Below are 48,823 nucleotides of genomic sequence, written 5' to 3' on the forward strand. Positions count from 1 at the left end.
CCAGGCCACGTCCTGCAGGGCCGGGTCGAGGGCGATGGCGGCGCGGGCGGCGTCGGACAGCGGCAGCCGCGTCAGCTCGACCTCCGCCGCCGTGCCGGAGGCGTCGCAGAGATGCGGCAGATCGCCGGGCAGCCCGTCCGACACATCCATCGCCGCATGGGCCAGCCCGACCAGGGCGCGGCCGAGCGCCATCCGCGGCTCCGGCACGCGGTGGCGCTGCGCCAACGCCGCGGCGGCGTCGGGCGCCAGGCCGGGCAGCCGGCCGAGGATCACGCGCAAACCCAGCGCCGCGTCGCCCAGCGTGCCGCTGACATAGAGGTCGTCGCCGGGCCGGGCGCCGGAGCGGCGCAGCATCGCGCCCTGCGGCACCGTGCCGAAGGCGGTGACCGACAGCACCGCGGTCCCCGGGGTCCGCACCGAATCACCGCCGAGCAGGCCGATGCCATACAGCGCCTGGTCGGCCGCCAGCCCTTCGACGAAGCGTTCGATCCAGCTCTCGTCCGGCTGCACCGGCAGCGCCAGGGTCAAGGTATAGGCGAGAGGCGCCGCGCCCTTGGCCGCCAGGTCCGACAGGTTGGAGCGCACCAGCTTCTGCGCCACCCGCATCGGATCCTCGTCCGGCAGGTAGTGGACGGTCTCGACCATGGCGTCGGTGGTGACCACGAGGTCGCGGCCCTCGCCGGGGTCGAGCAGCGCCGCATCGTCGGCCAGGCCGAGCGCGCCGGGCGTGTTGCGGGCCAGCGGCCGGAAGTAGCGGTCGATGCGCTCGAACTCGCCGAGGCCCATGGCGGCTCCTGCGGTCAGCCGGCTCGGGGCTCGCCGCCCCTGGATTCATGGGGCCGCTGCTCGCGGGCGATGCGGTCGAGCACCGCATTCACCATCGCCGGCTCCTTGCCGCCGAAGAAGGCGCGGGTGACGTTGACATATTCCGAGATCACGATCGGCGCCGGCACGTGCAGATTGGCCAGCAGTTCCCAGGCCCCGGCCCGCATCACGCAGCGCAGCAGCAGGTCGAGCCGGGCCAGCGAGAACTGGCTGTCGAGCGCGCCGGACACCAGGGCGTCGACCTCCTCGCTGCGCACCCGGGTGCCGCGCACGATGTCGCCGAACAGCGGCGCGTCGGGCTCGACCATCGCCTCGCCCTCGACCGGCTCGCCGAAGCGGTGATGGACGAACTCGGCGATCACCTTGTCGAGCGGCGTGCCCGACTGCTCGAGCTGGTACAGCGCCTGGACGGCGGCGAGGCGCGCGGCGCCGCGGCGGGCCTTGGCGGAGGGTTTTGGAGTCGCCATCGGTCAGGCCGTGAGTTGCTTGAAATGCCGCTTGAGCTCGATCATCGCCAGGGCGGCCCGGGCGGCGCCGCCGCCCTTGTCCATCTCCGCGACCCTGGCGCGGGCCCAGGCCTGGGCCTCGGTCTCCACGGTCAGGATGCCGTTGCCGATGGCTAGGCCGTGGCGCAGGGCGAGGTCCTGCAGGCCGCGGGCGCTCTCGTTGCACACCGTGTCGTAATGCGAGGTCTCGCCGCGGATGACGCAGCCGAGCGCGACATAGCCGTCGAAGCGGCGGGCCGAGGTCGAGGCGATCTGCACCGCGGCCGGGATCTCCAGCGCCCCCGGAACGACGGCGCGCTCAAAGGTGGCGCCGATCTGCTCCAGCACCGCGACGGCGCCGCGCGCCAGCTCGTCGGTGATGTCCTCGTAGAAGCGGGCCTCGACGATCAGGATGTGCGGCGCTGGCCCCGTGAAGGACACCGGCCGCGTCTCGGTCTTGGCGACCATCTCAGTCCTCCTGGATGCCGGCGATGGCGCGCTGCTCGACCACGGTCAGGCCGTAGCCGTCGATACCGACGATGGTGCGGGGATGATTGGACAGCACGATCAGCTTGCGCACGCCGAGGTCGAGCAGGATCTGGGCGCCCACGCCGTAGTCGCGCAGCTCGTGCCCACTCTCCTTCGCCGGCATGCCCTCCAGCCGCCGCTGCAGCCGCTCGCTCAGGCTGTCCGGCTGCGGCTCGCGGATCAGCACCACGACGCCCCTGCCCTCGCGGCCGATCTCCGCCATGGCGCCGTGCAGGATGCCGGCATTGCCGCCATGGACGTCGCCGAGCACGTCGTCCAGCACGTTCAGCGCGTGCATCCGCACCGGCACCGGCTCGTCGCCGGAGATGTCGCCCTTCACCAGCACGACATGCTCGGCATAGCGCGCGGTGTTGACATAGACCATCATCTTCCAGTCGCCGCCCCAGCGGCTCTCGATCGTGGTCTCGAGCTTGCGCTCGACCAGCGATTCCTGGCAGCGGCGATAGGCGATCAGGTCGGCGATGGTGCCGATCTTGAGGTTGTGGAACTGGGCGAACTTCACCAGGTCCGGCAGCCGGGCCATGGTGCCGTCGTCGTTCATGATCTCGCAGATCACCCCGGCCGGATACAGCCCGGCCAGGCGCGAGATGTCGACCGCCGCCTCGGTGTGGCCGGTGCGCTCCAGCACGCCGCCGTCGCGCGCCACCAGCGGGAAGACATGGCCGGGGGTGGCGACGTCGGCCGGGCCGCAGGCCGGGTCGATCGCGACCGCGATGGTGCGGGCCCGGTCGGCCGCCGAGATGCCGGTGGTCACGCCCTCGCGCGCCTCGATCGAGACGGTGAAGGCGGTCTGGTGGCGCGAGGCGTTGCTGCGCGTCATCAACTGCAGGCCGAGCTCGTCGATCCGCTTGTGCTCCATCGCCAGGCAGATCAGGCCGCGGCCGTAGCGGGCCATGAAGTTGACCGCCTCGGCATCCGCCATCTGCGCCGGGATCACCAGGTCGCCCTCGTTCTCCCGGTCCTCATCGTCGACCAGGATGAACATGCGGCCCTGGCGCGCCTCCTCGATGATCTCGTCGATCGGCGAGAGCAGCGCCTGGTCGTCGGGGCTCAGCCGGCTGTCTTGCGATCCCGCAGCAGGCGCGCCGTGTACCGCGCCAGCATGTCGATCTCCAAGTTCACGCGGCGATCCGTGCTTAAGCTTCGAAAGGTCGTGCATGACTGCGTGTGCGGAATGATGTTGACGCCGAAGCGGCAGGTCCCCGACGGGGTGTCGGCGACCTCGTTGACGGTCAGCGAGACGCCCTCGATGGCGATCGAGCCCTTGGAGGCGATGGTGTCCGCCAGCTCGGCCGGGGCCTCGATGGTGAAGCGGACGCTGTCGCCCTCGGGCCGGCGGTCGATGATGGTGCCGACGCCGTCGACATGGCCGTAGACCAGATGGCCGCCGATCTCGTCGCCGAGCCTGAGCGAGCGCTCGAGATTGACCTCGGTGCCGACCGCCCAGTCGCCCAGCGTGCTGCGCGACAGGGTCTCGGCCGAGGCCTCGACCGCGAAGCGGCCGGGCCCGGTCTCGATCACGGTCAGGCAGACGCCGTTATGAGCGACCGACGCGCCGATCTCGATCGTCGCCGTGTCGAAGGCCGTCTCGATGATGTAGCGGGTGTCGCCTCGCCGCTCGATCGCCGCGACGCGCCCCACATCGGTGATGATGCCGCTGAACATGGCGGGCACCCTATGACGAGTGCGGTGTGGTTTCCAGCGAAACCACACGAAACCAGACGCAGCGGACGCCGGTCAGGGTCGCTCACCGCGCAGCTGCTCGACGAAGTCGCTGAACGCGCCGGGTTCCTGGAAGTCGCGGTAGACCGAGGCGTAGCGGATATAGGCGACCTTGTCGACGCCGCTCAGCGCCTTCATCACCATTTCGCCGATCGCCTTGGACGGGATCTCGCTCTCGCCCGAACTCTCGAGCTGGCGGACCAGCGAGTTGACGATCCGCTCCAGCCGCTCGATGTCGATGTCGCGCTTGCGCAGGGCGATGCGCATCGAGCGCAGCAGCTTCTCGCGGTCGAAGGGCTCGCGCTGGCCGGCCGACTTGATCACCGTCAGCTCGCGCAGCTGGATCCGCTCGAAGGTGGTGAAGCGGGCGCCGCAGGCCGGGCAGAAGCGCCGCCGCCGGATCGCCGAATTGTCCTCCGTGGGCCGCGAATCCTTCACCTGGGTATCGTCGTGGCCGCAGAATGGACAGCGCATCGGTGCCCCCGGAAATGGTTTCGCCCACAGCGAATGGATACCATCCGTTGTGGGCGAACCACAATCTATCGAGTGTCAGGCGGGACGGATTCCAATCCTGGACCGTCCCAAAGGCCTCAGAGGTCCGGGTAGATCGGGAACCGGGCGCAGAGCGTCTCGACCCGGGCCCGCACCGCCTTCTCGACCGCCGAGTTGTCCTCGGGGTTGGCGGCGAGGCCATCCAGCACCTCGACCGCCATCTCGCCGATCTGGCGGAACTCGGCCAGGCCGAAGCCGCGCGAGGTCGCGGCCGGGCTGCCCAGGCGGACGCCGGAGGTGATGGTCGGCTTCTCCGGATCGAACGGCACGCCGTTCTTGTTGCAGGTCATGCCGGCATGCTCGAGGCTGGCCTCGGCCGCCTTGCCGGTCAGCTTCTTCGGCCGCAGGTCGACCAGCATCAGATGCGTGTCGGTGCCGCCGGAGACGATGTCGAGCCCGCCGGCGCGCACGGTCTCGGCCAGCAGCTTGGCGTTGTCGACCACCGCCTTGGCGTACAGCTTGAACTCCGGCCGCAGCGCCTCGCCGAAGGCCACAGCCTTGGCGGCGATGACATGCATCAGCGGGCCGCCCTGCAGACCGGGGAACACGGCCGAGTTGATCTTCTTGCCGATGTCGAGGTCGTTCGTCAGCACCATGCCGCCACGCGGCCCACGCAGCGTCTTGTGCGTGGTCGTGGTGACGATGTGGGCGTGCGGCAGTGGGCTGGGATGCACGCCGCCGGCGACCAGCCCGGCGAAATGCGCCATGTCGACCATGAGATAGGCGCCGACCGAATCCGCGATCTGGCGGAAGCGCGGGAAGTCGATGACGCGCGGATAGGCCGAGCCACCGGCGACGATCAGCTTCGGCTTGTGCTCGGTGGCCAGGCGCTGCAGCTCGTCATAGTCGATCCGCGCGTCCTCGCGCCGGACGCCGTACTGCACCGCGTTGAACCACTTGCCGGACTGGTTCGGGGCGGCGCCGTGGGTCAGGTGGCCGCCGGCCGCCAGCGACATGCCGAGCACGGTGTCGCCCGGCTGCAGCAGGGCGAAGAACACCGCCTGGTTGGCCTGGGCGCCGGAATGCGGCTGGACATTGGCGAAGGCGCAGTCGAACAGCTTGCAGGCGCGCTCGATCGCCAGGGTCTCGGCGACGTCGACGAATTCGCAGCCGCCGTAGTAGCGACGGTTCGGATAGCCCTCGGCATATTTGTTGGTCAGGACCGAGCCCTGGGCCTCGAGCACGGCGCGCGAGACGATGTTCTCGCTGGCGATCAGCTCGATCTGCGTCTGCTGGCGCTTCAGCTCGTCCCGGATGCCGCGCAGCACGGCCGGGTCGGTGTCTTCCAGGCGGGCGGTGAAGAGGGAGCTGGCGGCGGTCATCTTGGCGGCGGAGTCGGGAGAGCTCATGGGCAAATCATCCTGGTCAGGCGGCAGGCGCGTCGAGCTTGGCGATGCGGTCGCCGTGCCGACCGCCTTCGTAGTCGGTGGACAGGAACACGGCAAGGCAATCCCGGGCGGTCTCGAAGCCGATGATTCGGGCGCCGAGCGCGAGCACGTTCGCATCGTTGTGCTGGCGGGACAGCCGGGCGGTGGTGACGTCGTGGCAAAGCGCCGCACGGATCCCGCGATGGCGGTTGACGGCGATCGAGATGCCGATGCCGGTGCCGCAGACCACGAGGCCGCGCGACGCCCGGCCGTCACCGATCGCCTGCGCCACGGCGTGGCCGAAATCAGGGTAATCGACCCGGTCCGGGCCGTTGGTGCCGAGGTCGAGCACCACCAGCCCCTGCGCCTCGATCACGGCCCGGAGCTGGTCCTTGAGGGCATAGCCGGCATGGTCGGCGGCGATGGCGACAGTCTTGGCGGCGTCGGTCATTTTGGTCCGGCGGAAGGGGTACGGGCGACCTTCGCATATTTTACGTTGGAGAGTGAGCCGGAACGTGGCTCAATTCGGGCGCGCGGGCCGGTTGGACCCGGCCGCAGCTTGCAGTTGTAGAATAGTCAGTAGTTTTCCCATTATCGTTGACATGCGCCATATCAAATGCGACCCCGTTGTCGCTGTTGACGACAGATAGAAAAGGATTTGAACAATGGAGGATCAAGCAAGCATGAGCGGTCGAAGCACTGCCGATCTGGTGCAGATGACCACCCAGATTGTGACATCCTATATTTCCCGCAACACGGTCCCGACCGATCAGCTCGGGACGGTGATCCAGACCATTCACGATGCATTGCGAAATGTCGGGTCCGCACCGGCGGCCGCACCGGCTCAGACGCCGGCCAAGCCGGCGGTGCCGATCCGGCGGTCGATCCAGCCGGACTACATTGTCTGCCTGGAGGACGGCAAGAAGCTGAAGATGCTGAAGCGGCACCTGCGGACGACCTACAGCCTGTCGCCCGAAGAGTACCGGGCGAAATGGGGCCTGCCGGCCGACTATCCCATGGTCGCGCCGAACTATGCGGCACAGCGCTCCGCCTTCGCCAAGAAGATCGGCCTGGGCAAGGCCCGGCACGGCTGATCGTCTGCGCCCGGGGCCGGGACGCCGCAGCGTTAGCCCGTATGCGGGCTTGGGCTGGCGGCGCCCCGGCCCCTGTGCTGTTATGCGCCCAGGTTTTTGATCGTTTCCGGAGTTCGCCCATGACTTCCGCCGCCGCCACCGCGGCCGCCAAGCCGGCACAGACCGGCCGTGCCGCCTTCCAGTGGGAGGACCCGCTCCTGCTCGAGGAACTGCTGACCGAGGAGGAGCGCATGGTGCGCGACGCGGCGCGCGCCTATTGCCAGGAGAAGCTGCTGCCGCGCGTGCTCGAGGCCAACCGGCACGAGGTCTTCCATCGCGAGATCATGAACGAGATGGGCGAGCTCGGCTTCCTCGGCTCGACCATCGACGGCTATGGCTGCGCCGGCGTCAACTATGTCTGCTACGGCCTGATCGCGCGCGAGGTCGAGCGCGTCGACAGCGGCTACCGCTCGGCCATGTCGGTGCAGTCGAGCCTGGTGATGCACCCGATCTATGCCTATGGCACCGAGGAGCAGCGCCAGAAGTACCTGCCGCGCCTGGCCACCGGCGAGATCGTCGGCTGCTTCGGCCTGACCGAGCCCGACGCCGGCTCCGACCCCGGCTCGATGAAGACCCGGGCGCGCAGCGTCGCCGGTGGCTACAGCCTGTCCGGCGCCAAGATGTGGATTACCAACTCGCCGATCGCGGACGTCTTCGTGGTCTGGGCCAAGGACGACAGCGGCGAGATCCGCGGCTTCGTGCTGGAGCGCGGCATGAAGGGCCTGTCCTCGCCGAAGATCGAGGGCAAGTTCTCGCTGCGCGCCTCGACCACCGGCGAGATCGTGATGGACGAGGTGTTCGTCCCGGAAGAGAATCTGCTGCCCAACGTCAAGGGGCTGAAGGGCCCGTTCGGCTGCCTGAACAACGCCCGCTACGGCATCGCCTGGGGCGCGATCGGCGCGGCCGAGTTCTGCTGGCACACCGCCCGGCAGTACACGCTGGACCGCAAGATGTTCGGCCGTCCGCTCGCCGGCACCCAGTTGATCCAGAAGAAGCTGGCCGACATGCAGACCGAGATCACCCTCGGCCTGATCTCGGCCCATCGCCTGGGCCAGCTCAAGGACGAGGGCAAGGCGGCGCCGGAGGCGATCAGCCTGATGAAGCGCAACAACTGCGGCAAGTCGCTCGACATCGCCCGCCAGGCCCGCGACATGCTCGGCGGCAACGGCATCGCCGACGAGTTCCACGTCATCCGCCACGTGATGAACCTGGAGGCGGTCAACACCTATGAAGGCACGCATGACGTGCACGCCCTGATCCTGGGCCGCGCCCAGACCGGCCTCGCCGCCTTCTGATCACGGCCAGACCGCGGACAAGCAAAAGGCGCGCCCCTCGGGACGCGCCTTTTTCGTGACCAAACGGCGGGCGGCCTCAGGCCGCGCTGGTCACCGGCTGGTCGGTGGTATAGGCGAGGTTGCCGGACCAGAAGCCCTCGAGCCGCCGCAGCGTGCCGTTCAGCGTCTCGACGTCGCCGACCCGCAGCCCCGTGCCCTCCAGCGCATCCGCCTGGCGGTTGAACATGGTCTCAAGCTTCGACCGCAGCGCCTGCCCCTTGCTGGTCAAACGGACCCGGGTGGAGCGCCGGTCATGCTGTGACCGCTCCTGCGCCAAATATCCGTTCTCGACCATTTTTTTGACGTTGTACGAGACATTCGAGCCCAGATAGTAGCCACGGGCGGTCAACTCGCCGATGGTCAGCTCGTCCATGCCGATATTGTAGAGAATCAGACTCTGGACGTTGTTGATATCTTGGACGCCAAAACGGTCCAACTCTACCTTGACCACATCCAGAAAGCAGCGATGAAGCCGCTCAATGAGTGCGGTCATGCGGTAATAGGGATGATGCATTCAGACCTCCGACCCACTGGCGCTTTGTACTATCTAGACCGCCGTTCTACCACTCATAAAGCCACTTTAGACAAAATCATCCAAAACGAAAGTGTTGTGAGCAGGACAGGTGTTTACCGCAATTTGCACCGCATTCAGCACGAATTCACGCTAGATCGATGCTTTCGGTTGCCGCAGAGGACATTTTTGATCCCATTGCCCGACGTTATCAACCCTTCGCGTAAAAGAGCAATTCCCTTGGCGGAAGGGCGATGCGTGGCGGGCCGCCGCACCAGGTTGTTTCCGGCCGAGGCTCCGTCCTAAAGTGCGGCCGCCATCTTAGTCTTTGAGTGACATCATGCCCCGCCTGCCCTTCCCCGGAGCCTACCCGACCACCCGGATGCGACGCCTGCGCACCGACGGCTGGATCCGCGAGCTGGTGGCCGAGACCCGGCTGGGCCCGTCCGATCTGATCTGGCCGATCTTCGTGGTCGAGGGCGACCGCAGGCAGCCGGTCGAATCGCTGCCCGGCGTCACCCGCTTCGACCTCACGAGCGCGGTCGAGGCCTGCCGCCACGCCCGCGACCTCGGCATCCCGGCGGTGGCGCTGTTCCCGATGATCGACCGGGCCCTGCGCAGCGAGGACGGCGCCGAGGCCTGCAGGGCCGGCAACCTGGTGTGCCGTGCCATCGGCGCGATCAAGGCGGCGGTGCCGGATCTGGGCATAGTCGTCGACGTCGCCCTCGACCCCTTCACCAGCCACGGCCATGACGGGCTGATCCGCGACGGCCGGATCCTGAACGACGAGACGGTCGAGATCCTGGTCCGCCAGGCGCTGGTCCAGGCCGAGGCCGGGGCCGACATCGTGGCGCCGTCCGACATGATGGACGGCCGCATCGGCGCGATCCGCGCGGCGCTGGACGGCGCCGGCCGGCAGGACGTCAAGATCATGGCCTATTCGGCGAAATACGCCTCGGCCTTCTACGGCCCGTTCCGCGACGCGGTCGGGTCGACCGGCGTGCTGGTCGGCGACAAGAAGACCTACCAGATGAACCCGGCCAACACCGACGAGGCGCTGCGCGAGGTCGAGCTCGACCTGCGCGAAGGCGCCGACATGGTGATGGTGAAGCCGGGCCTGCCCTATCTCGACATCATCCGCCGGGTGCATGACGGCTTCGGCGTGCCGGTCTTCGCCTATCAGGTCAGCGGCGAATACGCGATGCTGAAGGCGGTGGCGCAGAATGGCTGGCTCGACTACGACAAGGCGCTGATCGAGGTGCTGACCGCGTTCAAGCGCGCCGGAACCTCGGGCGTGCTGACCTATGGCGCCGTCGAGGCGGCGGAACTGCTGGCCTAGCTCGCCGCCAGCCAGTCGCGGATCGGGGCGGTCTGGTCCGCCGCCATCAGCGCCGGGGCGTGGCCGCAGCCGGGGATGGTGAGCAGCGTGGTGCCCGGCCGCGCCGCCATGCGCTCGGCGGTGGTCGCGGTCAGCAGGTCCGACTCCGCGCCGCGGATCACCAGCACCGGGCAGCGGATCTGGTCCCAGACCATCCACAGGTCGACATCGGCGACCGGGCCGGCGAAGGCGGCGGCGAAGGCGGGGTCGTAGGCCAGGCCGAGCGTGCCGTCCTGCCGGCGGCGGGCGCTGTGCTCGGCCAGATGCCGCCACTGCCCGTCGGTCAACGGCCCGAAGGGCGCGTGCACCCGCCGCAGATAGGCTTCGAGCTCGCCGGGATCGGCGAAGACCGGGTCCTGCCCGACATAGGACCCGATTCGCAGCAGCGCCGCCTGTGGAATGAACGGGCCGACATCGTTCAGCACCAGCCGCCGGATCGGATTGTTCGGCTGGGCCGCCAGCATCATGCCGATCAGCCCGCCCATCGAGGTGCCGATCCAGTCCACCTCCGGCACGTCGAGCCGGGCGATCAGCGCCGCGGCGTCGCCGAGATACTGCGGATAGCCGTAGAGGGCGGGGTTGGCGAGCCAGCCGCTGCGGCCGCGGCCGACCACGTCCGGGCAGACGACCCTGCGGCCGGACCAGGCCAGGTCCGCCGCGAGCCTATCGAAGTCGCGGCCGTTGCGGGTCAGCCCGTGCACGCACAGCACCGGCGGCTGCGCGCGGTCCTCGCCCCAGGCGACATAGGCCAGGCGGTGGAAGCCGCCGAGGCCGAGCCCGAGGAACTGATGTTCGACCGGCTCCATCTCAGGCCGCCCGGGCACTGGCCGGGCGCAGCGCGCCATCCTCGACCTGGACGAAGCGGCGGGCCTCGAAGCCGTTGAACCGGGTCTGCAGCACGTTGGAATAGGCGCCGATCTGGCCGAACTCGATCCAGTCACCCTCGCGCACATCCTCCGGCAGCGGCGAAGTGCCGGGCAGGCTGTCATAGCTGTCGCAGGTCGGGCCGAACAGGGCGAAGCTGGCCAGCCTGCCACCGGTGCCGCCCGGCCGCAGCAGCCGCACCGGATAGACGGTGCGGAACAGCTTCATGTCGGCCAGGCTGCCATAGGCGCCGTCGTTCATGTACAGGCGGTGGCCGCGCCGGAACTCGACCTTCACCACCAGCGAGCAGCCCTCGGCCACCAGGGCCCGGCCGGGCTCGCAGAACACGGCGCGGTCGGGGTCGGCCGGCAGCCGGGCCAGGCCGGCGCGGATGGCGGCGACGAAGGCGGAGAGCGGCGGCGCCTCGGTGCCGACATAGGCGGCGGGGAAGCCGCCGCCGACATCGATCACCGGCACCTTCACCCCGGCCCTGGCCAGGATGCCGGCGCAGATCGTCAGCGCGCTCTCATAGGCGCCCGGATCCAGGCATTGCGAGCCGACATGGAAGGTCAGGCCGGCGCGGTTGCCGGTGGCGGCGATGCGGCGCAGCAGCGCCGGCGCGGCCTCGATCTCGGCCCCGAACTTGCCGCTGAGGTCGCAGACCGAATCGAAGCGGGGCATGTCGACCCGCAGCACCAGGGTCAGGTCGCGCGCCCCGCCGGTCACGGCCAGGATCTTGTCCAGCTCCTCCTCATGGTCGAGGCAGAAGGTGCGGATGCCGTAGCGGCGATAGGCCAGCTCGACCGCTTGGCGATTCTTCACCGGATGCATGTAGTGCGAGACGGTGCCGGGCAGCGCCGCCGCGGCCTCGATCTCGTTCAGCGAGGCGACGTCGAAATCGCGCAGGCCGCCGGCATGCAGCCCGGCCAGCACCGCCGGATGGTCGTTGCACTTGACCGCGTACATCACCGTGCCGGGGAACTGACGCCGGAACTCCGCCGCCGACTCGCGCAGCACCCGGGGCCGCAGGCAGTAGACCGGCTCCTCGGGGCGGAGGGCGGTGACCATGGCGAGGGCGTCGGCGAAGGACTCCATCGAACGCTCCTGGAACGCTGGACCGCCGCCGGACGCGCGGCACGTCTGCATCATCTGGGGAGTGCCGGTCGCTTGGCTAGCCCCCCGCGAAAATAGACCGAAGCGCATCCGGCGCCACGGCCCGACCCTGCGCCTCCATGGTGCCTCGCTTCGAAACGGACAGATTATTATAACACAGCAGCGCCGCGACCGATCCCGGGCGGCACGGAGACATGACCGATGAGATGGCTTCGCCGCGGCGCGATCGCGCTGGCCTGCCTCCTGCTGCTGCTCGTGGTGCTGGCCGGCGCCGGCCTGTGGTGGCTGCGCACCGGGGTGCCGGCCGAATCGGGGACCGTCGCGCTCGACGGCCTGTCCGGACCGGTCCGGATCTACCGCGACGGCCACGGCGTGCCGACGATCTTCGCCCAGAGCGACGGCGACGCCTATTTCGCCTTGGGCTATCTGCACGCCCGCGACCGGTTGTGGCAGATGGAGCTGCAGCGCCGGATCGGCGCCGGCCGGCTGGCCGAGTTGGTCGGCGCAGGCGGGTTGAAGCTGGACAAGCTGATGCGGACGCTCGGCATCTACCGCCTGGCCGAGGCCGATGTCGCCGCCCAGTCGCCGGAGCTGCGCTCGGCCCTCGACCGCTACGCCGCCGGGGTCAACGCCTGGATCGACGGCCATCCCGGCGCGCTGCCGCCCGAATTCACCCTGCTGTGGACCCGGCCGGAGCCGTGGCGGCCGGCCGACACGCTGGTCTGGAGCAAGCTGATGGCGCTGCAGCTGTCGGCCAATTATCGCGACGAGATCCTGCGCGCCCAGGTGATCGCCCGGCTGGGGCCGGAGCGGGCCCGCACCCTGTTCCCCGATCTCGGCGCGCTGCCGCCCGCCACCCTCGCCGCCCTCGACCAAGCCGCGCCGATGCTGACGGCGCTGGCCGAGGCGCTGCCGCCGCCGCTGGGGCCCCGCACCGCGTCGAATGAATGGGTGGTCGGGCCCAGTCGCACCGACACCGGTGCGCCGATCCTGGCCAACGACCCGCATCTGGGGCTGAGCGCGCCGATCCGGTGGTACCTGGCGCGGATCGAGACCCCGACCCTGTCGGTCGCCGGCGCCACCGCGCCCGGCGTGCCGCTGACCATCCTGGGCCAGAACCGGCGGATCGCCTGGGGCTTCACCACCACCGGCGCGGATGTGCAGGACCTGTTCCTGGAGACGGTCGACCCGGCCGACTCGACCCGCTACCGGACGCCGGACGGCAGCGCCGCCTTCGAGACCCGGACCGAGACCATCGCCGTCTCCGGCGGCGACCCGGTGACGCTGACCATCCGCGGCACCCGGCACGGGCCGGTGCTGTCCGACCTCGACCCCGGCATGGCGGAGCTGGCGGGCAAGGACAAGGTCGTCGCCCTCGCCTTCACCGCCCTCGCCCCCGGCGACACCACCGCCGATGCGCTGTACCGGCTGAACCGCGCCGGCACCTGGCCGGAGTTCCTGGCCGCGATGCGATTCTTCCGCACCCCGATCCAGAACGTCGCCTATGCCGATGCCGACGGCGATATCGGCTTCCTGGTCCCGGGGGCGATCCCGATCCGGCGTTCCGGCCGCGGCGAGCTGCCGGCGGACGGCGCCTCGGGCGCGCAGGACTGGACCGGCACCATCCCGTTCGAGGCCCTGCCCCAGGCCCTGAACCCGCCCGGCGGCGCCATCGCCAACGCCAACAACGCCGTGGTCGGGCCAGGCTATCCCTACTATCTCGGCGACGGCTATGACGACCCCTACCGCGCCCGGCGCATCGTCGAGCTGCTGGACGCCGACGGCCCGAACACGGTCGCGCGCAGCCAGGCGATGCAGGCCGACACGCTGACGACGGAGGCGCGGGAGCTGCTGCCGCTGATGACGGCCATCGACCCCACCGACGACCGCATGGCCAAGGCCCTGGCGCTGCTGCGCGGCTGGGACCTGCGGATGGACCGCAACCGGCCGGAGCCGCTGGTCTACATGGAATGGCTGCGGCGCTTCGCCCATGCCGTGTTCGACCCGCCGCTCGGCCCCCTGGCCGAGGATTATTTCGGGCTGCACCCGACAATCCTGGCGACGATCCTGACCCGCGACCCGTCCTGGTGTGGCGACGCTGAGGCCTCGGCCTCGGCCTCGGCCCCGCCGGCCGACTGCACGGCCCTGCTGCGCCGGACCCTGGGCGAGGCGCTGGACGCGCTGGCACAGCGCCACGGCGCCGACATGGCCGCCTGGCGCTGGGGCGCCGAGCACATCGCGCCGCTGGAGGCCCAGGTGCTGTCGCGCGTGCCGGTGATCGGCGGCCTGATCTCGCTGGCGACCCCGACCGATGGCGGGCCCTACACCCTGAACCGGGGCGCCACCACGATCACCGATCCGGAGGCGCCCTATGCCCACACGCACGGCGCCGGCTATCGCGCCGTCTACGACCTGGCGGACCGCGGCCGGTCGCGCTTCATGATCGCCACCGGCCAGTCCGGCAACCCGCTGTCGCCGCATTGGGGGGACCTGGTCGCGGATTGGCGAGACGGAAGATACTTGACGTTGTCCGGTGGCGAGGCTGATCTCGCCGCAGCCGGGGAGTCGCTGACGACCCTGCAGCCGCGCCAATGACAGGACCCCAGATGAGCCCCGCCCCGCTGCCGGTCACCATCGACGACATCCGCGCCGCCGCCGCGGCCCTCGAGGGCCAGGTGGCCCGGACGCCGGTCATTCCGGCGCCGCTTCTGTCCGGCATCCTCGGCTGCGAGCTGGTCCTGAAGCTGGAGACGCTGCAGCGCACCGGATCGTTCAAGGACCGCGGCGCCTACAACAAGCTGCGCTCGCTCGACAAGGCGCAGCGCAAGCGCGGCGTGGTCGCCATGTCGGCCGGCAACCACGCCCAGGGCGTCGCCTACCACGCCACCCGCCTGGGCATCCCCTCGACCATCGTGATGCCGACCTTCACCCCCTTCACCAAGGTGGCGAAGACCGAGGGCTACGGCGCCAAGGTGGTGCTGGTGGGCCAGACCCTCGACGACAGCATGGGCCATGCCCGCAAGCTGGTGGATGCGGAAGGGCTGACCCTGATCCACCCCTATGACGACCCCTACATCATCGCCGGCCAGGGCACGGCGGGGCTGGAGATCCTGGCCGACGTGCCGGATCTCGACGACCTGGTGGTGCCGATCGGCGGCGGCGGGCTGATCTCCGGCATCGCCATCGCCGCCCGGTCGATCAACCCGTCGATCCGGATCACCGGGGTCGAGGCCGCGCTCTATGCCTCGATGAGCGATGCGGTGGCCGGCCGCACCGGCATCTATGGCGGCGCCACCATCGCCGAGGGCATCGCGGTGAAGAGCCCGGGCGTCCTGACCCGGCAGATCATCGCCGCGCTGGTCGACGACATCGTCGCGGTCGAGGAGACGGTCCTGGAGCAGGGCGTGCACCAGCTGATGACCCAGCAGAAGCTGGTGGCAGAGGGCGCCGGCGCCGCCGGCATCGCCGGCATCCTGGCCAATCCGGAACGCTTCGCCGGGCGCAAGGTCGGCGTGGTGGTGTGCGGCGGCAACATCGACCCGCGCATCCTGGCCTCGATCCTGATGCGCGGCCTGGTGCGCAACGGCCAGCTGGCCCGGCTGCGCATCGAGATCGAGGACTCGCCGGGGGTGTTGAGCAGCATCGCCGGCATCATCGGCACCACCGGCGGCAACATCATCGAGACCTATCACCAGCGGCTGTTCTTCCAGATCCCGGTGAAGCGGGCCGATATCGACGTGGTGGTCGAGACCCGCGACCGCGCCCATGTCGACGTCATCATCGGCAAGCTGATGGAGGGGGGCTATCCGGCGACGCTGCTGAGCGACGTCGGGGCGTGAGCGGGCGGCCGGAGCCGGCCTCGGGAACCCGAATGGAGCGCGTGCTGATCACCGGCATGTCCGGGACCGGGAAGACCGCGGTGATCCGCGAGCTGGCGGCGCGGGGGCACGACGCCCGCGACCTCGACACGCCGGAATGGTCGGAATGGGTCGACGCCGATCCTGCCGACACGCTGACCCCGGGCGAGGGCAAGGACTGGGTCTGGCAGGAAGATCGGGTGCGCGACCTGCTGACCGCGCCGCGCGGCGCGCCGCTGTTCGTCAGCGGCACCTGCGAGACCATGGGCCGGTTCCTGCCCCTGATCGATGTCGTGATCCTGCTCTCCGCCCCGATCGAGACGCTGCTGCAGCGGCTGGCGGCGCGCGGCCCCGACGGCTACGGCCACACTGCGGAGGAGCGACGCAAGGTGGTCGAGTTGGTCGGGATGGTCGAGCCGCTGCTGCGGCAATCCGCCGACCACGAGATCGACACGCGCCGGCCGGTCGCGGCCACCGTCGACGAGATCCTGCGGCTGACATGAGGCCGCGGTGGATTCCGTCTGCATAGCCCGGCATGGCGGACCGGCCTCCGAGTCGCTTGCCGACGATCCGGCACTGTGGTGCAGTATGGGCGTGAGGTTGGCCACCCGGCCCAGGAGCGCTTGATGTCCGTCATCGACGGCAAGCTCGGTCGTCTGCAGCATTTCTACCGGTCAGGCCCCCTGCCCTGCCCCTATATCCCCGGCCGTGTCGAGCGCAAGCTGTTCACCCGGCTGAACGGCGGCGACGCCCGGGCGCTGAACACCACCCTGTCGCAGGCCGGGTTCCGGCGCAGCCACGACATCGTCTACCGCCCGGTCTGCCCCGGCTGCCGCGCCTGCGTGCCGGTGCGGATCCCGGTGGCGCGGTTCGCGCCCGGCCGCAGCATGCGCCGGGCCTGGACCGCCAATCTCGACCTCGCCCGCCGCTCGGCCCTGCCGATCGGCAGCGACGAGCAGTTCGCCCTGTTCCTGCGCTACCAGCGGCACCGGCACGGCGACAGCGACATGGCGCGGATGTCGCGGGCCGATTACGGCAGCATGATCGAGGAAGGCAGCGGCAGCGCCGCGCTGATCGAGTTCCGCGACCCGACCGGCGCCCTGCGCGCGGCGGCGCTGGTCGACGTGCTGGAGGACGGGCTGTCCGCCGTCTACAGCTTCTACGACCCCGACGTGCCGGAGCGCAGCCTCGGCACCTATGTGATCCTGGCCCTGGTCGAGGAGGCGCGGCGGACCGGCATCGACCACGTCTATCTCGGCTACTGGATCGCGCAGAGCCACAAGATGGCCTACAAGGCTCGCTTCCAGCCGCTGGAAGCCCTCACCGACAACGGCTGGATGACGCTCGACCCGGACGTGTGACCTCTCCGTCCCAGCGGCGCAGCAAAGACCGACATCGATGCCTCCCGAGCGGCCTCCGACGCCAATCGCCGGTTGGTCTTGCCCGCGAAAGCTGATATTTCGCAGCGGCGAATTGCATCGGTCCAATCAACGGCGCTGAAGTGCCCAAGAACGGGGGAGGTCAGATGGGGGCTTTGCTGGGTGCCAGCCGCGTCATCGACGCGGTGAACGGCTGGGTCGGGCGAACCGTATCCTGGCTCGTGCTCGCCGCCATCCTGGTCAGCGCCGGCAACGCCATCCTGCGGAAAGCCTTCTCGCTCAGCTCCAACGCCTGGCTGGAACTGCAATGGTACCTGTTCTCCGCCGTCTTCCTGCTGGCCGCGGGCTATACGCTGCTGAAGGGTGAGCACGTCAAGGTCGACATTTTGTACGGCCGCTGCTCGCGCCGGACCCAGCTCCGGATCGAGATCTTCGGCACCCTGTTCTTCCTGCTGCCCTTCTGCGTCATCTCCATCCTGCTGTCCTGGCCGGTGGTGGTGGACAAAATCGTCAGCGGCGAGACGTCGGGCGATGCCGGCGGCCTGATCCGCTGGCCGGTCTGGGCCCTGATCCCGGCCGGGTTCGCCCTGCTGGCGCTGCAGGGGCTGTCGGAGCTGGTCAAGCGGATCGCCATCCTGTCGGGCCGCATGCCCGACATCGTCCAGACGCACGGCCACGAAGCCGACCCGCTCTGAGCCGGCCCACCAGCCCCTGAAGGTCCGTCCGCATGACGCAGTTCCTGATCGAGAACATGGCGCCGATCATGTTCGCCTGCCTGGTGGTCGTGCTGCTGCTCGGCTACTCGGTCGCTTTCTCTCTCGCCGCGGTCGGCTTCATCTTCTATCTGGTCGGCGTCGAGCTCGGCGTGCTGCAGTTCAACCTGATCGGGGCGATCCCCGATCGGTTCTACCAGCAGATGTCGAACGAGACGCTGCTGGCGGTGCCGTTCTTCACCTTCATGGGGTTGATCCTCGAGCGCAGCGGCATGGCCGAGGACCTGCTGGACACGATCGGCCAACTGTTCGGCCCGGTCCGCGGCGGCCTGGCCTATGCGGTGATCTTCGTCGGCGCCCTCCTGGCCGCCACCACCGGCGTGGTCGCCGCCTCGGTGATCTCGATGGGGCTGATCTCGCTGCCGATCATGCTGCGCTACGGCTATGACCGGTCGCTCGCCTCCGGCGTCATCGCCGCCTCCGGCACGCTGGCCCAGATCATCCCGCCCAGCCTGGTGCTGATCATCATGGCCGACCAGCTCGGCAAGTCGGTCGGCGACATGTATCAGGGGGCGCTGCTGCCGGGCCTCATCCTGACCGGCCTCTACGCCGGCTACATCCTGATCATGTCGATCGTCCGGCCGGACAGCGCCCCGGCGCTGCCACCCGAAGCGCGCACGCTGCGCGGCCTGGCGCTGGCCGGCCGGGTGGTCACCTCGCTGGTCCCGCCCTTGGTGCTGATCTTCCTGGTGCTGGGCACGATCTTCCTCGGCATCGCCACGCCGACCGAGGGCGGCGCCATGGGCGCGGTCGGCTCGCTGGTGCTGGCGGCGCTCAACCGGCGCCTGAACTGGACCATGATCCGCCAGGCGCTGGACACCACGACCAAGCTCTCCGCCTTCGTGCTGTTCATCCTGCTCGGCGCCCGCGTCTTCTCGCTGACCTTCTACGGCCTCAACGGCCATGTCTGGGTCGAGCACCTGATGACCTCGGTGCCGGGCGGCGTGCTGGGCTTCCTGATCGTCGCCAACCTCCTGGTCTTCGTGCTGGCCTTCTTCCTCGACTATTTCGAGCTGGCCTTCATCATCGTGCCGCTGCTGGGAGCGGCGGCCGCGAGCCTGGGCATCGACCTGATCTGGTTCGGCGTGCTGCTGGCGGTCAACATGCAGACCTCGTTCATGCACCCGCCCTTCGGCTTCTCGCTGTTCTACCTGCGCTCGGTGGCGCCGACGCGGCCCTATCGCGACAAGGTCACCGGCCGCACCACGGCGCCAGTGACGACCGGACAGATCTATCTCGGCGCGATCCCCTTCGTGGCGATCCAGGTCCTGATGGTCGCGATCGTGATCGCCTTCCCGGGGCTGGTGACCCACTACAAATCGGGCCAGGTCGAGGCCGATCCGACCACGATCGACGTCAACGTGCCGATGCCGGGCGCCGACGGCGCCAACCCGTTCGGCACCCCGGCCGCGCCCGATTTCGGCACCCCGCCGCCGCCGGATTTCGGTGCCCCGCCGGCCCCGGCGCAGCCCGGCGATCCGCTGCCCCCGCCCGACTTCAAATAGCCAGCAGAAAGGGCCGGTCCCGCGAAGGACCGGCCCTGGTCGGTTCAGCGGAAGGCTGGCTTACTTGCCGGCCGCCTGCTGGGCATAGACGTAGCTGTCATAGGTGTATTCGGCCACGCGGAACCACTGATAGGCCTCGCCGCGGAACTTCTTCCACGGCTCGTAGATCGCCTTCCAATTGGCGTTCGAGGCGGAGAGCTCGTCGTACAGCTTGAACGATTCGACATAGGCGGCGTCGAGCACATCGCGCGGCAGCGGGCGCAGCTGCACGCCCTTGCCGACCAAGCTGCGGATCGCCGCGATGTTCTTCACGTCGTACAGTGCCAGCATGTTGAAGTTGGCGATCTCGGTGGCCGCAGCCAGCGCCTTCTTGTAGCTGTCCGGCAGCGCCTCGTACTTGTCCTTGTTGAACAGGAAATGCACGGTCGGGCCGCCTTCCCAGAAGGCCGGGTAGTAGTAGAACTTGGCGACCTGGTAGAAGCCGAGCTTCTCGTCGTCATAGGGCCCGACCCATTCGGTGGCGTCGATCGTGCCCCGCTCCAGCGCCGGGTAGATGTCGCCGCCGGCGATCTGCTGCGGCACCACGCCGATACGCTCGACCACCCGGCCGGCGAGGCCGGCGATGCGCATCTTGAGGCCCTTGAGGTCGGCCAGCGACTTGACCTCGCTGCGGAACCAGCCGCCCATCTGTGTGCCGGTGTTGCCGCCGGGGAAGCCGACCACGCCGTAATTGGCAAAGAAGGTGTTCAGCAGGTCGTTGCCGCCGCCGTGATACAGCCAGGCGTTCTGCTGCCGGGCGTTGAGGCCGAACGGGATCGACGAGCCGATGGCGAAGGTCGGGTCCTTGCCGACATAGTAGTAGGCGACGGTGTGCGCCGCCTCGACCGTGCCGTTCTGGGTGGCGTCCAGCGCCTGCAAGCCGGGCACCAGCTCGCCCGAGGGGAAGACCTGGATCTGGAACTTGCCGTCGGTCAGGTCGGACAGCGTCTTCGACAGCACGTCGGCGCCGCCATAGATGGTGTCGAGCGACTTCGGAAAGCTCGACGCCAGGCGCCATTTGACCTCGGGCTTGTCCTGCGCGATCGCCGGCGCCGCCAGCGGCGCGGCCGCCAGGCCAACCCCCGCGGTCGCGATGAAATTCCGCCGTTTCATATTTGGGCTCCCCCCTGTTCGCATCGAGCGTGGTTTCCGCAAGTCGCCGCGGTCGTCCGCCGCGGCGCTGCTGCCATCTAATGAAACTCGGACATGGGACGCAACGCCGCTTCTGCGTCGTTGCGTCCTTTTGGTCTCAGGCGTCGCGGCGCTGGGCCAGGCCGTCGATCTTTGCCAGCAGCACGCCAGCCAGGGCGCCCTTGAGAATCGCCGCCGGGATGAACGGCCACAGGCCGGCGGCGATCGCCGCCGCCGGGCCGACCAGCGTCGCCAGCCAGGGCACGCCGGTGACGAAGGGGATCAACGAGGCGACGGTGATGGCCACGGCCATGCCGACGAGGCTGCGGGTCCAGCCGCGCTCGACCGCCAGGCCCATCAGCGCGGCCGAAGCCAGGAAGCCGACCAGGTAGCCCGTGGTCGGGCCGGCGAAATAGGCCGGGCCGGCGGCCGGGCCGGCGAAGACCGGCAGGCCGGCGAGACCCTCGGCCAGATAGGCCAGCATGGTCAGCCCGCCCAGGCGCCAGCCATAGGCGCCGCCGATCAGCAGCACCACGGCGGTCTGCATCGTCATCGGCACCGGGTAGAACGGCACCTGGATCTTGGCCGACAGCGCCATCAGCGCCGTGCCCAGCACCACCAGCACGGCAGAGCGCAGCAGGCCCGACTGGCCGTCGGCGCGCCACAGCGAGAGCATCGGGGGAAGGGTGCGGGTGGTCATGTCAGGACTCCAATTGTCTTCTTCTTAAGGGGTCTCACGAGAACCTGTTGTTCTGCGGGAAGCCGCGCGGTGGCAGGTTGCCGGTGCGGCCCCGGGCGGTGACCGGGATCTCCGGCTCGGTGCGGGTGCGGCCGCCGCCCATCTGCCAGATCAGCCCTTCCTCGCGCTTGAAGGTGGTCAGGTCCGACAGCGCGGCGCCGTGATACTTCTGCAGCGTCACGCCCTTGCCGCGCGACATCTCCGGCAGCTCGGACAGCGGGAAGCACAGCAGGCGCCGGTTGGTGCCGACCACCGCCACGGTGTCGCCGGTGATCGGGCGGCAGACCGCCGCCTTGGCGCCGTCGTTCAGGTTCAGCACCTGCTTGCCGGCCCGGGTCTGGGCGATCACGTCGCTCTCCGGCACCACGAAGCCGCGGCCGTCGGTCGAGGCCAGCACCAGCTTGCGGCCGGGGACATGGGCCAGCAGTGCGACGATGTCGGCGTCGTTGGCGAGGTCGACCATCATCCGCACCGGCTCGCCGAAGCCGCGGCCGCGCGGCAGCTTGTCGGCACCGAGCGTGTAGAAGCGGCCGTCGCTGCCAAACAGCAGGATCTTGTCGGTGGTCTCGGCCTGCAGCACGAAGCCTTCGGCGTCACCGTCCTTGTACTTGATCTCGGCCGGCTCGAGGCCGTGGCCGCGCAGGGCGCGGATCCAGCCCTTCTCCGACAGGAACACGGTGATCGGCTCGCGCTCGATCTGCGGCTCGATCGAGACCACCACGGCCGAGGGCGGCTCGCCGATCTTGGTGCGGCGGCGGCCGAGCTCGGTGTCCTGGCCGAAGCGCTTCTTGATCTGCGCGATCTCGGCCGCGATCGACTTCCAGCGCTTGCCCTCGTCGGCCAGCAGCGCCAGCAGGTCGTCGCGCTCGCCCGAGAGGCCGTCGAACTCGCGCCGGATCTCCAACTCCTCGAGCTTGCGCAAGGACCGCAGCCGCATGTCGAGGATGGCGTCGGCCTGCAGCTCGGTCAGGCTGAAGCGCGCCATCAGCCCCTGCTTCGGCTCGTCCTCCTCGCGGATGATGCGGATCACCTCGTCGAGGTCGAGGAAGACGATCAGGTAGCCGCTCAGGATCTCCAGCCGCCGCTCGATCTTGGCCAGCCGGTGGCGCGACCGCCGCTCCAGCACCACGTAGCGATGATCGAGGAAGCCCTGGCAGACGTCCTTCAGCCCCATCACCCGAGGGACGTTGGTGGCGTCCAGCACGTTCATGTTCAGGCTGAAGCGGGTCTCCAGCTCGGTCAGCCGGAACAGCTGCTCCATCAGCATGTCGGCTTCGACGTTGCGGCTCTTCGGCACCAGGATGATGCGGACATCCTCGGCCGATTCGTCACGCACATCCTCCAGCGTCGACAGCTTCTTGGCGGTGACGATCTCGGCCAGCTTCTCGATCAGCCGCGACTTCTGCACCTGGTACGGGATCTCGGTGACCACGATCTGGTACAGGCCGAGCGGCTGCTTCTCGATCTCCCAGCGCGCCCGGACGCGGAAGGCGCCGCGGCCGGTGGCATAGGCCTCGCGGATCGCCGCGGTGGATTCGACCAGCTCGCCGCCGGTCGGGAAGTCCGGGCCCTGGACCACGGTCAGCAGGTCGTCGACCGTAGCCGCGGGCCGCTTGATCAGGATCTGCAGCGCGTCGCAGATCTCGCCGACATTGTGCGGCGGGATCGAGGTCGCCATGCCGACCGCGATGCCCTGGCTGCCATTGGCCAGCAGGTTCGGGAAGGCCGCCGGCAGCACCACCGGCTCGCGGCCTTCGCCGTCATAGGTCTCGCGGAAATCGACCGCGTCGTCGTCGATCCCTTCCAGCAGCGCCTCGGCGACGGCGGTCAGCCGGGCCTCGGTGTAGCGCATCGCCGCGGCGTTATCGCCGTCGATGTTGCCGAAATTGCCCTGGCCGTCGACCAGCCGGTAGCGCTGGGCGAAATCCTGCGCCATGCGCACCAGCGCGTCGTAGATCGAGGCGTCGCCATGCGGGTGGTACTGGCCGATGACGTCGCCGACCACGCGGGCCGATTTCTTCGGCGGCGTGGTCGAGGCCAGGCGCAGCTGCCGCATCGCATAGAGCAGCCGGCGGTGCACCGGCTTGAGCCCGTCGCGGACATCGGGCAGCGAGCGCGAGGTGATGGTCGACAGCGCGTAGTTGAGGTAACGGGTGCTCAGCGCGTCATGCAGCGGCACCGGCAGGATCGACTCGGAAGGCTTGGTGGTCATGCTCGAAAGTCTAGCGTAACGGCGCGGCCGACCGAAGCGCGCTTCGGCGGTACGCCTCGACAAACCGGGTCCGCGCCTCGGGCGGGGCCTTCCCGGCCTGGGCGAAGAGGTGGCGGTCGACGAAATGACCGGTGAGGTCCAGCCCCGCGGCCACAGCGGCGGGTGTCGCCGGCTCGCGCCCGGTCAGGAATCCGGGCAGCGGCAGCAGCCGGTCGCGATAGGGCCCGGCGGCGGAGAGCGACACCGCCCGGCCCGTCTTCGGGCTGATGAAGGCGAGATGGTCGTTGCTGCCGGTGACGGCGCAGCGCGAGACATCGAGCCCGAAGCCGAGCACGCCGAGCAGCCCGACCTCCCACTGCACATAGGCGGCGTCCCAATGCGGCGTGGTCAGCGTGTCGAGGAAGGCCAGCGTGCCGTCATAGACCGCCGGCAGCGGCTGCCGCTCGGCCAAAGCGGCGTCGAGCACGGCGCAGGCCGAGACCAGGGCCAGCAGCCGCAGCGGCTCGTCCATGATCGCGGCGGCGGGGGTGCGATCGACCTCGAGGGTGTAGGTGCCGAGATGGTCGGCCAGCCGGCCGCGCCACTGCGCCGAGACCAGCGTGCCCGGCGGCAGCTGGGCCCGCCGGCGCTGGCCGTGGACGACGCCCAGGTGCCGGCCGTGCTCGCGGGTCAGCACGCCGGCGATCAGCGCCGCCTCGCCATGCGGGCGGACGGTCAGGACGATGCCGTCGTCGCGCCAGTCCACATCATGCCCCGTCCAAGCTCATCCCGACCGTATAGCACGAAACGGGAACAGAAGAGACTCCGACTACGCGTCGTAGTCGAGGCCCCAGATCGAGTAGCGGGCGGGGTCGTCGAGCCAGTTCTCGCGCACCTTGACGAACAGCGAGAGATGCACCCGCTGCTCTGTGATCTCCTCCAGCTCCAGCCGGGCGGCGGTGCCGATCGCCTTGATCATCTGGCCGCTATGGCCGAGCACGATCGCCTTCTGGCCGTTGCGCTGGACATAGATGATCTGGGAGATGCGGACGCTGCCGTCCTTCTGCTCCTCCCAGTCCTCGGTCTCGACCGCGACGGCGTAAGGCAGCTCCTGCTGCAACCGCAGGAACAGCTTTTCGCGCGTAATCTCGGCCGCCAGCAGGCGCATCGGCATGTCGGAGACCTGGTCTTCCGGGAACAGCCAGGGGCCTTCCGGCAGGCGGTCGGCCAGAGCGCGGCGCAGGTCGTCGACCCCGTCGCCGGTCAGGGCCGAGATCATGAAGGTGTCGGTGAAGACGCCGGAGGCGTTGAGGTCGGAGGCCAGGGCCAGCAGCACCTCGCGCCGCACCGCGTCGATCTTGTTCAGGATCAGGATCGCCTGGCGCTTCGACTGGGCCAGCTTCTCGACGATCGACCGGCTCTCCTCGCGCACGCCCCTCAGCGAGGCGTCGACCAGCAGCAGCACCAGGTCGCCCTCGGCCGCCCCGGCCCAGGCCGCCGCGACCATGGCGCGGTCGAGCCGGCGGCGCGGCTTGAAGATGCCGGGCGTGTCGACAAACACGATCTGGGTCGCGCCCTCCGTCGCGATGCCGAGCACCCGGCTGCGCGTGGTCTGCACCTTCGGCGAGACGATGGCGACCTTGGTGCCGACCAGGGTGTTGAGCAGGGTCGACTTGCCGGCGTTGGGGGCGCCGATCAGGGCGACGAACCCGCAGCGCGTCGCAGCTTCGGTCATGCGGAGAGCCTTTGCAGGAGGGCGGCGGCGGCATCGCGCTCGGCCACCCGTTTCGACGGGCCGCTGGCGCTGGCCGCCGGCTGGCCTTCGATCTCGACCCGGATCTCGAACACCGGCAGGTGGTCGCTGCCGCCGCGCGACACTTCGACATAGCGCGGCAGCTGCAGGCCGCGGGCGAGCGCCCATTGCTGCAGCGCCGATTTCGGATCTTGCGGCGGCGCCTCGTTCTGAACGATGAAGCCGGCCCAGGCCCGGCGGATGAAGCCGGCCGCAGCCGCAAGCCCGCCGTCGCGGTAGAGCGCGCCGATCACCGCCTCGCAGGCGTCGGCCAGGATGGTCGGGTTCTCGCGGCCGACCACCTCCTCGCCCGGCGACAGGATGAGATGATGGCCGAGGCCGATCGCCTGGGCCACCTCGACCAGCGCCTCGCGCCGCACCAGGGCGACGTGGCGCTTGGCGATGGCGCCCTCGGCCTCCTTCGGGAAGCGCTCGAGCAGCCATTCGGCGATGACCAGGCCGAGCACCCGGTCGCCCAGGAACTCCAGCCGCTCATAGCCATGCTTGGCGACGCGCCGCTTCTGGCCGCTGACGCTCGGATGCGTCAGCGCCTCGACCAGCAGCATCGGCTCGCGGAAGGCGTGGCCGAGCTGCCGGGCGAACGCGTCGAGGCCGTCTTCGGTCCCGGCGATCAGTGGATCCCCGTGAACATGCGGCTGAAGCGGAGCGCGAACGGCCATTTCCAGACCTGCCAGAAGCTGGCGTCGTCGAGGCTGAACCACAGGAACTCGGCGCGCCCGACGAAGTTCTCGACCGGCACGTAGCCGACATCGGCCCGGCTGTCCAAGCTGTTGTCGCGGTTGTCGCCCATCATGAAGTAGTGGCTGGGCGGCACCTCGTATTCCGGGGTGTCGTCATAGCGCTGGTTGTCGTCGATCTCCAGGATCCGGTGATCGACCGGCGCGCCGCCATCCGTGCCCGGCAGCGTCTCGATGTACTGGTGGTACAGGATGCGCTGCCCGTACTGGGTCATCACGAAGGGCTCGACCTCGCGGCGCTCGGCCATCTGGCCGTTGATGTAGAGCCGCCCGCCAGTGACCTTGACGCGGTCGCCGGGCAGGCCGATCACGCGCTTGACGTAGTCGACCGAGGTGTCCTTCGGCAGGCGGAACACGGCGACGTCGCCCCGGGCCGGCGGGCTGCCGAGGATCCGGCCGTCGAACAGCGGCAGGCCGAAGGCGATGGTCTGGGCGCTGTAGCCGTAGGAGAACTTCGACACGAACAGGTAGTCGCCCACCAGCAGCGTCGGGATCATCGAGCCGGACGGGATGTTGAACGGCTCGAAGGCGACCGTGCGGATGCCGAAGGCGATCGCGATCGCATAGACCACGGTCAGGATGGTTTCGACCCATCCGCCCTTCTTCTTCGACATGTCGATCGACTTCTGGTGCTGGCTCATGGCGCCCTTGTATGGTCCGGCGGCGGAGGGAAATCAATCGCCGGTGAGGGCGACATTGGTCGCAGGCCGATCACGCCGGGCAGGCGGTCAGCGGCTGCGGGCACGATCCACCGCGCTGATCACAGGCATGGCGCGGAGGGCCGCGATGATGTTGGTCAGGTGCTTGACGTCCTTGACGTCGATGTCGATCAGGATCTCGAAGAAGTCGACCGAGCGGCTGGTGATCTTGAGATTGGTGATGTTGCCGCCGTTCTTGCCGATCACCGTGGTCAGCGTGCCCAGGCTGCCCGGCTCGTTGCTGATCGTCACCTGGATCCGGCCGACATGGTCGTCGACGGCGTCGACGCCGGCGTCCCAGCTGACGTCGAGCCAGCGCTCCGGCGCGTTGTAGAAGCTTTCCAGCGTGTCGCAGTCGATGGTGTGGATGGTCACGCCCTTGCCGGTGGTGACGATGCCGACGATGCGGTCGCCCGGGATCGGGTGGCAGCAGCGGGCATAGTGCACGGCGAGGTTCGGGATCAGGCCGCGGATCGGGATCGCGCCCGGCCCGCCCGTGGCGGCCTTGCGCGGCCGGGTGAGCGGCACGACCTTGCCGGACCGTTCCTTCTCCTGCTGCACCTGGGCGCGGTGGCCCGGGAACACGGCGTGGAACACGTCGCGCGCGCCCAGCACCCCGGCCCCGACATTGGCCAGGATGTCGTCGGGCTCGGCGGCCTTGAAGATCTTGAGGACGCCGTCCAGCGCCTTGTCGGAGAACTCGTAGCCCTCCTGCCGGAACACGCCCTGCAGCATCGAGCGGCCGAGCTTGGCGTGCTCGTCATGCTGCTGGCCACGGATGAAGCGGCGGATGCAGGCCCGCGCCTTGCCGGTGGCGACGAAGCGCTCCCATTCCGGCGACGGCGTCGAGGTCTTCGAGGTGATGATCTCGACCTGGTCGCCGTTCTGCAGCAGGTGGCGCAGCGTCACCATCCGGCCGTTGACCCGGGCGCCGACGCAGGTGTCGCCGATCTGGCTGTGCACCGCATAGGCGAAGTCGACCGGCGTCGCGCCCTGCGGCAGGGCGATCACGGCGCCCTTGGGGGTGAAGCAGAACACCTGGTCCTGGAACAGGGCCAGCTTGGTGTGCTCCAGGAACTCCTCGGGCTTCTGCGCCTGGTCGACGATGTCGAGCAGGTCGCGCAGCCAGCGGTACTGGGTGCCGTCCTGGGTCCGCTCATCCTGCTTGTAGGCCCAGTGCGCGGCGACGCCGAGCTCCGCGATCTCCTGCATGTCGCCGGTGCGGATCTGGACCTCGATGCGCTGCCGTATCGGCCCGATCACGGCGGTGTGCAGCGACCGGTAGCCGTTCGGCTTCGGCGTCGAGATGTAGTCCTTGAAACGGCCGGGCAGCGAGGCGTAGCGGCTGTGGATCAGGCCCAGCGCATGGTAGCAGTCGCCCTCGGTCTCGACCACGATCCGGAACGCCATGATGTCGGTCAGCTGCTCGAACGCCATGTTCTTGCGCTGCATCTTGCGCCAGATCGAATAGGGGCGCTTCTCGCGGCCGAGCACGGCGGCCTTGAGCCCGCCCTCCTCCAGCACGCGCTGCAGCTCGGCGATGATTTTCGAGACGACGTCCTGGCTTTCCTCGCGCAGCTGGGTCAGGCGGCGGACGATGCTCTCGCGCGCATCGGGGTGGAGCTGGGCGAAGGCCAGGTCCTCCAGCTCCTCCTGCATGCCGTGCATGCCGATGCGCTCGGCCAGCGGGGCGTAGATCTCCAGCGTCTCGCGCGCGATCCGGCGGCGCTTCTCCTCGTTGTTGAAGGCGCCGAGGGTGCGCATGTTGTGCAGCCGGTCGGCCAGCTTGACCAGCAGCACCCGGATGTCCTTGGACATCGCCAGCACCAGCTTGCGGAAATTCTCCGCCTGCTTGGACTGGTCGCTCTGCAGCTCCAGCTTCGACAGCTTGGTGACGCCGTCGACCAGCTGCGCCGTCTCGCGCCCGAACAGGCCCTCGAGCTCGCTCAGCGTCGCGCCGGTGTCCTCGACCGTGTCGTGCAGCAGGCCGGTGACGATCGAGCCCGTGTCGAGCTTCATGCCGGCAAGGATGCCGGCGACCTCGATCGGATGGACGAAATAGGGATCGCCGGAGGCGCGCTTCTGCGAGCCGTGCGCCTTCATCGAATAGACGTAGGCGCGGTTGATCAGGTCCTCGTCCGCCGACGGATCGTAGGCCTTGACCCGCTCGACCAACTCGTACTGGCGGATCATGCCGCGCCCCGCCACCGATCCATAAACCATTCTCCCGGACGGACGGCCCAGCGCCCGTCCGGACAATATGTTGAACCAGAATCCGCCGCGTTGTGGATCAAATTCGGCGGGCGCGCGACAGCCATGCCCTGGCCTGACAGGTCAAGCCGCATCATCGATCTCCCGACAGGCGGCCTGACACCATGCCGGGCAGTTCCGCTTGGATCAGATGTTGTCTTCGGTGGAGCCGATTTCCAGGTCGCCGCGGCCGTCCTCGTCCTCCTCGGCTTCCTCCTCCGCCTCGTCGTCGGCGACGCCGATGCCGAAGGTGGACTCCTCGTCCGAGCCGACGGCGGCGGCCGGGGCCTGCGGCGCAACGCCGGCCTTGAGCCACTCCTCCTCGCCGGCCATCAGCTCGATGATCTCCTCATCGGCCTCGTCGATCTCGGCCAGCTTCTGATGGCCCTTGACCAGCGCTTCCTCGAGGCTCGCCAGCGGCACCGTCTCGTCGGCGATCTCGCGCAGCGCCACCACCGGGTTCTTGTCGTCGTCGCGGTCGATGGTCAGCGAGGCGCCGGACGAAATGTCGCGGGCGCGCTGGGCCGCCATCAGCACCAGATCGAACCGGTTGGGGATCTTGAGGACGCAATCCTCGACGGTGACGCGAGCCATGGGCTACCGCTCCTGCACGAAAACAGCCACGAAGATAGAATCGTGACAAGATGGATGCAACGCAACGGCTGCATCTTTGTTATACCGAAGGGCGGACCACGTAGCGCAGATGCGGCGGATGCGCAAGCCTCGTCGCGAACCGTTGACCGCTCCTTGCAAAGTGGGTAGCGAACCCAATCTGTCAACCTGTCCCCTGCCGCGAAGGAACGCACATGATATTCTATAAGGAAGAACGGCTCGCAATATTCATTGATGGCGCCAACCTCTATGGCGCGGCCCGTTCCCTTGGCTTCGATATCGATTATCGCCGGTTGCTCGACCTGTTCGCCAAGAAGGGTCGCCTGATCCGCGCCTTCTATTATACGACGCTGATCGAGGATCAGGAATATTCTCCTATCCGCCCGCTGATCGACTGGCTCGACTACAACGGCTACACCATGGTGACCAAGCCGTTGCGCGAGTACACCGACAGCCAGGGCCGCCGCCGGGTCAAGGGCAATGTCGACATCGATCTGGCGATCGACGCGCTGGAGATGGCCGACCGGGCCGACCACATCCTGCTGTTCTCCGGCGACGGCGACTTCAAGCGCCTGGTCGAGGCGATCCAGCGCAAGGGCGTCCGCGTCACCGTGGTCTCGACCATCAAGTCGAGCCCGCCGATGGTGTCGGACGAGCTGCGCCGTCAGGCCGACAACTTCGTCGAGCTGATGGAGCTGTCGCCGCACATCCAGCGCATGAACGCCCCGAACCGCACCCACGCCGCTCCGGCGGTCGAGGGCGATGACGGCAATGTCGAGGAGACGGTGCAGCAGGCGGGCAGCTACGCTCGTTCCGCCTGATGTGGCCCAGGCCGGTTTCCCCGGGAGGGAACCGGCCTGCCGCGATCAGCCGCGGTCGCGCAGGACGCGCGACTTTTCGCGCTGCCAGTCGCGGGCCTTGATGGCCTCGCGCTTGTCATGCGCCTTCTTACCGCGGGCCAGGCCGAGATCGACCTTGGCGAAGCCGCGGGCATTGAAATAGATCGACAGCGGGATCAGGGTCATGCCCTCCCGCTTCACCTTCCCCAACAGCTTGTCCCGTTCCCGCCGGCGCACCAGCAGCTTGCGCGGCCGCTTCAGCTCGTGGTTGAAGCGCTGGGCCGGCCCGTATTCCGGGATATGGGCGTTGAACAGGTACAGCTCGCCCTGCATCTCGCCGGCATAGGCGTCCTGCAGGTTGCCGCGGCCCTCGCGCAGCGACTTCACCTCGGTCCCGACCAGGACGATGCCGGCCTCGACATTCTCGTCGATGAAATAGTCGTGCCGTGCCCGCCGGTTCTGCGCGACGAGGCGACCCGGGGTCTTCGGCTGTGCCATGATTCTCGCTGTGCTCCAGTCAGTTGATCAGGCCGGCGAAGGCCATCGCCGCGCGCACCTCGGCCCGGGTCGCCTCGCCCGGCGGCACCAGCGGCAGCCGGACATGGTCGCCGCCGAGGCCGAGCAGCTTGGCGCCGTACTTCACCGGCCCCGGGCTGGTCTCCAGGAACAGCGCCCGGTGCAGCGGCATCAGCCGGTCGCGCACCGCCTCCATCCGCTTCAGATCGCCCGCGGCCCAGGCGGCGTGCATCTCGGCGCAGAGCCGGGGCGCCACGTTGGCGGTGACCGAGATGCAGCCATGGCCGCCCTGCGCCAGGAATGCCGTGGCAGTGGCATCCTCGCCCGAAAGCTGGCAGAACTCGGGACCGATCCGCAGCCGCGTCGCCAGCGGCCGCACCAGGTCGGCAGTCGCGTCCTTGACCCCGACGATGCGCGGCAGCTCGGCCAGGCGGGCCATGGTGTCGATCGACATGTCGACCACGCTGCGGCCCGGGATGTTGTAGATCACGATCGGCAGATCGACCGCGTCATGGATGGCCCTGTAATGCTGGTAGAGACCTTCCTGCGTCGGCTTGTTGTAGTAGGGCGTGACGACCAGCGCGGCGTCCGCGCCGGCCTTCTGCGCGTGCCGGGTCAGGGAGATCGCCTCCTCGGTCGAGTTCGAGCCGGTGCCGGCGATCACCGGGACCCGGCCCTTTGCCACCTCGACGCAGAGCTCGACCACCCGCTCGTGCTCGGGGTGGCTCAAGGTCGGGGACTCGCCGGTGGTGCCGCAGGGCACCACGCCCTGTGTGCCCTCGCGGATCTGCCAGTCGACGAAGCCCTGGAAGGCTTTGTCGTCCACCCCGCTCTCGGTGAAGGGCGTAATCAGGGCGACGATCGATCCCTTGAACATGGAAGCTTCCGTGGGCGTTGGAATGGTAAACGCAGTGTCATAGCCGCTGTGGTGCGGGCCGGCAAGCAAACGGCGCTGGCCGCCGCCGCGGCGCTGCTGCTGATCAATACCGCGCCGGCCCTGGCCCAGCCGGCCACGCCGGCCGAGATCAAGGCAGCGCAGGCCCTGTTCTTCGCCGTCGACCGCAACGCCTGGGACGTGGTGCGGACGGTCGAGACCCAGATGGCCAGCACCCTGGTCGGCCGGCTGGCGACCTGGGCCGACCTGTCGCGCCCGGACAGCACCGCCGGCTTCGAGGAGCTGGCCGCCTTCGTCGTCCGCAGCCCGGACTGGCCGAACGTCCAGGCCCTGCGCCGCCGCGCCGAGCGGACGATGCCGGACGGGCTGCCGGCCGACGCGGTGGTCGCCTGGTTCGACGCCTTCGCCCCGCTGACCGCCGAGGGCGCGCTGCATTTCGGCACGGCGCTGCAGACGGTCGACCCGATCCGCGCCCGGATCTGGGCCCGCGACACCTGGCGCGGCATCGCCCTGACCGGCGCGCAGGAGACCGAGTTCCTGGGAAGCTTCGGCAATCTGCTGAACGCCGACGACCACTGGGCGCGGCTCGACGCCCTGCTCTGGGCCGAGCGGACGGACGAAGCGCGCCGCATGCTGTCCCGCATCTCCGGCGACCGGCGCCTCGTCGCCGACGCCCGGCTGAAGCTGATGGCGCGCACGCCGGACGCCTCGGCCGCGTTGCGGGCCCTGCCGGCGAAGCTGCTGCAGGATGAGGGCATCCTGTACGAGCGCGCCCGCTGGCGCCGCCGCAACGACGACGAGGCCGGCGCCATCGAGATGCTGGGGCAGCAGCCGAAGACCTCGGCCCATGCCAAGGCCTGGTGGCTGGAGCGGCACATCATCGCCCGCCGGCTGTTCGACGAGCAGTCCTACCGCCGCGCCTACCAGCTGGTCACCGCGCGCGAGCAGAGCGACCCGGTGGACCGCGCCGAGAGGGACTTCCTGGCCGGCTGGCTGGCGCTGCGCTTCCTCGACCGGCCGGACGACGCGGTCGGGCATTTCGAGACGCTGTATGCCGACGTCTCGATGCCGATCAGCCTGGCCCGCGGCGCCTATTGGGCCGGCCGGGCGCATGAGGCCGCCGGCCACAAGCAGAAGGCGGCGGACTGGTACCGGACGGCGGCGAAGCAGCCGCTGACCTTCTATGGCCAGCTCGCCGCCGACAAGCTGGACCAGCCCAGCATCGCCGCCCTGCCGGTGTCGGCGACGCCGAGCACTCAGGCGGTGGATTCCTATGGCGGCGACCTGGCCCGCGCCGCCCGGCTGCTCGACGCCGTCGGCCAGCGCGACCGCGCCGACCTGTTCCTGCGCAAGCTGATGGTCGACGCCGACACGGCGGAGAAGAACCGGCTGCTGGCGACGCTGGCGACCTCGATGCAGTACCCCTTCGTCGCCGTCCGAGCCGGCAAGGCCGCGGCGCGCGAGGGCCTGACAGTGATCGACGCCGCCTATCCGCTGGTGCCGCTGCCGGACGATCTGAGCGGCCTGCCGCCGGCCCTGGTGCTGGGCCTGGCGCGGCAGGAGAGCGAGTTCAACGCCACCGCCGTCTCCAGCGCCGGGGCGATCGGGCTGATGCAGCTTCTCCCTGGCACCGCCCGCGACGTCTCCCGGGCACTCGGCATCGACCACACCACCGGCATGCTCAGCGGCGACCCGGTGCACAATCTCCGCCTCGGCAGCCGCTACCTGGCCGACCTGATCCGGCGCTACGACGGCAACTGGCCGCGGGCGATCGCCGCCTACAACGCCGGCTTCGGCCGGGTCGACACCTGGGCGCCGACGCCGTCGAAGACGCCGGAGCAGGTGGTGGACTGGATCGAATCCATCCCGCTGCCGGAGACGCGCAGCTACGTCCAGCGCGTGCTGGAGAACACGCAAGTCTACCGCCTGCGCCTGGGCGAGGCGCCCAAGGCCGGGGCGCTGGAGGCGGACCTGCTGCGGTGAGGAATGCGGGCTCCGGGCTGCCTTCCCCCGATTGTCGTGCCCGGGCTTGACCCGGGCATCCAGAGGCTGTCGACATTCTCTGGATTGCCGGGTCAAGCCCGGCAATGACAAGAAAGTGGTTCCGTACTTAGTTTAGGTTCGCGCTTTAAATGATTGAGAAAGAACGATGATCGTCTCCGTCACCGATATCGAGGCCGCCGCCGCGCGGTTGCGCGGCCAGGCCGTGCGCACGCCGCTGCTGCGCTCGCCGCTGCTCGACGCCCGGGCCGGGCGCGAGGTGCTGGTCAAGGCCGAGCCGCTGCAGCGCACCGGGTCCTTCAAGTTCCGCGGCGCCTACAACCGCATCGCCATGATCCCGGAGGCCGACCGGGCCCGCGGCGTGGTCGCCTTCTCCAGCGGCAACCACGCCCAGGGCGTGGCGGCGGCGGCCAAGCTGTTCGGCATCAGGGCCACGATCGTGATGCCGGCCGACGCCCCGGCGATCAAGCGGCGCAACACCGAATCCTACGGCGCCACCGTGGTGGCCTATGACCGCTTCGGCGAGGACCGCGAGGTGGTGGCAGCGAAAATCCAGGCCGAGACCGGCGCCACGCTGGTGAAGCCCTATGACGACCCCGGCATCATCGCCGGCCAGGGCACGATCGGCCTGGAGATCGCCGAGCAATGCGCCGAGCTGGGCGTGCGCCCGGACGCGGTGCTGGTCGGCTGCAGCGGCGGCGGCCTGGTCTCCGGCATCTCGGTGGCGGTGAAGGCGCGGCTGCCGGGCACCCGGATCTATGCGGCCGAGCCGGAGGCGCTGGACGACATGCGGCGGTCGCTGGCCGCCGGCGAGCGGGTGAAGAACGATCCCGGGGCCCGGTCGATCTGCGACGCGTTGCAATCCCCCACCCCTGGCGAGATCACCTTCTCAATCGCGCGCGAGACGCTGTCGGGCGGCGTCACCGCTTCGGACGAAGCGGTGCTGCGGGCCATGGCCGTGGCCTTCGACACGCTGAAGCTGGTGATGGAGCCCGGCGGCGCCATCGGCCTGGCGGCGACGCTGGAGCGGCGAATCCCGGACGACATCCGCAGCGTCGTCATCGTCTGCTCCGGCGGCAATGTCGATGCCGCGACCTTCCGCGACGCGCTCGCCACCCTCTGACCCGATGACCGGCCGTCCTGCCTTGTTCGACCGGCTGCAGGGCTGGTGGGAGGGCCGCGCGGAGGGCGGCCGGCCGCCGCATCGCGACGCGCTGAGCCCGGTCGAGATCATGCCGATGCTGCCGCATCTGCTGATGCTCGATCTCTCGGGTCCGGCGCGGGTGCTGTGGGCCGGCACTGCGGTGAAGGAGGCGCTGGGCGGCAATCCGGGCGACCAGCCGCTCGACCGGACGCCGCTGGGCGGGCCGGAGGCCGAGGCCGCGATCGCCCGGATGATCGCCGAAGCCCGGCCGGTCGAGGCCCGGCTCGGCGGCCGGCCGGCGCTGCTGTGCCCGCTGGCCGACGACACCGGCGCGATCGGCGCGGCGCTGGCAGGGCTGGCGCCGCCGGATCCCTGATCCCCTGTCCGAATTTCGCCACAACCACCCGCCACTCTATGGGCAGATCGTCCCATCCAGTCGCGGACGGATCAAATTTTCCTAGAGAGACGACCCGGCCGCTGTAACCGCAAGGTCGTCCCCCGAGCATCGAGTCAGTCCGGGACGCCGTTTTCATCGCTGCATAGTGCGACCCATTGAGGACCACCATGCCCGGATTCCGACGGATCGTTGCGATCCTGCTGCCGCTGCTGGCGCTCTCCCTCCCCGCCTTCGCCGCGGTCCCGAACGGACCGCATCCCCGCATCTGGCTGACGCCGCAGGTCATCGCCAGCTGGCAGGCGGCGCAGTCGGTGCCCGGCAGCCCGGTGGCCCGCGCCATCGCCAAATGCACCGACGCCCGGCTGAATCCCGCCAGCTACACCAGCGGCCAGTACCAGGGCTTCCGCTGGGTCGAGGCGCTGGATTCTTGCCTGGTGGCCCGCGCCGCCACCGGCTCGACCCTGCACCGCGACACCGCGATCAAGTACTGGCAGGCGCTGCTGGACGACGCGGACATCATCGGCGACGCCAACGGGCCGCGCTACCCGAACACGACGGGCCCGGCCACCGCCTTCGGCATCGCCGCGCGCGACGCCGGCTATTCGATGCGCACCAACGGGGCCTGGGGCGCGCTCGGCTATGACTGGCTGTACAACGATCTGAGCCCGGCGCTGCGGGCCAAGGCGGCCACCCGCTTCGCCCAGTGGATCGCCTTCCACCAGGACCCGGACACCTATCAGCGGGCCGAGGCCGGGTCGAACTACCATGCCGGCCACGTGCTGGCGGTCACCCTGCTCGCGATCGGCCACGGCGACGCCATGGACGCCGCCAGCCCGGGCAGCGGCACCGCCCTTTGGAACTACGTCAGCAACACCATGTGGGCCCAGGTGATGGCCGGCGGCATGGGCGCGCGCGAGCCGCTGCCGGGCGGCGACTGGGCCGAGGGCTGGCAGTACGGGCCGCTGTCGGTGCTCTCCTACGCCCTGGCCGGCCGCGCCATGACCGAGCGCGGCGTCGCCCAGCCCTGGATCGCCGCCTGGCTGCACCAGTCGCTCTACCGCTACGTCTACGGGCTGACTCCGAACGACCGGATGTTCGTCGGCGGCGACACCGACGACCCGGAGCCGACGCTGGCGGCCAATCCCCTGCCCCTCTACGCCGTGCTGGCCGGCCCGGCCGCCGCGCTGGACAAGGCCCAGGCCAAGGCCGAGCTCGCCCGGCTGGCCCTGCCGGCGCCGCCGGCCAATGGCGATTTCACCCTGCTGTTCCAGGCGCTGGCAGCGGCCGAGACGGTGACGGCCCAACCGATCGACCGCGCCGCCCTGCCGCCGGGCTGGCTGGCCGCCGGCGCCGGCAATTTCTACGCCCGCAGCGGCTTCGGCCCCGGCGCCGCCTGGATGGTCAGCCAGTGCCGCGGCCTGATCAGCGCGCATCAGCAGCTCAACGCCGGCAACATCGTGCTGTCGCGCGGCGCCGATGCGCTGGTGGTCGACCCGTCGCCCTACGGGTCGCAATCGACCCTGACCGGCAACGCGCCGACCATGAGCCAGCCCCATTTCGCCGCCGACTACCGGCCGAGCCAGGGCAGCTGGGGCGAGGAGAACCCGCCCGACCTGCTGCCGCTATCGCTGTCGACCCGCTTCCTGTTCGCCCGGTCGGCGGTGTCCTCCGGCGTCTCGGCGACGCAATGCACCTATACCGGCCAGTTCCGCTTCCAGGGCAATGCGTCCGAGATCGTGTGGGGGACGCGGCGCGACCTGGTGCTGCTGCCCGGCGCGACCGGCGCCTCGGTGGTGGTGCGCGACCTGGTCCGCACCAACCCGGCGTGGAACCAGACGCCGAATCCGCTGCTGCTGCGCTTCCGCTCGCCCGGGACCTTCGTCCAGGGCCCCGGCGGCGACCGGGCGCGCGTGGTGGTCGGCGGGTCGGCGCTGCTGGTGCGGCGGCTGTCCGGCGCCGCCACGACCGCGGCGGGCGCCGTGCCGGTGGATGATTTCTGCGACGAGCAGGGAACCTGCATCGACGGCCGCTTCCCGGCGGGCGAATGGGCGGTGACGGTGCCCGGGCCGGACCCGGGCGCGATCCACCTGCTCGACGCCGATGCCGGCAGCAGCATCGCGCCGACGGCCTCCGCCATCCGCACCGGCTCGGTCATCCTGACCTCGGTGTTGCGCGAGGGCCGGCAATACTACGTCGCGTCCCACACCATGGTCAGTGGCGTGGTGACCGGCTACGACGCCCCGGCGGTCGCCAGCACCCATATCGTGCTCGACCCGCCCGTCGGCGCCCGGGTCAGCGTCACCGCGACGCTGAACTCGACAGCCCACACCTGCCGCTTCGCCCTGGCTACGGCCAGCGGCACCGCCGGGCTCGCCAGCCAGCCGCTGATCATGCGGGTCGGCCCGACCTGCGCCGTCCAGGAATAGGCCGGAGCCGCCGCATCGCACCGCCTCGCCGACGTTCATCGAACCGTCATCAACCTGAAACAATTCGAACATTACGGATCGGTAAGGTCCGCCCCGGATTCTAAGCCCGCCGCCACGGCAGCCAGCCCAGAGGGGACCGAGATGGACCACGATTCCACCCTGTCGCGCGTTCAGCGCTACGAGCAGCAGGACGACCGCAGCAGCAACCTCTCCGACAATCCGACCATGGGCGACATCGTCAACGCCCGCTTCGGCCGGCGCGGCATGCTGCGCGGCGCCCTGGCCGTCTCGGCGATCAGCGCGGTGGCGGGCCCGGCCGCGTTCCTGTCCAGCCGCCCGGCGCAGGCGCAGGCCGCCGCGGCCTCGCGCTACGTCTTCGAGGAGCTCGAGGCCGGCGTCGACGCCAAGCATCATGTGGCCGAGGGCTACGACGCCGACATCCTGATCCGCTGGGGCGACCCGGTGGTCAAGGGCGCGCCGGCCTTCGACGTGCAGAAGCAGACCGCCGACGCGCAGGAGAAGCAGTTCGGCTACAACAACGACTACATCGGCTACGTGCCGCTGCCGCTGGGCTCCACTGCGAGCGACCACGGCCTGCTGGTGGTGAACCACGAATACACCGACGCCGCGATCATGTTCCCCGGCCTCGCCGACGCGAAGGGCGAGTTCGAGCTGTCGCAGGTGACCAAGGAGCAGGTCGACATCGAGATGGCCGCGCACGGCCAGTCGGTGATCGAGATCAAGCGTGGCGCCGACGGCAAATGGGCCGTGGTGCCCGACAGCACCTATGGCCGCCGCATTACCGCGCTGTCGACCGAGTTCCTGGTCACCGGCCCGGCCGCCGGCCACGACCGGCTGAAGACCAAGGCCGACCCGAGCGGCAGCAAGGTGATCGGCACCATCAACAACTGCGCCGGCGGCACCACCCCTTGGGGCACCACGTTGCATGCCGAGGAGAACTTCAACGGCTATTTCGGCGGCGAGCTGAAGGACGACCATCCGGAGGCCCGCAACTACAAGCGCTATGGGATGGGCGAGGCGGAATACGCCTGGAGCCTGCACCATGACCGCTTCGACCTGGTCAAGGAGCCGAACGAGGCCAACCGCTTCGGCTGGGTGGTCGAGATCGACCCGACCGACCCGACCTCGACCCCGAAGAAGCGCACTGCGCTGGGCCGCTTCAAGCATGAGGGCGCCGAGAGCATCGTCGCCAAGGACGGCCGCGTGGTGTTCTACGCCGGCGACGACCAGCGCTTCGACTACCTGTACAAGTTCGTCACCGCCGGCAAGTTCGACCCGAACAACCGGGCGGCGAATCTGGACCTGATGGACGAGGGCACGCTGTACGTCGCCAGGTTCGACGCCGACGGCAAGCTCGCCTGGATGCCGGTGGTGTTCGGCCAGGGCCCGCTGACCGAGGCCAATGGCTTCAAGAGCCAGGCCGACGTGCTGATCGAGACCCGCCGCGCCGGCGACCTGCTGGGCGCCACCAAGATGGACCGGCCGGAGGACGTGCAGCCGAACCCGGTGAACGGCAAGGTCTACGTCATGCTGACCAACAACGATCGGCGCAAGGCCGAGCAGGTCGACGCCGCCAACCCGCGGCCGGAGAACAGGTTCGGCCATATCGTCGAGATCACGCCGGCGGATGGCGACCACGCCGCCACCGCGGGGACCTGGGACCTGCTGGTGAAGTGCGGCGACCCGGCCGTCGCCGAGGTCGGCGCCACCTTCCACCCGGGCACCAGCAAGAACGGCTGGTTCGGGTCGCCCGACAATTGCGAGATCGACGCCGACGGTCGGCTGTGGGTCTCGACCGACGGCAACAACTTCAAATACAGCGGCCGCGCCGACGGCATCTGGGGGCTGGAGACCGAGGGCGAGGCCCGCGGCACCGGCAAGCTGTTCTTCCGGGTCCCGGTCGGCGCCGAGATGTGCGGCCCGAAGATCACCCCGGACATGACCGCTTTCTTCGTCGCGGTGCAGCATCCGGGCGAAGGCGGCAAGGAGTGGCCGGAATTCGGCCGCCCCAGCACCTTCGCCGACCCGTCGACCCGCTGGCCCGACTTCCAGGACGGTATGCCGCCGCGCCCCTCGGTGGTGGTGATCACCAAGCAGGGCGGCGGCAAGATCGGGGTTTGAGGTTTAGGAAAGTCGCATAACCGTATGATAATCTTATAGATCGCCATTGCGAGCGCAGCGAAGCAATCCAGGGCCGTTTGCTCCAACCCTGGATTGCTTCGTCGGCTTCGCCTCCTCGCAATAACGGCGAGGGTTGTCGGAGACCCGAACCTCCCCTCGCGGGGAGGTTTTTTTGTCGCTTCCCCGCTGTCGATCTTGCGGTGCAGTCGACCCATATCGATAGTGGCGCGGGTTTCGCGAGACGATCGGACCACACGGATCATGAGACGCCTGAACGCGGCCGCCGCGGCCGCCATCATCGCCCTGCTCGGGCTGGTCAGCGCCGCCCGGGCGCAGAGCGACGACCTGTATGTGCTGGGCATCGCCCTGTTCGTCGCCTGCGTCGGCAGCGTCATGCTGCTGATCAAGCAGCATTTCGACGCCCGCGACGAGCGGCCGAGCCGCGCCTTCCTGCCGAGCGAGCCGGAGTCCTGCTTCGTGGTGACCTTCCTGCTCGGGATTCTGGCCGTCATCGGGCTGATCGCGGCGACCTCGCCCGAGCTGTACCGGGTCGGGCTGGGCGTGTTCATCGTCAGCGTCCTCGGCGCCGGCGCGGCCCTGAAACGGGGCTACGACCTGGTCGACCGCGGGCATGCCCGGGACCATGCAGATGCGCATTGAAGCCATGCGTTGCGACGGCCCGCCGCAGCCCCGAACCCGGCATCTGATTGCTTGACAATTTTGCGTTCGCCCCCAAATCCATAGGGCGGCCGGTGATGGTTCGTCCCCCCGACCATCACCAAGATCCTCCGATGGGATCGATTTAGCCGTCAGCCGGGCCGGACGCTCCCTTCCCCTCCGAGCGGATCGGACCCAGGCTTAAGAACGGCCCCGACGCATCCCCCCGCGTCGGGGCCACTTCTTTTTCCGGTTCAGGGTTCAGCCGCAACATATTGGATTTTATCGATTTCGGCAGCAATGCCGATCTCCCTCAAGGACTGGCGACTTTCGAATCTGTCGCTGGCCGGCCGATTTCCTTCGCCAAAGCGATTGACAAGCCCTTCGCAGCGCAACATGGATGCATGACGCAGTTGCAGCATCGCGGCTGCCGCACGGGGATGCACCATGCCGGATACGCGCCCAGCCACGCCTCGGCCGGAGGACCCGCCCCTCGCCCGCGAGCTGACCCAGCTGCTGAAGCGCTACGAGAAGTCCCAGCGCGAGGACCCCTTCGCCAACCCGATCCAGCATCTGGCGCTGGAGCTGTCGCGCCGCCTGGCCGACGGCAAGCTGGGCTATCGCGACATCGAGGAGTTGATCGGCCATCTGACGATCGAGGGCTTCAGCCACCGCGCCGCCCGGCTCGGCCGCTATCTCGGCGAGACCGGGCCCGAGGCCAATGACGCGACGCTGCGCGCCCTGTTCCAGCGCCTGGCGCAGGACGAGGTGGGCAACACCGTGCCCTTCGCCGCCTTCCGCCGCCGGGTCGAAAGCGAGGCCTTCGGCGCCGTCTTCACCGCCCATCCGACCTTCAACCTGTCCGGCGCCCTGATGGCCGACCTGGCGGTGCTGGCGGTCGGCCGCACCGCCGACGGCACGCCACTGACCGAGGAGGCCCGGGCTGCCCTGCTGGCCCGCGCCGCCGCGGTCGAGCACCGGCCGGACGAGGATCTCAGCCTGGCGCGCGAGCACGCTCTGTCGCTCGACGCCATCGCCAATGCCCGCGCCGCGCTCGGCCGCGCCTGGGGCATCCTGCTGGACGTCGCCCGCGACGCCTATCCGGAGGACTGGCGCAGCCTGACGCCGCGGCTGGTCACCCTGGCCTCCTGGGTCGGCTACGACCTCGACGGCCGCTCCGACATCCGCTGGACCGACACGCTGCACAAGCGCCTGCTGGTCCAGGCCGTGCAGCTCGACCACTACCTGTCCGAGGTGCGGGCGATCCGGTCGCAGGTGCCGCGCGGCGCCGCCGACCTGTTGGAGACGCTGGACCTGCTGGAGAGCCGGGTGGCGCTGGCCATTGCCCAGATCCGGGACGAGGTCGCCGCCTTCGCCGTGGCCGATCCGGGCACCGCCGCCGGGCGCGAGCAGATCCGTGTGATCAGCCAGCGCATCCATGCCGGCCAGGCGCTGCGCCTGACCGAATCCGCCAGCCTGATCGCGATCGTCGACCGGGCGCTGGAGCGCACCGACGACCCCGACCTGTCGCGCCGCTTCTGCCTGCTGCGGGCCGAGCTGGCGACGCATGGGCTGGGCGCCGCCCACACCCATGTGCGGATCAACGCCACCCAGGTGCACAACGCCATCCGCAAGGCGGTCGGCATGGTGTCCGACCCGAACGACCCGCGCTACCGGCAATCCTATCTCGACCGGCTGAACGCGCTGCTCGACGCGGTCGAGCCGGTGACGGTGAATTTCGGCTCGCTGCTGTCGGAGCGCACCTCGGTCAAGCGCCTGTTCATGCTGCTGGCGCAGATGCTGAAATACAACGACCGCTCGGCGCCGATCCGCTTCCTGATCGCCGAGAGCGAGAGCGCCCTGACCTGCCTGACCGCGCTGTACTACGCCCGGCTGTTCGGGGTCGACGGCATGGTCGACATCTCGCCGCTGTTCGAGACCGAGAAGGCGCTGGAAAACGGCAGCCGGATCATCGAGCAGCTGCTGGAGAACCCGCATTACCGCGACTACGTCCGCCGCCGCGGCCGGGTCTGCGTCCAGACCGGCTATTCCGACGCCGGGCGCTATCTCGGCCAGACCCCGGCCGGCGCCTCGATCGAGCGGCTGCGCCTCCGGCTGATCCGGGTGGTCGCCAAGGCCGGGCTGCCGGACGTGCAACTGCTGATCTTCGACACCCATGGCGACTCGATCGGCCGCGGCTGCCATCCCGGCGGCATCGCCGACCGCCTGTCCTATGTCGATCCGCCGGCGACCCGGGCCTTCATGGCCAGCCAGGGCGTCGCCTTCAAGCAGGAGGTCAGCTTCCAGGGCGGCGACGGATACCTGTACTTCGCCCATCCCGACATGGCCTATGCCGTGGTCACCCGCATCCTCGAGCACATCCTGGCCGAGGTCGACGGCACCCAGGACGGCAAGGTGGCGGACGACCCGTTCTACGACGAGGCCTCCTACATCCGCGAGTTCTTCACCACGGTGAAGGAGTTCCAGGTCCGGCTGATGCAGAGCCGCGACTACGGCGTGCTGCTGCAGGCGCTAGGCCCGAACCTGCTGTTCCCCTCCGGCAGCCGCGCCACCAAGCGGCAGCACGAGGACCCGAGCGAGCTGGACCACGCCATGCCGTCGCAACTGCGCGCCATCCCGCACAACGCGATCCTGATGCAGCTCGGCCTGCTGGCCAACAGCGTCGGCGGCGCCGGCGCTGCCATCGCCAAGGACCCGGAGCGGTTCCGCGAGCTCTACGCCGCCTCGCCGCGGTTCCGGCAGTTGATCGGCATCGTCACCTACGGCACCTCGGCCAGCAACCCGGCGGCAATGCGGTCCTATATCGACGCGCTCGACCCCGGCTCCTGGATCATCCGCGCCGCCGCCACCGGCGACCGCGAGCTGGCGGACCGGATGGTGGCGCTGTCCGGCCATCTCGAGCCGATGCCGGTGTACGAGCGGCAGAGCCGCGTCTTCCGCGCCCTGCACAAGGATTTCATCCTGCTGCGCGAGGGGCTGGAGAGCGTGGCCGACGAGGCGCCGCATGTCGACGCCGCCAGCCGCGACGCGCTGGCCGTGCTGCACGCGGTGCGGCTGGCGCTGATCCAGGAGATCTTCCTGCTGGCGATGCGGATCCCGGAATTCTCCAGCCGGCACAACCTCACCGTGAAGCAGGTGATCGCCCGCATCCTGCATCTCGACGTGCTGCCGGCGGTGACGTCGCTGGAGGAGATCTTCCCGCTGACCGAGGACACCATCGCCGTGGCCGATTTCGGCGAGGCCGCGAGCTACAGCTCGGATGAGAGCCAGAACTACCAGTTCGAGAACGAGCGGATCTTCCGGCCGATGCGGCAGCTGTACGGCCTGGTGCGCCGGGTCTCGGCCGCGGTGGTGCACCGCACCGGCTTCTTCGGGTAGACAGGCGGGCGAGGGCATCGGTATGATAATATCATACCGGGTGTCTCTAGGAGGCCGCATGTCCGCCACCGAAAAACGCACCTTCAGCCTGCCGGCCGAGCAGGCCGCCTTTATCGACCAGCTTGTTGCCTCGGGCGCCTATGCCACGAGCAGTGAAGTGATCCGTGCTGGCCTGCGCGCTCTCCAGGAGCGCGATGCCGCCGTGGAGCGTTGGCTGCGCGAGGAAGTGGCGCCGGCCTACGACGCCTGGAAGGAGGACCCTTCCAGAGTCATCCCGATCGACAAGGTGTTCGACAGTCTCCGCGCGCATCACGCCGCCCGCCTCAAGGGGGAGGTGTGAAGCGTCGCCGCGTCGTTCTGTTGCCGGAAGCGCAGGCGGACCTGAGATGGATATACGATACCATCGATCATGCCGCGGGCCCGGTCACGGCCATGCGCTATATCGAGCGTATCGAGACCTATTGCCGTGGTTTCGACTACGCCTCGAAACGCGGCACCCTCCGAAACGATCTGCGGCCTGGGCTTCGCATCGTCGGCTTCGAGCGCCGCGTGACCGTGGCCTTTGCTGTGGAAGCCGACGACGTGGTGATTTTCCGCTTGTTCTATGGCGGTGCCAACTGGGAGGCCGAACTGGCCGAGGGTAGCGAGACCTGATCCCTGCCCTTTTTGGTGCGACGCGCCAGGCACCGTCTTCAGGCAGGCGGACCGCGCGCCCGACAGCGTCCCGGCCGCTGCCCCATTCCACCGCCGGCCGCGCTGGTCTAGACAGGAGGCAACAGATCCTCCAGCGGCCGAGATCCGATGACCGATTCCAGCAGCGCCCCGCGCACCATCCGCCTCGCCGACTACCGCCTGCCCGACTTCCTGATCGACACGGTCGACCTGCGCTTCGACCTGCGCGAGGACGGAGCGACGGTGACGTCGCGCCTGACCATGCGGCGCAACCCGGCGACCTCCGACCCCGCGGCGCCGCTGGTGCTGGACGGCCAGGGCCTGAGGCTGACCGGCGTCGCGCTGGACGGCGAGACGCTGGGCGACAACCGCTATTCGGTCGATGCCGAGCACCTGACCCTGCCTGGCCTGCCCCAGTCCTTCACCCTCGAGATCACCACCGAGATCGAGCCGCAGAACAACACCTCGCTGCAGGGGCTCTACACCTCCGGCGGCAATTTCTGCACCCAGTGCGAGGCCGAGGGCTTCCGCCACATTACCTACTATCTCGACCGGCCCGACGTGCTGGCCCGCTACACCACCACCATCGTCGCCGACAAGGCCAAGGTCCCGGTCTTGCTGTCGAACGGGAATCCGGTCGGTGCCGGCGAGGCCGAGGGCGGCCGGCACTGGGCAAAGTGGGAGGATCCGTTCCCCAAGCCGTCCTACCTGTTCGCCCTGGTGGCCGGCGACCTGGTGGCGGTCGAGGACCGCTTCACCACCCGGTCCGGCCGGCCGATCGACCTCAAGATCTTCACCCGCCGCGGCGACGAGACCAAGGTCGGCCACGCCATGCGGTCGCTGAAGGCGTCGATGGCCTGGGACGAGCAGGTCTATGGCTTCGAATACGACCTCGACCTGTTCATGATCGTCGCCGTCTCCGACTTCAACATGGGGGCGATGGAGAACAAGGGCCTGAACATCTTCAACACGGCCCTGGTCCTGGCCAGCCGCGAGACCGCCACCGACGGCGACTTCCAGCGCGTCGAATCCGTGGTGGCGCACGAGTATTTCCACAACTGGACCGGCAACCGCATCACCTGCCGCGACTGGTTCCAGCTGTCGCTGAAGGAAGGCCTGACCGTCTTCCGCGACCAGGAGTTCTCGGCCGACACGAACAGCCGGCCGGTGCAGCGCATCGGCGATGTCCGCCGCCTGCGCGCCATCCAGTTCCCGGAGGATGCCGGCCCGATCGCCCATCCGATCCGGCCGGAGAGCTATATCGAGATCAACAACTTCTACACGCCGACGGTCTATGAAAAGGGGGCGGAGGTCATCCGCATGATCCACACCCTGCTCGGGCCGGAGGGGTACCGCAAGGGCATCGACCTCTATGTCGAGCGTCATGACGGCGAGGCCGCGACCTGCGAGAACTTCGTCGCGGCGATGGAGGATGCCAGCGGCGTCGACCTGACGCTGTTCCGCCGCTGGTACTCCCAGGCCGGCACGCCGGAGATCAAGGTCGAGGAGGAGTGGGACGCCGGCCGCTACAGCCTGACCCTGGCGCAGTCGACCGCGCCGACGCCGGGCCAGCCGGACAAGCAGCCGCTGCACATCCCGGTGGCGCTCGGCCTGCTCGATGCGCAAGGCCGCGACCTGCCGGTGCGCTTGGCCGGCGAGGCCGAGGCCGCGCCCGGCACCCGGATCCTGTCGCTGACCGAGGCGCGCCAGCGCTTCGTGTTCGAGGGGCTGGCCGAGCGGCCGGTGCCGTCGCTGTTCCGCGGCTTTTCCGCCCCGATCAAGCTGGCGCCGCAGCCGCGCGAGCGGCTGGCCTTCCTGTTCGCCCATGACAGCGACCCGTTCAACCGCTGGGAGGCCGGCCAGCAGCTGGCGGCCCAGCTGCTGCTGGAGGGCGTCGCCGCCCGCAAGGCCGGGCGCGCCTGGCGGCTGGATTCGGATTTCGTTGCCGCCGTCGGCCGGTTGCTGGACGATCCGGCGCTCGACGCCGCCTTCGTCGCCGAGGCGATGGCGCTGCCGAGCGAATCCTTCCTCGCCGACCAGATGGCGCTGATCGACGTCGAGGGCATCCATGCGGTGCGCGAGGCGGCGCGGCTGGCCATCGCCACGGCGCTGCGCGACCGGCTACTGGCCGTCTATCAGGCCAATGACGACCGCGGACCGTTCGACGTCTCGGCCGCCGCGGTCGGCCGGCGGGCGCTGAAGAACGTCTGCCTGGCCGCCCTCGGGCTGCTGCAGGGCGACGCCGAGGCCACCGGACTGGTCCTGGCCCAGACCCGGACCGGCGGCACCATGACCGACGTGCTGGCGGCGCTGACCGTGCTGCGCGACCGCGACATCCCGGAGCGCAAGCAGGCGCTGGAGGCATTCTACGCCCAATGGCAGGACGAACCGCTGGTGGTCGACAAGTGGTTCGCGCTGCAGGCGACCTCCGCTTTGCCCGGCACGCTCGACGCGGTCAAGGCGCTGACCCGGCACCCGGCCTTCACCCTGCGCAACCCGAACCGGGCGCGGGCGCTGATCTCCAGCCTAGCGATGGGCAACCCGCTGCATTTCCACGCCGCGGACGGCTCCGGCTATGCCTTCCTGGCCGACCAGGTGCTGGCGCTGAACGGGCCGAACCCGCAGCTGGCGGCGCGCATCCTGGTGCCGCTCGGCCGCTGGCAGCGGCACGAGCCCGGCCGCCGGGCGGCGATGCAGGCCGAGTTGGACCGCATCCTGGCGGCGCCCGACCTGTCGCGCGACGTCTACGAGATCGCGGCGAAGAGCCGGGCGTAAGGCGGCACGAGACCGGGTTCGCTGCCGGCGAATCCGACCCGTGTCGAAGCGTTGCAGATGAAACCTCGGCCGGATTTCGGCCGAAGGAACAGGGGGAGGACGATCCGGATGACGCTATGGTCTGAGAGCCATTCCACGGCCTCGGTGCGAAACAGCTGCTTCATTTCGTGCCGTTGACCGGACCGGGCTGGCGCCTTACCTCGCCTGCAGTCTCTGGAGCACCGATCCCTTGGCCCCCATCCCGCCCCGCCCTTCCTCGACCGGCCCGATCGATGACCGCGCCGCCGGCCGCTGGCTGAAGCGGCAGGCCGGGCTGGCGCGCCGGCCGATCGGCCTGACCGCGGCGGCCGGGATCGCCCAGGGCCTGTGCGGCGTCGCCCAGGCCGGGCTGATCGCCTGGATCCTGCAGCGCGCGGTGATGGAGGGGGCGGCGCTGTCCGACCTCTGGCCGCTCTTCGCCGCGCTGCTGGCCGCGGCGCTGCTGCGGGCCGGCGCCGCCTGGACCTGGGAGGCGCTGGGCGCCGTGGCGGCGACGCGGGTGAAGACCCGGCTGCGGCGGCAGATCCTGGACCGCGTCCACGCCCTGGGACCCGCCTGGCGGGCGGAGCGGCAGACCGGCGACCTGGCGGTCACGCTGATCGAGCGGATCGAGGCGCTGGACGGTTACTACGCCCGCTTCCTGCCGCAGAGCCGGGTGGCGATGGTGCTGCCGATCCTGATCCTGGCCGCGGTCTATCCGATCGACTGGGTGTCCGGCGTGATCCTGACCATCGCCGGGCCCTTCGTGCCGCTGATGATGGCGCTGATCGGCATGAAGGCGGCCGATGAGAGCCGCAAGCAGTTCCGCGTCCTGGCGCGGATGAGCGCCTATTTCCTCGACCGGCTGCAGGGGCTGGCAACGCTGCGGCTGTTCGGCCGGGCGGAGGCGGAGGTCGAGGGCATCGCCCTGGCCGCCGACGCCTTCCGCGACCGCACCATGCGGGTGCTGCGCATCGCCTTCCTGTCCTCGGCCAGCCTGGAGTTCTTCGCCTCGGTCGCGGTCGCCGTCGTCGCCACCTATGTCGGGCTCGGCCTGCTCGGCCATATCGGCTGGGGCACAGCGCCGACCCTGACCCTGTTCAGCGGCCTGTTCGTGCTGCTGATGGCGCCGGACTTCTTCCAGCCGCTGCGGCTGCTGGCCGCCTATTACCACGACCGGGTGGCCGCGATCGGCGCCGCCGAGGGCCTGGCCGAGGTGCTGGACACGCCGGACGAGGCGCCCTCCGGCGGCCGGCCGATGCCGGAGGGCGAGCTCGACATCGTGTTCGAGAACGTCTCGGTCGCCTTCGACGGCGGCGCCCGCAGCGCCGTGCGTGGCGTCAGCCTGCGGATCGCGCCGGGCGACCACGTCGCGCTGGTGGGCA

At 69.5% G+C, this 48,823-nt stretch carries 44 protein-coding genes (1 of these 44 running past the window's edge); 21 read left to right on the forward strand and 23 right to left on the reverse strand.

Going from position 1 to position 48,823, the window contains the following annotated elements; all coding sequences use genetic code 11:
• The 8 genes from thiL to rpiB all read right to left on the reverse strand — a co-directional run.
• Positions 1–786 carry the 5' portion of a thiamine-phosphate kinase gene (gene thiL, locus ACTOWL_RS10575; protein WP_441321180.1) on the reverse strand. It extends 189 nt beyond the left edge of the window, so only the first 786 of its 975 coding nucleotides appear in the window; it begins with the start codon at positions 784–786; its stop codon lies off the left edge, out of view.
• A gap of 14 nt (positions 787–800) precedes the next feature.
• Positions 801–1,292 carry a transcription antitermination factor NusB gene (gene nusB / locus ACTOWL_RS10580; protein WP_441321181.1) on the reverse strand — a complete coding sequence of 164 codons (492 nt, stop codon included), beginning with the start codon at positions 1,290–1,292 and terminating at the stop codon, positions 801–803.
• 3 nt (positions 1,293–1,295) lie between these two features.
• Positions 1,296–1,778, reverse strand: a complete 483-nt coding sequence (locus tag ACTOWL_RS10585; RefSeq protein ID WP_441321182.1) for a 6,7-dimethyl-8-ribityllumazine synthase — start codon at positions 1,776–1,778, stop codon at positions 1,296–1,298.
• Position 1,779: 1 nt separating this feature from the next.
• A complete protein-coding gene (ribB, locus tag ACTOWL_RS10590; RefSeq protein WP_441321223.1) occupies positions 1,780–2,913 on the reverse strand; it encodes a 3,4-dihydroxy-2-butanone-4-phosphate synthase in 1,134 nt (377 codons plus the stop codon).
• Positions 2,910–3,524: a riboflavin synthase gene (locus ACTOWL_RS10595; protein ID WP_441321183.1), complete on the reverse strand. Its 615-nt coding sequence runs from the start codon at positions 3,522–3,524 to the stop codon at positions 2,910–2,912. Before ACTOWL_RS10595 ends, ribB begins: the two co-directional genes overlap by 4 nt.
• A 72-nt stretch (positions 3,525–3,596) precedes the next feature.
• Positions 3,597–4,055: a transcriptional regulator NrdR gene (gene nrdR / locus ACTOWL_RS10600; protein WP_441321184.1), complete on the reverse strand. Its 459-nt coding sequence runs from the start codon at positions 4,053–4,055 to the stop codon at positions 3,597–3,599.
• 116 nt (positions 4,056–4,171) lie between these two features.
• The gene (gene glyA / locus ACTOWL_RS10605; protein WP_441321224.1) at positions 4,172–5,455 is read right to left on the reverse strand and encodes a serine hydroxymethyltransferase; all 1,284 of its coding nucleotides are present in this window, start codon (positions 5,453–5,455) and stop codon (positions 4,172–4,174) included.
• Positions 5,456–5,498: 43 nt separating this feature from the next.
• Entirely contained in the window at positions 5,499–5,951 is a 453-nt protein-coding gene (gene rpiB, locus ACTOWL_RS10610; RefSeq protein ID WP_441321185.1) for a ribose 5-phosphate isomerase B, read from the reverse strand.
• Between the two features lie 232 nt (positions 5,952–6,183).
• Here rpiB and ACTOWL_RS10615 point away from each other — a divergent pair, with 232 nt between their 5' ends.
• Both ACTOWL_RS10615 and ACTOWL_RS10620 read left to right on the forward strand, forming a co-directional pair.
• A complete protein-coding gene (locus ACTOWL_RS10615) occupies positions 6,184–6,594 on the forward strand; it encodes a MucR family transcriptional regulator (protein WP_441321186.1) in 411 nt (136 codons plus the stop codon).
• A 119-nt stretch (positions 6,595–6,713) separates the two neighbouring features.
• On the forward strand, positions 6,714–7,928 hold the full coding sequence (locus tag ACTOWL_RS10620) for an acyl-CoA dehydrogenase (RefSeq protein ID WP_441321187.1): 1,215 nt from the start codon (positions 6,714–6,716) through the stop codon (positions 7,926–7,928).
• A 76-nt stretch (positions 7,929–8,004) separates the two neighbouring features.
• Here the strand turns inward: ACTOWL_RS10620 and ACTOWL_RS10625 are convergent, their stop codons facing one another.
• On the reverse strand, positions 8,005–8,481 hold the full coding sequence (locus tag ACTOWL_RS10625) for a MarR family winged helix-turn-helix transcriptional regulator (protein WP_441321188.1): 477 nt from the start codon (positions 8,479–8,481) through the stop codon (positions 8,005–8,007).
• A gap of 337 nt (positions 8,482–8,818) precedes the next feature.
• Between ACTOWL_RS10625 and hemB the strand changes: the two genes are divergently transcribed.
• A complete protein-coding gene (hemB, locus tag ACTOWL_RS10630) occupies positions 8,819–9,817 on the forward strand; it encodes a porphobilinogen synthase (protein ID WP_441321189.1) in 999 nt (332 codons plus the stop codon).
• On the opposite strand, the gene ACTOWL_RS10635 is transcribed toward hemB, so the two are convergent.
• Entirely contained in the window at positions 9,814–10,662 is an 849-nt protein-coding gene (locus tag ACTOWL_RS10635; RefSeq protein WP_441321190.1) for an alpha/beta fold hydrolase, read from the reverse strand. The two genes, hemB and ACTOWL_RS10635, sit on opposite strands and share 4 nt — an antisense overlap.
• A 1-nt stretch (position 10,663) precedes the next feature.
• Positions 10,664–11,815 carry a type III PLP-dependent enzyme gene (locus ACTOWL_RS10640; RefSeq protein WP_441321191.1) on the reverse strand — a complete coding sequence of 384 codons (1,152 nt, stop codon included), beginning with the start codon at positions 11,813–11,815 and terminating at the stop codon, positions 10,664–10,666.
• A gap of 219 nt (positions 11,816–12,034) precedes the next feature.
• Between ACTOWL_RS10640 and ACTOWL_RS10645 the strand changes: the two genes are divergently transcribed.
• From ACTOWL_RS10645 to ACTOWL_RS10670, 6 genes are all read left to right on the forward strand, one after another.
• On the forward strand, positions 12,035–14,428 hold the full coding sequence (locus ACTOWL_RS10645) for a penicillin acylase family protein (protein WP_441321192.1): 2,394 nt from the start codon (positions 12,035–12,037) through the stop codon (positions 14,426–14,428).
• 11 nt (positions 14,429–14,439) lie between these two features.
• Positions 14,440–15,672 carry a threonine ammonia-lyase gene (locus tag ACTOWL_RS10650; RefSeq protein WP_441321193.1) on the forward strand — a complete coding sequence of 411 codons (1,233 nt, stop codon included), beginning with the start codon at positions 14,440–14,442 and terminating at the stop codon, positions 15,670–15,672.
• 32 nt (positions 15,673–15,704) lie between these two features.
• Positions 15,705–16,193: an AAA family ATPase gene (locus tag ACTOWL_RS10655; protein ID WP_441321194.1), complete on the forward strand. Its 489-nt coding sequence runs from the start codon at positions 15,705–15,707 to the stop codon at positions 16,191–16,193.
• Positions 16,194–16,316: 123 nt separating this feature from the next.
• Complete coding sequence (locus ACTOWL_RS10660) at positions 16,317–17,051, forward strand: arginyltransferase (RefSeq protein WP_441321195.1); 735 nt, start codon at positions 16,317–16,319, stop codon at positions 17,049–17,051.
• Positions 17,052–17,215: 164 nt separating this feature from the next.
• Complete coding sequence (locus tag ACTOWL_RS10665) at positions 17,216–17,764, forward strand: TRAP transporter small permease subunit (protein WP_441321196.1); 549 nt, start codon at positions 17,216–17,218, stop codon at positions 17,762–17,764.
• A gap of 32 nt (positions 17,765–17,796) precedes the next feature.
• Positions 17,797–19,347: a TRAP transporter large permease gene (locus ACTOWL_RS10670; RefSeq protein ID WP_441321197.1), complete on the forward strand. Its 1,551-nt coding sequence runs from the start codon at positions 17,797–17,799 to the stop codon at positions 19,345–19,347.
• Between the two features lie 60 nt (positions 19,348–19,407).
• On the opposite strand, the gene ACTOWL_RS10675 is transcribed toward ACTOWL_RS10670, so the two are convergent.
• The 9 genes from ACTOWL_RS10675 to rpoZ form a co-directional block, all read right to left on the reverse strand.
• A complete protein-coding gene (locus ACTOWL_RS10675) occupies positions 19,408–20,499 on the reverse strand; it encodes a TRAP transporter substrate-binding protein (RefSeq protein WP_441321198.1) in 1,092 nt (363 codons plus the stop codon).
• A gap of 136 nt (positions 20,500–20,635) precedes the next feature.
• Complete coding sequence (locus tag ACTOWL_RS10680; RefSeq protein ID WP_441321199.1) at positions 20,636–21,217, reverse strand: biotin transporter BioY; 582 nt, start codon at positions 21,215–21,217, stop codon at positions 20,636–20,638.
• Positions 21,218–21,251: 34 nt separating this feature from the next.
• Positions 21,252–23,468 (reverse strand): DNA topoisomerase IV subunit A, encoded by a 2,217-nt coding sequence (gene parC, locus ACTOWL_RS10685; RefSeq protein WP_441321200.1) that lies wholly within the window; start codon positions 23,466–23,468, stop codon positions 21,252–21,254.
• Positions 23,469–23,478: 10 nt separating this feature from the next.
• Positions 23,479–24,213, reverse strand: a complete 735-nt coding sequence (recO, locus tag ACTOWL_RS10690) for a DNA repair protein RecO (protein ID WP_441321201.1) — start codon at positions 24,211–24,213, stop codon at positions 23,479–23,481.
• Between the two features lie 63 nt (positions 24,214–24,276).
• The gene (era, locus tag ACTOWL_RS10695; RefSeq protein WP_441321202.1) at positions 24,277–25,182 is read right to left on the reverse strand and encodes a GTPase Era; all 906 of its coding nucleotides are present in this window, start codon (positions 25,180–25,182) and stop codon (positions 24,277–24,279) included.
• Complete coding sequence (gene rnc / locus ACTOWL_RS10700) at positions 25,179–25,919, reverse strand: ribonuclease III (RefSeq protein ID WP_441321203.1); 741 nt, start codon at positions 25,917–25,919, stop codon at positions 25,179–25,181. Before rnc ends, era begins: the two co-directional genes overlap by 4 nt.
• Entirely contained in the window at positions 25,871–26,638 is a 768-nt protein-coding gene (lepB, locus tag ACTOWL_RS10705) for a signal peptidase I (RefSeq protein WP_441321204.1), read from the reverse strand. The genes rnc and lepB overlap by 49 nt, the downstream gene beginning before the upstream one ends.
• An 87-nt stretch (positions 26,639–26,725) precedes the next feature.
• Positions 26,726–28,888, reverse strand: a complete 2,163-nt coding sequence (locus tag ACTOWL_RS10710) for a RelA/SpoT family protein (protein ID WP_441321225.1) — start codon at positions 28,886–28,888, stop codon at positions 26,726–26,728.
• 204 nt (positions 28,889–29,092) lie between these two features.
• Complete coding sequence (gene rpoZ, locus ACTOWL_RS10715) at positions 29,093–29,539, reverse strand: DNA-directed RNA polymerase subunit omega (RefSeq protein ID WP_441321205.1); 447 nt, start codon at positions 29,537–29,539, stop codon at positions 29,093–29,095.
• A gap of 212 nt (positions 29,540–29,751) precedes the next feature.
• Between rpoZ and ACTOWL_RS10720 the strand changes: the two genes are divergently transcribed.
• Entirely contained in the window at positions 29,752–30,378 is a 627-nt protein-coding gene (locus tag ACTOWL_RS10720) for a LabA-like NYN domain-containing protein (RefSeq protein WP_441321206.1), read from the forward strand.
• A gap of 45 nt (positions 30,379–30,423) precedes the next feature.
• Here the strand turns inward: ACTOWL_RS10720 and smpB are convergent, their stop codons facing one another.
• Together smpB and dapA are read right to left on the reverse strand one after the other, a co-directional pair.
• Positions 30,424–30,894: an SsrA-binding protein SmpB gene (gene smpB, locus ACTOWL_RS10725; RefSeq protein WP_429229810.1), complete on the reverse strand. Its 471-nt coding sequence runs from the start codon at positions 30,892–30,894 to the stop codon at positions 30,424–30,426.
• Between the two features lie 19 nt (positions 30,895–30,913).
• Positions 30,914–31,789: a 4-hydroxy-tetrahydrodipicolinate synthase gene (dapA, locus tag ACTOWL_RS10730; RefSeq protein WP_441321207.1), complete on the reverse strand. Its 876-nt coding sequence runs from the start codon at positions 31,787–31,789 to the stop codon at positions 30,914–30,916.
• A gap of 51 nt (positions 31,790–31,840) precedes the next feature.
• Between dapA and ACTOWL_RS10735 the strand changes: the two genes are divergently transcribed.
• From ACTOWL_RS10735 to ACTOWL_RS10760, 6 genes are all read left to right on the forward strand, one after another.
• Positions 31,841–33,790 carry a transglycosylase SLT domain-containing protein gene (locus ACTOWL_RS10735; protein ID WP_441321208.1) on the forward strand — a complete coding sequence of 650 codons (1,950 nt, stop codon included), beginning with the start codon at positions 31,841–31,843 and terminating at the stop codon, positions 33,788–33,790.
• 166 nt (positions 33,791–33,956) lie between these two features.
• Positions 33,957–34,931 (forward strand): threonine ammonia-lyase, encoded by a 975-nt coding sequence (locus ACTOWL_RS10740; protein ID WP_441321209.1) that lies wholly within the window; start codon positions 33,957–33,959, stop codon positions 34,929–34,931.
• Positions 34,932–34,935: 4 nt separating this feature from the next.
• Complete coding sequence (locus tag ACTOWL_RS10745) at positions 34,936–35,328, forward strand: hypothetical protein (RefSeq protein WP_441321210.1); 393 nt, start codon at positions 34,936–34,938, stop codon at positions 35,326–35,328.
• 188 nt (positions 35,329–35,516) lie between these two features.
• Positions 35,517–37,775 carry a hypothetical protein gene (locus tag ACTOWL_RS10750; RefSeq protein ID WP_441321211.1) on the forward strand — a complete coding sequence of 753 codons (2,259 nt, stop codon included), beginning with the start codon at positions 35,517–35,519 and terminating at the stop codon, positions 37,773–37,775.
• 141 nt (positions 37,776–37,916) lie between these two features.
• On the forward strand, positions 37,917–39,917 hold the full coding sequence (locus ACTOWL_RS10755; RefSeq protein WP_441321212.1) for a PhoX family protein: 2,001 nt from the start codon (positions 37,917–37,919) through the stop codon (positions 39,915–39,917).
• A 261-nt stretch (positions 39,918–40,178) separates the two neighbouring features.
• Positions 40,179–40,577: a hypothetical protein gene (locus ACTOWL_RS10760; RefSeq protein ID WP_441321213.1), complete on the forward strand. Its 399-nt coding sequence runs from the start codon at positions 40,179–40,181 to the stop codon at positions 40,575–40,577.
• A 251-nt stretch (positions 40,578–40,828) separates the two neighbouring features.
• On the opposite strand, the gene ACTOWL_RS10765 is transcribed toward ACTOWL_RS10760, so the two are convergent.
• Positions 40,829–41,023, reverse strand: coding sequence for a hypothetical protein (locus ACTOWL_RS10765; protein WP_441321214.1), 195 nt, complete (start codon positions 41,021–41,023; stop codon positions 40,829–40,831).
• On the opposite strand from ACTOWL_RS10765, the gene ACTOWL_RS10770 reads away from it, so the two are divergent.
• The 5 genes from ACTOWL_RS10770 to ACTOWL_RS10790 form a co-directional block, all read left to right on the forward strand.
• Positions 41,022–43,973, forward strand: coding sequence for a phosphoenolpyruvate carboxylase (locus ACTOWL_RS10770; RefSeq protein WP_441321215.1), 2,952 nt, complete (start codon positions 41,022–41,024; stop codon positions 43,971–43,973). The genes ACTOWL_RS10765 and ACTOWL_RS10770 overlap by 2 nt on opposite strands.
• 58 nt (positions 43,974–44,031) lie before the next feature.
• On the forward strand, positions 44,032–44,313 hold the full coding sequence (locus ACTOWL_RS10775) for a type II toxin-antitoxin system ParD family antitoxin (protein ID WP_441321216.1): 282 nt from the start codon (positions 44,032–44,034) through the stop codon (positions 44,311–44,313).
• A complete protein-coding gene (locus ACTOWL_RS10780) occupies positions 44,310–44,627 on the forward strand; it encodes a type II toxin-antitoxin system RelE/ParE family toxin (RefSeq protein ID WP_441321217.1) in 318 nt (105 codons plus the stop codon). The genes ACTOWL_RS10775 and ACTOWL_RS10780 overlap by 4 nt, the downstream gene beginning before the upstream one ends.
• Positions 44,628–44,774: 147 nt before the next feature.
• Positions 44,775–47,420 (forward strand): aminopeptidase N, encoded by a 2,646-nt coding sequence (pepN, locus tag ACTOWL_RS10785; RefSeq protein WP_441321218.1) that lies wholly within the window; start codon positions 44,775–44,777, stop codon positions 47,418–47,420.
• A 229-nt stretch (positions 47,421–47,649) separates the two neighbouring features.
• Positions 47,650–48,823: ABC transporter ATP-binding protein/permease (locus ACTOWL_RS10790; RefSeq protein ID WP_441321219.1), on the forward strand; the 1,174-nt coding region annotated here is incomplete at its 3' end.

It is taken from the genome of Inquilinus sp. CA228, from assembly GCF_052078665.1.
Taxonomy (GTDB): Bacteria; Pseudomonadota; Alphaproteobacteria; order DSM-16000; family Inquilinaceae; genus Inquilinus.

Bases quoted from the DNA above. Each gene is read 5' to 3' on its own strand.
- nusB (WP_441321181.1), bottom strand. From the start codon at position 1,292: ATGGCGACTCCAAAACCCTCCGCCAAGGCCCGCCGCGGCGCCGCGCGC.
- ACTOWL_RS10585 (WP_441321182.1), bottom strand. From the start codon at position 1,778: ATGGTCGCCAAGACCGAGACGCGGCCGGTGTCCTTCACGGGGCCAGCG.
- ACTOWL_RS10595 (WP_441321183.1), bottom strand. From the start codon at position 3,524: ATGTTCAGCGGCATCATCACCGATGTGGGGCGCGTCGCGGCGATCGAG.
- nrdR (WP_441321184.1), bottom strand. From the start codon at position 4,055: ATGCGCTGTCCATTCTGCGGCCACGACGATACCCAGGTGAAGGATTCG.
- glyA (WP_441321224.1), bottom strand. From the start codon at position 5,455: ATGACCGCCGCCAGCTCCCTCTTCACCGCCCGCCTGGAAGACACCGAC.
- rpiB (WP_441321185.1), bottom strand. From the start codon at position 5,951: ATGACCGACGCCGCCAAGACTGTCGCCATCGCCGCCGACCATGCCGGC.
- ACTOWL_RS10615 (WP_441321186.1), top strand. From the start codon at position 6,184: ATGAGCGGTCGAAGCACTGCCGATCTGGTGCAGATGACCACCCAGATT.
- ACTOWL_RS10620 (WP_441321187.1), top strand. From the start codon at position 6,714: ATGACTTCCGCCGCCGCCACCGCGGCCGCCAAGCCGGCACAGACCGGC.
- ACTOWL_RS10625 (WP_441321188.1), bottom strand. From the start codon at position 8,481: ATGCATCATCCCTATTACCGCATGACCGCACTCATTGAGCGGCTTCAT.
- hemB (WP_441321189.1), top strand. From the start codon at position 8,819: ATGCCCCGCCTGCCCTTCCCCGGAGCCTACCCGACCACCCGGATGCGA.
- ACTOWL_RS10635 (WP_441321190.1), bottom strand. From the start codon at position 10,662: ATGGAGCCGGTCGAACATCAGTTCCTCGGGCTCGGCCTCGGCGGCTTC.
- ACTOWL_RS10640 (WP_441321191.1), bottom strand. From the start codon at position 11,815: ATGGAGTCCTTCGCCGACGCCCTCGCCATGGTCACCGCCCTCCGCCCC.
- ACTOWL_RS10645 (WP_441321192.1), top strand. From the start codon at position 12,035: ATGAGATGGCTTCGCCGCGGCGCGATCGCGCTGGCCTGCCTCCTGCTG.
- ACTOWL_RS10650 (WP_441321193.1), top strand. From the start codon at position 14,440: ATGAGCCCCGCCCCGCTGCCGGTCACCATCGACGACATCCGCGCCGCC.
- ACTOWL_RS10655 (WP_441321194.1), top strand. From the start codon at position 15,705: ATGGAGCGCGTGCTGATCACCGGCATGTCCGGGACCGGGAAGACCGCG.
- ACTOWL_RS10660 (WP_441321195.1), top strand. From the start codon at position 16,317: ATGTCCGTCATCGACGGCAAGCTCGGTCGTCTGCAGCATTTCTACCGG.
- ACTOWL_RS10665 (WP_441321196.1), top strand. From the start codon at position 17,216: ATGGGGGCTTTGCTGGGTGCCAGCCGCGTCATCGACGCGGTGAACGGC.
- ACTOWL_RS10670 (WP_441321197.1), top strand. From the start codon at position 17,797: ATGACGCAGTTCCTGATCGAGAACATGGCGCCGATCATGTTCGCCTGC.
- ACTOWL_RS10675 (WP_441321198.1), bottom strand. From the start codon at position 20,499: ATGAAACGGCGGAATTTCATCGCGACCGCGGGGGTTGGCCTGGCGGCC.
- ACTOWL_RS10680 (WP_441321199.1), bottom strand. From the start codon at position 21,217: ATGACCACCCGCACCCTTCCCCCGATGCTCTCGCTGTGGCGCGCCGAC.
- parC (WP_441321200.1), bottom strand. From the start codon at position 23,468: ATGACCACCAAGCCTTCCGAGTCGATCCTGCCGGTGCCGCTGCATGAC.
- era (WP_441321202.1), bottom strand. From the start codon at position 25,182: ATGACCGAAGCTGCGACGCGCTGCGGGTTCGTCGCCCTGATCGGCGCC.
- rnc (WP_441321203.1), bottom strand. From the start codon at position 25,919: ATGGCCGTTCGCGCTCCGCTTCAGCCGCATGTTCACGGGGATCCACTG.
- lepB (WP_441321204.1), bottom strand. From the start codon at position 26,638: ATGAGCCAGCACCAGAAGTCGATCGACATGTCGAAGAAGAAGGGCGGA.
- ACTOWL_RS10710 (WP_441321225.1), bottom strand. From the start codon at position 28,888: ATGATCCGCCAGTACGAGTTGGTCGAGCGGGTCAAGGCCTACGATCCG.
- rpoZ (WP_441321205.1), bottom strand. From the start codon at position 29,539: ATGGCTCGCGTCACCGTCGAGGATTGCGTCCTCAAGATCCCCAACCGG.
- ACTOWL_RS10720 (WP_441321206.1), top strand. From the start codon at position 29,752: ATGATATTCTATAAGGAAGAACGGCTCGCAATATTCATTGATGGCGCC.
- smpB (WP_429229810.1), bottom strand. From the start codon at position 30,894: ATGGCACAGCCGAAGACCCCGGGTCGCCTCGTCGCGCAGAACCGGCGG.
- dapA (WP_441321207.1), bottom strand. From the start codon at position 31,789: ATGTTCAAGGGATCGATCGTCGCCCTGATTACGCCCTTCACCGAGAGC.
- ACTOWL_RS10740 (WP_441321209.1), top strand. From the start codon at position 33,957: ATGATCGTCTCCGTCACCGATATCGAGGCCGCCGCCGCGCGGTTGCGC.
- ACTOWL_RS10745 (WP_441321210.1), top strand. From the start codon at position 34,936: ATGACCGGCCGTCCTGCCTTGTTCGACCGGCTGCAGGGCTGGTGGGAG.
- ACTOWL_RS10750 (WP_441321211.1), top strand. From the start codon at position 35,517: ATGCCCGGATTCCGACGGATCGTTGCGATCCTGCTGCCGCTGCTGGCG.
- ACTOWL_RS10755 (WP_441321212.1), top strand. From the start codon at position 37,917: ATGGACCACGATTCCACCCTGTCGCGCGTTCAGCGCTACGAGCAGCAG.
- ACTOWL_RS10760 (WP_441321213.1), top strand. From the start codon at position 40,179: ATGAGACGCCTGAACGCGGCCGCCGCGGCCGCCATCATCGCCCTGCTC.
- ACTOWL_RS10770 (WP_441321215.1), top strand. From the start codon at position 41,022: ATGCCGGATACGCGCCCAGCCACGCCTCGGCCGGAGGACCCGCCCCTC.
- ACTOWL_RS10765 (WP_441321214.1), bottom strand. From the start codon at position 41,023: ATGGTGCATCCCCGTGCGGCAGCCGCGATGCTGCAACTGCGTCATGCA.
- ACTOWL_RS10775 (WP_441321216.1), top strand. From the start codon at position 44,032: ATGTCCGCCACCGAAAAACGCACCTTCAGCCTGCCGGCCGAGCAGGCC.
- pepN (WP_441321218.1), top strand. From the start codon at position 44,775: ATGACCGATTCCAGCAGCGCCCCGCGCACCATCCGCCTCGCCGACTAC.